The sequence below is a fragment of the Mangrovibacter yixingensis genome, from assembly GCF_020523985.1.
GTDB lineage: Bacteria > Pseudomonadota > Gammaproteobacteria > Enterobacterales > Enterobacteriaceae > Mangrovibacter > Mangrovibacter yixingensis.
Window position 1 is genome coordinate 284,889 of the sequence record NZ_JAIVKM010000002.1, and the last position, 57,671, is coordinate 342,559.

General features: G+C 49.3%; 45 protein-coding genes (1 of these 45 only partly in view). 17 read left to right on the forward strand and 28 right to left on the reverse strand.

The genetic code is table 11. From position 1 onward, the window contains the following. The first annotated feature begins 150 nt into the window (after positions 1–150). The 3 genes from LC084_RS12015 (at position 151) to LC084_RS12025 (ending at position 2,467) form a co-directional block, all read left to right on the forward strand. The gene (locus LC084_RS12015; protein ID WP_226571456.1) at positions 151–864 is read left to right on the forward strand and encodes a TerC family protein; all 714 of its coding nucleotides are present in this window, start codon (positions 151–153) and stop codon (positions 862–864) included. A gap of 120 nt (positions 865–984) precedes the next feature. Then, the gene (locus LC084_RS12020; protein WP_226571787.1) at positions 985–1,203 is read left to right on the forward strand and encodes a YgdI/YgdR family lipoprotein; all 219 of its coding nucleotides are present in this window, start codon (positions 985–987) and stop codon (positions 1,201–1,203) included. Positions 1,204–1,426: 223 nt separating this feature from the next. Then, complete coding sequence (locus LC084_RS12025; protein ID WP_226571457.1) at positions 1,427–2,467, forward strand: NADP(H)-dependent aldo-keto reductase; 1,041 nt, start codon at positions 1,427–1,429, stop codon at positions 2,465–2,467. 44 nt (positions 2,468–2,511) lie between these two features. On the opposite strand, the gene lplT is transcribed toward LC084_RS12025, so the two are convergent. Then, positions 2,512–3,735, reverse strand: a complete 1,224-nt coding sequence (gene lplT / locus LC084_RS12030; RefSeq protein ID WP_226571458.1) for a lysophospholipid transporter LplT — start codon at positions 3,733–3,735, stop codon at positions 2,512–2,514. Continuing rightward, on the reverse strand, positions 3,728–5,887 hold the full coding sequence (gene aas, locus LC084_RS12035; protein WP_226571459.1) for a bifunctional acyl-ACP--phospholipid O-acyltransferase/long-chain-fatty-acid--ACP ligase: 2,160 nt from the start codon (positions 5,885–5,887) through the stop codon (positions 3,728–3,730). The genes lplT and aas overlap by 8 nt, the downstream gene beginning before the upstream one ends. Before the next feature lie 630 nt (positions 5,888–6,517). On the opposite strand from aas, the gene galR reads away from it, so the two are divergent. After that, positions 6,518–7,534 (forward strand): HTH-type transcriptional regulator GalR, encoded by a 1,017-nt coding sequence (galR, locus tag LC084_RS12040; protein ID WP_226571460.1) that lies wholly within the window; start codon positions 6,518–6,520, stop codon positions 7,532–7,534. On the opposite strand, the gene LC084_RS12045 is transcribed toward galR, so the two are convergent. Together LC084_RS12045 and lysA are read right to left on the reverse strand one after the other, a co-directional pair. After that, complete coding sequence (locus LC084_RS12045; RefSeq protein ID WP_226571461.1) at positions 7,522–7,971, reverse strand: GNAT family N-acetyltransferase; 450 nt, start codon at positions 7,969–7,971, stop codon at positions 7,522–7,524. The two genes, galR and LC084_RS12045, sit on opposite strands and share 13 nt — an antisense overlap. A 67-nt stretch (positions 7,972–8,038) precedes the next feature. Continuing rightward, complete coding sequence (gene lysA, locus LC084_RS12050) at positions 8,039–9,301, reverse strand: diaminopimelate decarboxylase (RefSeq protein ID WP_226571462.1); 1,263 nt, start codon at positions 9,299–9,301, stop codon at positions 8,039–8,041. 122 nt (positions 9,302–9,423) lie between these two features. On the opposite strand from lysA, the gene LC084_RS12055 reads away from it, so the two are divergent. Further along, positions 9,424–10,362, forward strand: a complete 939-nt coding sequence (locus LC084_RS12055) for a LysR family transcriptional regulator (RefSeq protein ID WP_226571463.1) — start codon at positions 9,424–9,426, stop codon at positions 10,360–10,362. Here LC084_RS12055 and LC084_RS12060 read toward each other — a convergent pair. Beyond that, positions 10,337–11,041: an amino acid racemase gene (locus LC084_RS12060; RefSeq protein ID WP_226571464.1), complete on the reverse strand. Its 705-nt coding sequence runs from the start codon at positions 11,039–11,041 to the stop codon at positions 10,337–10,339. The genes LC084_RS12055 and LC084_RS12060 overlap by 26 nt on opposite strands. A 151-nt stretch (positions 11,042–11,192) precedes the next feature. Between LC084_RS12060 and LC084_RS12065 the strand changes: the two genes are divergently transcribed. Further along, positions 11,193–11,516: a cupin domain-containing protein gene (locus LC084_RS12065; protein WP_226571465.1), complete on the forward strand. Its 324-nt coding sequence runs from the start codon at positions 11,193–11,195 to the stop codon at positions 11,514–11,516. A gap of 53 nt (positions 11,517–11,569) precedes the next feature. Here the strand turns inward: LC084_RS12065 and wzz(fepE) are convergent, their stop codons facing one another. Continuing rightward, entirely contained in the window at positions 11,570–12,733 is a 1,164-nt protein-coding gene (gene wzz(fepE), locus LC084_RS12070; protein ID WP_226571466.1) for an LPS O-antigen length regulator Wzz(fepE), read from the reverse strand. A gap of 508 nt (positions 12,734–13,241) precedes the next feature. On the opposite strand from wzz(fepE), the gene LC084_RS12075 reads away from it, so the two are divergent. The 5 genes from LC084_RS12075 (at position 13,242) to LC084_RS12095 (ending at position 18,742) form a co-directional block, all read left to right on the forward strand. Beyond that, positions 13,242–14,132 carry a carbohydrate ABC transporter permease gene (locus LC084_RS12075; RefSeq protein ID WP_226571788.1) on the forward strand — a complete coding sequence of 297 codons (891 nt, stop codon included), beginning with the start codon at positions 13,242–13,244 and terminating at the stop codon, positions 14,130–14,132. Continuing rightward, the gene (locus LC084_RS12080; protein WP_036102700.1) at positions 14,125–15,036 is read left to right on the forward strand and encodes a carbohydrate ABC transporter permease; all 912 of its coding nucleotides are present in this window, start codon (positions 14,125–14,127) and stop codon (positions 15,034–15,036) included. Before LC084_RS12075 ends, LC084_RS12080 begins: the two co-directional genes overlap by 8 nt. Positions 15,037–15,048: 12 nt before the next feature. Then, entirely contained in the window at positions 15,049–16,176 is a 1,128-nt protein-coding gene (locus tag LC084_RS12085; protein WP_226571467.1) for an ABC transporter ATP-binding protein, read from the forward strand. 14 nt (positions 16,177–16,190) lie between these two features. Continuing rightward, on the forward strand, positions 16,191–17,477 hold the full coding sequence (locus tag LC084_RS12090) for an ABC transporter substrate-binding protein (protein WP_226571468.1): 1,287 nt from the start codon (positions 16,191–16,193) through the stop codon (positions 17,475–17,477). Positions 17,478–17,611: 134 nt separating this feature from the next. Further along, positions 17,612–18,742: an oligogalacturonate lyase family protein gene (locus LC084_RS12095; protein ID WP_226571469.1), complete on the forward strand. Its 1,131-nt coding sequence runs from the start codon at positions 17,612–17,614 to the stop codon at positions 18,740–18,742. Between the two features lie 96 nt (positions 18,743–18,838). Here LC084_RS12095 and kduD read toward each other — a convergent pair whose 3' ends face one another. Continuing rightward, positions 18,839–19,600 (reverse strand): 2-dehydro-3-deoxy-D-gluconate 5-dehydrogenase KduD, encoded by a 762-nt coding sequence (gene kduD / locus LC084_RS12100; RefSeq protein ID WP_226571470.1) that lies wholly within the window; start codon positions 19,598–19,600, stop codon positions 18,839–18,841. 541 nt (positions 19,601–20,141) lie between these two features. Here kduD and LC084_RS12105 point away from each other — a divergent pair. Further along, positions 20,142–21,317, forward strand: coding sequence for an oligogalacturonate lyase family protein (locus LC084_RS12105; RefSeq protein ID WP_226571471.1), 1,176 nt, complete (start codon positions 20,142–20,144; stop codon positions 21,315–21,317). Between the two features lie 563 nt (positions 21,318–21,880). Here the strand turns inward: LC084_RS12105 and LC084_RS12110 are convergent. Beyond that, positions 21,881–22,564, reverse strand: a complete 684-nt coding sequence (locus LC084_RS12110; RefSeq protein WP_226571472.1) for an oligogalacturonate-specific porin KdgM family protein — start codon at positions 22,562–22,564, stop codon at positions 21,881–21,883. A gap of 746 nt (positions 22,565–23,310) precedes the next feature. Further along, a complete protein-coding gene (locus tag LC084_RS12115; RefSeq protein ID WP_226571789.1) occupies positions 23,311–24,486 on the reverse strand; it encodes an acetyl-CoA C-acetyltransferase in 1,176 nt (391 codons plus the stop codon). Positions 24,487–24,762: 276 nt separating this feature from the next. Here LC084_RS12115 and LC084_RS12120 point away from each other — a divergent pair, with 276 nt between their 5' ends. Continuing rightward, complete coding sequence (locus tag LC084_RS12120) at positions 24,763–25,245, forward strand: pyridoxamine 5'-phosphate oxidase family protein (protein WP_226571473.1); 483 nt, start codon at positions 24,763–24,765, stop codon at positions 25,243–25,245. Positions 25,246–25,360: 115 nt separating this feature from the next. On the opposite strand, the gene LC084_RS12125 is transcribed toward LC084_RS12120, so the two are convergent. From LC084_RS12125 to LC084_RS12140, 4 genes are all read right to left on the reverse strand, one after another. Further along, positions 25,361–26,746: an efflux transporter outer membrane subunit gene (locus tag LC084_RS12125; RefSeq protein ID WP_226571474.1), complete on the reverse strand. Its 1,386-nt coding sequence runs from the start codon at positions 26,744–26,746 to the stop codon at positions 25,361–25,363. Positions 26,747–26,749: 3 nt separating this feature from the next. After that, complete coding sequence (locus LC084_RS12130; RefSeq protein WP_226571475.1) at positions 26,750–29,857, reverse strand: efflux RND transporter permease subunit; 3,108 nt, start codon at positions 29,855–29,857, stop codon at positions 26,750–26,752. Further along, entirely contained in the window at positions 29,857–30,978 is a 1,122-nt protein-coding gene (locus tag LC084_RS12135; RefSeq protein ID WP_226571476.1) for an efflux RND transporter periplasmic adaptor subunit, read from the reverse strand. The genes LC084_RS12130 and LC084_RS12135 overlap by 1 nt, the downstream gene beginning before the upstream one ends. A gap of 640 nt (positions 30,979–31,618) precedes the next feature. After that, complete coding sequence (locus LC084_RS12140; protein ID WP_226571477.1) at positions 31,619–32,620, reverse strand: zinc-binding alcohol dehydrogenase family protein; 1,002 nt, start codon at positions 32,618–32,620, stop codon at positions 31,619–31,621. A gap of 153 nt (positions 32,621–32,773) precedes the next feature. Between LC084_RS12140 and LC084_RS12145 the strand changes: the two genes are divergently transcribed. Next, the gene (locus LC084_RS12145) at positions 32,774–33,709 is read left to right on the forward strand and encodes a LysR family transcriptional regulator (protein ID WP_226571478.1); all 936 of its coding nucleotides are present in this window, start codon (positions 32,774–32,776) and stop codon (positions 33,707–33,709) included. Between the two features lie 183 nt (positions 33,710–33,892). After that, positions 33,893–34,978: a 7-bladed beta-propeller protein YncE gene (yncE, locus tag LC084_RS12150; RefSeq protein WP_226571479.1), complete on the forward strand. Its 1,086-nt coding sequence runs from the start codon at positions 33,893–33,895 to the stop codon at positions 34,976–34,978. A gap of 182 nt (positions 34,979–35,160) precedes the next feature. Here yncE and entH read toward each other — a convergent pair whose 3' ends face one another. From entH to LC084_RS12210, 12 genes are all read right to left on the reverse strand, one after another. Continuing rightward, positions 35,161–35,571, reverse strand: a complete 411-nt coding sequence (gene entH / locus LC084_RS12155) for a proofreading thioesterase EntH (protein ID WP_226571480.1) — start codon at positions 35,569–35,571, stop codon at positions 35,161–35,163. A gap of 3 nt (positions 35,572–35,574) precedes the next feature. Continuing rightward, complete coding sequence (gene dhbA / locus LC084_RS12160) at positions 35,575–36,327, reverse strand: 2,3-dihydro-2,3-dihydroxybenzoate dehydrogenase (RefSeq protein ID WP_226571481.1); 753 nt, start codon at positions 36,325–36,327, stop codon at positions 35,575–35,577. Continuing rightward, positions 36,324–37,178, reverse strand: a complete 855-nt coding sequence (locus LC084_RS12165) for an isochorismatase family protein (protein ID WP_226571482.1) — start codon at positions 37,176–37,178, stop codon at positions 36,324–36,326. Before LC084_RS12165 ends, dhbA begins: the two co-directional genes overlap by 4 nt. Positions 37,179–37,189: 11 nt before the next feature. After that, positions 37,190–38,800, reverse strand: coding sequence for a (2,3-dihydroxybenzoyl)adenylate synthase (locus tag LC084_RS12170; RefSeq protein ID WP_226571483.1), 1,611 nt, complete (start codon positions 38,798–38,800; stop codon positions 37,190–37,192). A gap of 17 nt (positions 38,801–38,817) precedes the next feature. Continuing rightward, a complete protein-coding gene (entC, locus tag LC084_RS12175; RefSeq protein WP_226571790.1) occupies positions 38,818–39,984 on the reverse strand; it encodes an isochorismate synthase EntC in 1,167 nt (388 codons plus the stop codon). A gap of 302 nt (positions 39,985–40,286) precedes the next feature. After that, positions 40,287–41,549, reverse strand: coding sequence for an enterobactin transporter EntS (gene entS / locus LC084_RS12180; RefSeq protein ID WP_226571484.1), 1,263 nt, complete (start codon positions 41,547–41,549; stop codon positions 40,287–40,289). Next, on the reverse strand, positions 41,546–45,436 hold the full coding sequence (locus LC084_RS12185) for an enterobactin synthase subunit F (RefSeq protein WP_226571485.1): 3,891 nt from the start codon (positions 45,434–45,436) through the stop codon (positions 41,546–41,548). Before LC084_RS12185 ends, entS begins: the two co-directional genes overlap by 4 nt. Further along, on the reverse strand, positions 45,433–45,654 hold the full coding sequence (locus tag LC084_RS12190) for an MbtH family protein (protein WP_226571486.1): 222 nt from the start codon (positions 45,652–45,654) through the stop codon (positions 45,433–45,435). Before LC084_RS12190 ends, LC084_RS12185 begins: the two co-directional genes overlap by 4 nt. A gap of 12 nt (positions 45,655–45,666) precedes the next feature. Then, positions 45,667–46,893: an enterochelin esterase gene (gene fes, locus LC084_RS12195; protein WP_226571487.1), complete on the reverse strand. Its 1,227-nt coding sequence runs from the start codon at positions 46,891–46,893 to the stop codon at positions 45,667–45,669. Between the two features lie 304 nt (positions 46,894–47,197). Next, positions 47,198–47,407 carry a YdgH/BhsA/McbA family protein gene (locus LC084_RS12200; protein WP_226571488.1) on the reverse strand — a complete coding sequence of 70 codons (210 nt, stop codon included), beginning with the start codon at positions 47,405–47,407 and terminating at the stop codon, positions 47,198–47,200. Between the two features lie 309 nt (positions 47,408–47,716). After that, complete coding sequence (locus LC084_RS12205) at positions 47,717–48,844, reverse strand: ribosomal protein uL16 3-hydroxylase (RefSeq protein ID WP_226571489.1); 1,128 nt, start codon at positions 48,842–48,844, stop codon at positions 47,717–47,719. 137 nt (positions 48,845–48,981) lie between these two features. Next, a complete protein-coding gene (locus LC084_RS12210; protein ID WP_226571490.1) occupies positions 48,982–50,373 on the reverse strand; it encodes an NAD-dependent succinate-semialdehyde dehydrogenase in 1,392 nt (463 codons plus the stop codon). 565 nt (positions 50,374–50,938) lie between these two features. On the opposite strand from LC084_RS12210, the gene poxB reads away from it, so the two are divergent. Further along, complete coding sequence (gene poxB / locus LC084_RS12215; protein ID WP_226571491.1) at positions 50,939–52,663, forward strand: ubiquinone-dependent pyruvate dehydrogenase; 1,725 nt, start codon at positions 50,939–50,941, stop codon at positions 52,661–52,663. Between the two features lie 108 nt (positions 52,664–52,771). Continuing rightward, positions 52,772–54,514, forward strand: coding sequence for a D-lactate dehydrogenase (gene dld, locus LC084_RS12220; RefSeq protein WP_226571492.1), 1,743 nt, complete (start codon positions 52,772–52,774; stop codon positions 54,512–54,514). 231 nt (positions 54,515–54,745) lie between these two features. Here dld and LC084_RS12225 read toward each other — a convergent pair whose 3' ends face one another. The 3 genes from LC084_RS12225 to LC084_RS12235 form a co-directional block, all read right to left on the reverse strand. After that, the gene (locus tag LC084_RS12225; RefSeq protein WP_226571493.1) at positions 54,746–55,357 is read right to left on the reverse strand and encodes a hemagglutinin; all 612 of its coding nucleotides are present in this window, start codon (positions 55,355–55,357) and stop codon (positions 54,746–54,748) included. Between the two features lie 760 nt (positions 55,358–56,117). After that, the gene (locus LC084_RS12230) at positions 56,118–56,987 is read right to left on the reverse strand and encodes an aldo/keto reductase (protein WP_226571494.1); all 870 of its coding nucleotides are present in this window, start codon (positions 56,985–56,987) and stop codon (positions 56,118–56,120) included. 176 nt (positions 56,988–57,163) lie between these two features. Further along, on the reverse strand, positions 57,164–57,671 hold the 3' portion of the coding sequence (locus LC084_RS12235; protein ID WP_226571495.1) for a helix-turn-helix domain-containing protein. 230 nt of this gene lie beyond the right edge of the window; 508 of the gene's 738 nt are visible here — the last part of the coding sequence; its start codon lies beyond the right edge, outside the window; it ends in the stop codon at positions 57,164–57,166.

Below are 57,671 nucleotides of genomic sequence, written 5' to 3' on the forward strand. Positions count from 1 at the left end.
ATCAACCGGTATCAGACCAATCTGCCCATAATTATACTGGCGTACAACTCGGGCTGTATGCCCATGCGCTTTTGTTGTATTAGGCAGTCCTGCAACTCATTCAGTTTTGGGTATATAATACGCCCTTTCTTTTATTTTCAGGGTTTTTTGATGTTATTTGCATGGATAACCGACCCCAATGCCTGGTTGGCGCTTGGAACACTAACGCTACTGGAAATTGTCCTGGGTATCGATAATATTATTTTTCTCTCTCTGGTGGTTGCCAAACTTCCCAAAGCACAACAAAACAAAGCCCGTCGTATGGGTTTGATGGGTGCAATGGTTATGCGCTTACTGTTACTGGCCTCTATAGCCTGGGTAACACGCTTAACAAATCCCCTTTTCTCTCTGGCTGGCCATGCAGTTTCATTGCGCGATGTCATTCTCATGGCTGGTGGGTTATTCCTTATCTGGAAAGCCAGTAAGGAAATTCATGAAACGATAGAAGGCGATGAAGAGAATTTACGTAGCAATGTTCATTCTTTCTTCGGTGCCATTATTCAAATCATGTTGCTCGATATTATCTTCAGCCTGGATTCAGTGATTACTGCTGTAGGTTTATCTGATCACCTGTTTATTATGATGGCAGCGGTCGTCATCGCGGTTGGTATTATGATGTTTGCTGCACGGCCTATAGGTGAATTTGTTAGCCGCCATCCTTCAGTAAAAATGCTGGCGTTGTCTTTTCTGATCCTGGTAGGTTTCACCCTTATATTGGAAAGCGTTGGTATTCATATACCTAAGGGCTACATTTACTTCGCTATGTTTTTCTCAATTGCGGTAGAAAGCCTCAACTTGTTACGAAATAAAAAAAATTCGCATTAATTTGCCAGTGCGCGTGAGCAACGCGCACTTATTTACATTTTTTCAGAATATACTGCTTCCTGAATTCATCTCAATTCGTTATTACTAGTATAACTTCACAACCCTAAGAGGAAAATAATGATGAATAAATGGGCTGTAGCCATTTCCGCCGTGGGTCTGGTTTTTACTGTTTCTGGTTGTAGCAGTGATTACGTTATGGCAACCAAAGATGGCCGAATGATTCTTACTGATGGTAAACCTCAGGTTGATAATGACACAGGCATGATCAGCTATGAAGACCAGAAAGGGAATCAGTTACAAATCAACCGCAGCGAAGTTTCACAGATTATCAAACGTTAAACCTCATCTGGGCTGGCTCTACGCCAGCCAACAATTTTTGCTTCCCCTTTGCCTTCCGCTCTGCCATTTTGTTAGACCCCCAACAATTAAATTGCGGCGGGCTTGTACCCCCTGGCGCCATAAATCAGGTTGCCCATGCCTGCCCAGCCTTTGCAATTGATTTGCAGGAAAGTGTTGTCGGGAAGCGACTATCGTTGTAAACAACAAAAAAAGGAAACCGGCTATGCATTATCACCGTATTCCCCACAGCTCACTTGAAGTCAGCGCCCTGGGCCTTGGGACCATGACATTTGGTGAGCAAAACAGCGAAGCTGAGGCACATCTTCAGCTCGACTATGCCGTAAACCAGGGCATTAACCTGATAGATGTCGCAGAAATGTACCCGGTACCACCTCGCCCAGAAACCCAAGGGCTGACAGAAACCTATGTGGGTAACTGGTTACATAAACGTGGTAACCGTGAAAAACTGGTTATAGCTTCAAAAGTGAGTGGCCCTTCACGCAATAATGACAGTGGCATCCGGCCAGATCAGTGCCTTGACCGTAAAAATATTCGTGCAGCGTTGGATGCCAGCCTGAAACGTCTGCAAACCGACTACCTTGATCTGTACCAGGTACACTGGCCGCAACGTGCCACCAACTGTTTTGGTAAGCTGGGCTATACCTGGACTGAAAACAAGCCCGCAGTGACGTTACTGGAAACGCTGGAAGCCTTAACGGAATTACAACGCGCTGGGAAAATTCGCTATATCGGTGTTTCTAACGAAACCGCCTGGGGCGTGATGCGCTACCTGAATCTGGCCGAAAAACACGACCTGCCACGTATTGTCACAATCCAAAACCCGTACAGTTTGCTCAACCGTAGCTTTGAAGTGGGCCTGGCAGAAGTGAGCCAATATGAAGGCGTTGAATTGCTGGCTTATTCCTGCCTGGCATTTGGCACACTGACAGGCAAATATCTCAACGGGGCCCGTCCGGCTGGTGCCAGAAATACGTTATTCAGCCGTTTTACCCGTTACAGTAGTGAACAGGCAGAGCAGGCAGTGGCCGCTTATGTTGACGTTGCAAAACGCCATAATCTGGACCCGGCACAAATGGCGCTGGCATTTGTTCGCCAGCAAGCGTTTGTTGCCAGCACCCTGCTCGGCGCAACCAGTATTGAACAGTTAGAAACTAATATTGGCAGCTATAATCTGACACTGTCTGATGACGTGCTGGCGGAACTGGAAGCTGTACATAAACGCTATACCTACCCGGCACCATAACCACCGCGTTGCCTGTGTTCACAGGCAACGTTACTCCCGGCCCGTTATGGCACAGAGCGCTGGCGGGCTTTTTTATCTTGCCCACGCTTCCACATCCAAAGGCCACTGATAGCCACAGCAAACAGCACACCAAACCCAACACCAATGCCAATCACCGGCACACCCACTTTCACGGCCAGTGAGTAAAGGCCAAGCATCAGCAACATGGCGATGTTTTCACCCAGGTTTTGGACGGCGATGGCATTACCCGCTCCCACCGTATGCTTACCTCTGTCCTGCAGCAGCGCATTCAGGGGAACCACAAAAAAGCCCCCCAGCATGCCTATTACCATCAGTAAAACATAAGCAGGTAACAGACTGTGTTGTACGGCGAAAAAAGCCACGCCAACACCAATCAGTACACCGGCTGGCATGCAACGAGCAACCGTTTTGAGTGTTACCAGGCGCGCTGCAGCGCCCGCCCCGGCCACAATACCAATCGCAACCATCGCATTAAGATAGGTCGGAGTGGCGTTATCTGTCAGGCCTAACGCGGCGGGCACCCACAACACCAACAAGAAACGCAGTGTTACCCCTGCGCCCCAAAACATGCTGGTACCCACCAGTGAAAAGCGGGTTTCTCCCATATGCCAGAGCGTGCGGCAGGCCAGAGAAAAATGTGCGGCCATTTTCCCTGGACGCCAGGACAGGCCGGTACGGGCGGGTTGCAGGCGGGGAATCAAAAAGTTTGCGGCCACTGCGCCGCCATAAACCAGAACACACAAACCCAGGGCTGCCAGTATGTGCCAGTCCGCCAGCACACCACCAGCCACCGACCCCATAAGAATGGCAGCAATGGTAGAGGACTCCATTAAACCATTAGCTTTAACCAAACGGTCGCCAGTAGTGAGTTCACCAAGGATGCCATATTTGGCTGGCGAGTATGCGGCAGCCCCAATGCCTACCAGGGTATACCCAACAAACGGGTTCAGCCCGGCGCAAATCACCGCTGCACCAACCAGTTTCAGGGCGTTGGCAACCATCATTACACGCCCTTTGGCAAGGCTGTCAGCAAATTGCCCCACAAATGGAGCAAACAAAATGTATGCGCCAACAAACACCATTTGCAGTACAGGCTGGCTCCAGTCTGGGTAAAACTGCTGTTTCAGTACCGCCAGCGTGGCAAACAGCAATGCATTATCGCCAAATGCGGACAGAAACTGCGCGACCATCACCGCCATCATGCCACGTGAATACAAGCCTTGCTGAACCTCTGGAGCCTTAGCCATTCGCGTTTTCTCCTTCAGCAACCATACTGCTCAGGGTCACAAAATCTGGTTTGCCACTGCCCAACAGCGGTAATTGTTTAAGGAAACGGATATCACGGGGAACAGCCAGTTCTGGCATGCCCTGTTCACGCGCCTGGCGCAACAGGCGTTCGCGGGTCAGTTCACTGTCTGTCGTGTACAACACAAGGGCCTCACCTTTACTGGCATCCTGGCGGATTACCGTGGCATGTAATTTTTCAGGTGAAATGCCCAGTGCCAGTTGCTCAACGGCTTCCAGCGAAACCATTTCCCCGGCAATTTTGGCAAAACGCTTGGCACGCCCTTGAATAACGCAGAACCCCTGGTTATCAAACGCGACAATGTCGCCAGTGTCGTACCAGCCCTCTTCGGACTCACCATGCTGATTTTCTGCACAAGGGGTTTCGAGATAGCCTGGGTTTTCTACCCGTAAGTAGCCTTTCATGATATTAGGCCCTTTGAGCTGCAAGCGGCCACCTTCGCTAATACCGGGCACGGCCAACAAGCGAGCATCCATTCCTGGAAGAATACGCCCCACCGTCGCACTTTTTGCCGCCATGGGCACATTAATTGACACCACTGGAGCGCACTCCGTCACGCCATAACCTTCCAGCACACGTAAGCCAAATTTCTCCTGCCACAATGCGCGGGTTGTTTCCTGTAGTTTTTCGGCGCCGGCTACAACATAGCGAACTTTGAAGAAGTCGTAAGGGTTAGCAAAGCGCCCATAGTTGGCAAGGAATGTTGGCGTACCAAATAGCACCGTGCAGTTGCGGTCATAAACCAGCTCAGGGACAACGCGGTAATGCAATGGGCTGGGGTAGAGAAATACCTCGGCCCCTGTCATCAAGGGGGTAAATAAACCCACTGTCAGCCCAAATGAATGGAACAGGGGTAATGCCGACATAAAGCGATCATGTGCGGTAAAGTCGGCTATTGTGCGGATTTGCTCAACGTTTGCCAGCAGGCTTTTGTGGCTGTGCACCACGCCTTTTGGGTGGCCTTCAGAACCAGAAGTAAACAGAACCAGAGCTTCGTCTTCAGGTAACTGAGATACCTGCGCACAACGAGGCACCAGAAGATGCGCAAAGATCCAAACTTTATCGCTGAATGTAATATCGGCTTTTAAATCCTCCAGAAATACCCATTTAACCTGAGTCAGTTGTTCTGGCAGGTGCCATAGTTTGCCTTTGTCGAGAAACTGCCTGGACGTGAATACAGTTTTAATCTCGGCGGCAGTAATCGCGCTGGTCAGCCCTTTAACACCGGCAGTGTAATTCATCATAGCGGGGATTCGTCCCCGGGAAACGGCTCCAAAAATAACGGCGGCTGAAATCGCGGCATTGGGCAGCATCAGACCAATTCGCTCACCTTTATGGCTGTATTTTTCGAGCACTCGCCCCACGAAAAGAATTTTCGTCAGTAATTTGCGGTAAGTATCTGGTTTGAAATTAATATCTTCAATGCAGTTTTTGCGGGAACCATAGCGGTATTGTGCTGAGAGAAGTGCTTCAAATAACGTCTCACGCGGGCGAACAGCCATGCGCGCTTCCATCATGATTTGATGCAACATTTCCCCGGCCATGCGGCGGCGGTCGCGCGCTTTAGGCGCCTGCGGCATCGGCAATGAGGTGGGGGGAAGAATATGCAGTGTAATACGCGGAAACAGGCGGCGTTTAACTACACCTTTAAGACGGCTGAAAAATGTCAGTTCAGCACCATCAATACGCAACGGTACAACTGTCGCTTGTGTTTTTGCAGCAACAAAGCCAGCACCATCGTATATTTTCATCAGCGAACCCGTCGTGCTAATTCGCCCTTCAGGAAATATCACAACTGGACGCCCTTGCTCAACTAAACGAACCAGATGCTTAATTGACATCGGTTTTGTTGGGTCCAGTGGAACAAAATCTATTATGGGGCGTAACCAACGCATAAACCATTGATCACTGATTGATGTGTAAACAGCAAAAACGGGCCGAACAGGAAGAAAAAGCGCTAACAGTACGCCGTCCAAAAAAGAAACATGGTTAGGTGTAATAAGCACCCGCTTATTGGATAGTGCTGTTTTATCCCCACAGACCGTAACGCGAAACAGTATTCTGAACACTGTGCGAAAAAGACCAAAAAGCATATCAACTCCCTTTGTAGTCGGAAACCTGTACAGTCATACATGAATAATCAGAAAGAGAGTACACGACTTACTAAACGGGGGCGACTGAATATCTGCAGGGCAAAAAAAAACCTGCGCATCCGCGCAGGTTGGTGTAATGCTTGAGTTCAGCTAAAAATTGGCTGACATCACCTATCAATACCTCTGGGACTCTTATCCTGACGGGTTAACAGGCAATACACCACCTTTAAAAAGCAAGTAAATTGGGCGAATTGAAACCAGGTATGTCCTTTCCAGGTTTATGTTACAACCTTGAAAAAAAACAAAAAAAAACCTGCGCATCCGCGCAGGCTGGTGTAACTCATGTGTTCAACTGAAAATCAGCTGACATCACCTATCAATACCTCTGGGATATTCAATGTACCAGCCTGCTCCTTTATCCCGCCACCCGGGAATCGCAACAGGCTTTCGCAAAGTGTAAGCAAAGATTTGCCCTGACATGCTTTTAGCTCAGCCCTGATAAACCGATTACATTAATTTGCTTTTTTTTGTGAGGCAGCCAGGCAGAGCGCAAGGCATTTACTTGATGTGACGGGGGTTTTCCGCAACACTAAAGGAAGTGTAATCGTTTCCCTAAAATAAAGGTCCGCTATGGCGACAATAAAGGATGTGGCTCGGTTGGCAGGTGTTTCTGTCGCCACTGTTTCGCGAGTCATCAATGATTCCCCCAAAGCCAGCGAGGCATCACGCATAGCAGTGACTAACGCGATGCTGGAACTGAACTACCATCCTAATGCAAATGCCCGGGCTCTGGCACAACAAAATACCGAAACGATTGGCCTGGTTGTTGGCGATGTCTCTGATCCTTTTTTTGGTGCAATGGTAAAAGCCGTGGAACAAGTGGCTTACAATACCGGTAATTTTTTGCTGATAGGCAATGGCTACCATATTGAAAAAAAAGAACATCAGGCCATTGAGCAACTGATTCGCCACCGCTGCGCCGCACTGGTAGTGCATGCCAAGATGATTCCGGACAGCGAACTGGTGCCATTGATGCGGCAAATCCCCGGTATGGTGTTAATCAACCGCACGCTTCCAGGCTATGAAACACGCTGTGTGGCACTGGACGACCGCTATGGTGCATTTATTGCCACCCGGCACCTTATTCAGCAAGGGCACACCGAGATTGGCTACCTGTGCTCTAACCACCAGATTTCAGATGCGACAGACCGCCTGCAAGGCTATTACGACGCGCTGAAAGCCCATGATATCCCGGCTAATGATCGCCTTGTAGCCTTTGCTGAGCCGGATGAAAGCGGTGGTGAGCAGGCAATGACAGAGCTTTTGGGTAGAGGGCGGAATTTTACTGCCGTAGCCTGTTACAATGACTCAATGGCCGCCGGAGCTATGGGGGTCTTGAGCGATAATAGTATTGAAGTCCCCCGGGAAATCTCACTGATTGGTTTCGACGACATTCTCATTTCCAGGTATATGCGCCCACAGTTAACTACTGTGCGCTACCCTATTGTCACCATGGCGACACAAGCGGCAGAATTGGCACTCGCCCTTGCGGAAAATCGCCCTATTCCGGAAATAACACATATGTTCAGCCCAACTCTGGTGCGGCGCCATTCTGTCACGGCACCTGCGGAGCCTCATAACGACTGATGGTAAAGGTGGACGGGTTTGTCCGGCGCATCCAGCCCGTCACCAATGTAGTGCCAGCCAAAACGTTCATAGTAATCTTTACAGGCTGAGTAAAGATACAGGTCACTAAACCCTTGTTTGCGGGCGTACTGCATCACATGGCGCTGTAACGCTTCCCCCAACCCTTGCCCACGCCACGGGGTATCGACATACAGGGCTGCCAGCCAGGGCCATAAATCCTGGCGGCTTATCAAATCACACCGCCATAACCCCACCGTCCCGCAAAGTTGCTCTTGTTCACTGGCTACAAAAGTCACGGGCAAAGCGCCAGGCCGCTGGCTGTGCTGCACAATGCTGGCGTAAAAATCAGCATAGCCTGCCCCACCGAAAGATTCGGTAAGCCAGCGGGTAACCTGCGGCGCAAAGTTCGGGGCCTGGTATAGCGGTTGAATAATCATGAACTGACTCCATCAAGCCGGCAGGCCGCTTAATCGATTGTGATACGAATAACCACTGAGATTCTGTTTAACATTGTTCAAGTTGCAGCAATTCATCAATGGTTTGTCGGCGGCGAATCAGGCGCGGAACGCCTTGCTCGAATAACACTTCCGGCAGTAATGGGCGGCTGTTGTAATTAGAAGACATAGAAGCACCATATGCCCCGGTATCATGCAGTACCAGGTAGTCACCAACATGCACTTCAGGTAACTGGCGTGGCTCGACCATGCCACCTTCCAGTTGAGTAAAGACATCGCCAGATTCACACAACGGGCCAGCGACAACCGTGTCACGGGTTGAGGCTTGTTCAATATTACGCCCCACTGCGGGCAAAACAGAAATATGATGATAGCTGCCGTACATGGCCGGGCGCATCAGGTCATTAAACCCTGCATCCACCAAAACAAAATGGCGATTTCCCATATCCTTAACGCTACGCACTTGGGTAACCAGTACCCCCGATTCAGCGACCAGAAAACGGCCGGGTTCAATTTCCAGTTTTACCGGATGGCCCAAATGTGCAGCAATTTTCTCGCGTGCTGCATTCCACAGGCCAAAATAATGCTCGGTATTAATAGATTCCTCATCATAGTGATAGGGAATAGACAAACCACCACCGGCTGAAATGGCTTCAAGATCCTGCCCGAACTTAATCACCTGGCTTACCATGGCATCACACACTTGTTCCAGGTGACCATAATCGACGCCAGAACCAATATGCATATGCAACCCCACCAGCTTCAGTTGGTAACGCTGAATCACGCGCAATGCTTCTGGTAAATCGGCATACCAAATACCGTGCTTGCTGTTTTCCCCACCCGTATTGGTTTTCTGGCTGTGACCATGACCAAATCCGGGGTTAATACGCAACCAGACTCGGTGACCGGGAGAACGCTGGCCGACCTGTTCCAGCATATCCACCGAACCGGCATTAACAGGAATGAGCAACTCACTTACACGAGCCAAAGTTGCCTCATCAATCACATCTGCCGTAAAGACCATATCATCACTATGGGAAAGTGGATCAAACCCCGCTACCAGAGCACGCTCAATTTCCCCAAGAGAAACGGCATCCACCCGAACCCCATGTTCACGCATCAGGCGCAGGATATGAATGTTAGAGCAGGCTTTTTGGGCAAAACGAATCACATCAAACTGGGTAAGTTGCGCAATCTGCCGGGTAATAACGCCTGCATCATAAGCCCATACCGGGCACCCGAACTTTTCCACCAATGGAAGCAAATGGGTGGCATTTAACGCAGTTTCTGTGGTGTTCAGCGGACGTGGCATAACGGATTCTCCCGGCAAGACAAAAGGTAATGACAGCATTACGCCATATCTGGATAAAAATAAAAAATATCGTTTTTTCTTAACTCTATGCAAAAATGATATGGATTACGGAGGGGAATAATATGCCAGCAATCAATTTACGCCAGATAGAGATTTTCCATGCGGTAATGACAACCGGTAACCTGACAGAGGCGGCATCACTGCTCAATACGTCTCAACCGACAGTCAGCCGGGAACTGGCACGTTTTGAGAAAGTGACTGGCCTGCAATTATTTACCCGCGTACGTGGGCGGTTGCATCCCACTGCGCAGGGGCTGCGGTTGTTTGAAGAAGTTCAGCGTTCCTGGTACGGGCTTGACCGTATCATTGATGCAGCCGAGAGTTTGCGCGAATTTCGCCAGGGTGAGCTGTCTCTGGTGTGTTTGCCTGTGTTCTCCCAGTCTCTGTTACCGCCATTAATTCAACCTTTTTTAGCGCGTTACCCTGAACTAAGCCTGACTATTGTTCCTCAGGAGTCGCCCATGCTGGAGGAGTGGTTGTCTGCCCAGCGCCACGATCTGGGCCTCACAGAAACAACCAGTACACCGGCAGGTACATCACGCCAGACACTGGCAACGCTCAATGAAGTTTGTGTACTACCGGCGGGCCACCCTCTGGGGCACAAGCGTTGCCTGGAGCCTGCTGATTTTAGCGGCGAAAACTTTATTAGCTTGTCCCGCCAGGATAGCTACCGCCAGTTGCTGGATGCATTGTTTCAGGAGCATAAAGTGAAACGCCGCATGGTGGTGGAAACCCACAGTGCGGCGTCAATTTGTGCCATGGTGAAAGCAGGCGTGGGGGTTTCGGTCGTGAATCCTTTTACCGCTCTGGATTATGCCGGGCGCGATATCATCGTCCGGCCTTTTAGTGTTGAAGTCCCTTTCACAGTCAGCCTGATTCGCCCACTACACCGCCCTGCATCTGCTTTGGTTGATGCGTTCAGTGAACATATGTCACGGGCAATAACAACCGTCACACAGCCACTTGCAGCCTTACTTAAGCAGGGCAATCCGCCAGCATAAATGCCAGGGCATCTTCAACATGAATCGCAGTGGTATCAAAGACAGGCAGGGGAACATCTTCCTGCTTTATCAATAACCCTATTTCCGTACAGCCGAGAATAATTCCTTGCGCACCGCGGGCAATCAGGCCTTTGATGGCGTCCAGGAAAGCGGTTTTCGCCTCTGGAGTGATTTGGCCCATACACAGTTCATCAAAGATTATCCGATTGATGTCCTGCCGTTGAACTGCTGGCGGAACCAGGCACTCCAGGCCAAAGTTTTGTGCCAGGCGGCCTGTCAGAAAATCCTGCTCCATGGTGTAGCGCGTACCCAACAACCCCAATCGTTGAATACCTGCCTGAGCAATGCTGCGCCCTGTTGCATCGGCAATATGTAAAAATGGCAACGCACAGGCACCCTCAATCTGGTCTGCAACCCGGTGCATGGTGTTTGTACACAGCACAATACCTTGTGCGCCCGCCGCTTGCAGGCCCAGTGCTGCACGGGCAAGTATTTCTCCGGCTTTCGTCCACTGCCCTGATGCCTGGCAGGCTTCAATTTCATAAAAATCAACACTATGTAAAACGATTTTTGCAGAATGCAGCCCACCCAGTCGTGTTTTTACGCCTTCATTCAGTAATTGATAATAAGGCAGAGTAGATTCCCAGCTCATACCACCAATCAGGCCAAGTGTTTTCATCCTTTACCTCCGGTTCAATCCTCCCAGACTACCTTGTTCAGATAAGTAAGAAAACGTGATCCCACTTCCAAATTCCTGGGACATCATTTCTTTTCTTATCTGTGTGCTATAAAATAATTGAAACAATGTTTCACTATTATGGAATCCACACATGTTTACGTTTATCAAAGAAACCGAACTTGAAGATCTGGGCGCGGGTGTTTCCCGCCGTATTCTGGCGCATGATGGCAATATGATGGCAGTTGAAGTGCATTTTGAAACCGGGGCTGTCGGGCCAATGCATAACCACCCGCACGAGCAATTAACTTATGTACTGGCTGGTGAGTTTGAGTTCACTATTGGTGATGAAACCCATGTTGTCACGGCTGGTGATACCCTCTACAAACAACCCAATATTATGCACGGTTGTGTGTGCCTGAAAGCGGGTAAGTTGCTGGATACCTTTACGCCAATTCGGGAAGATTTTCTGAAATGATTTGTCTCACAGGCTGGGCGTAGCACTATCGCCCAGCCTGTGAAAAGCCAGAATTAAAGACTGGATTCTTCTGCTGGATGCGGTCTCCCGCCAATCAAACGCGCCTGGTTTTGCATAGCTTCTTTCCCGAATACCCATATACAGAAAGCACACGCCCCAAACAAAGCAGCAAGCACAACCAGGAAGATCCTTGAAATACCGTCACGCTTGATGGGTAAAGAAGGAGGCATCTGATAGCGGAATGGTGAGAAGTCTATATCCTTGATTTCTATAGCCTTCAACTGTGACAATACATGTTGCTGGTTAAGCAGGTCAGCATTAAGTTCTGCAACATCATGAATCGACTTCTCTATACTCAGTTTTTCCGCCAGGCCACGAGCCCCCAGGGCGATACTGAAATCCGGGTCATCTTTCACAGCCTGCCCATTGCTATAGACAGGATCTTTAATGCCTGCAGCATTCGCGATAGCCAGAGAATAATTCAGGCGCTGAATCGCCACATTGCGGGCATTTTCAAGGCGCGCGCGTTCCAGAGAGAGTTTGCGTTGCTTATTGCTAATACTAAGCGCCAAATTGCTCTGAATAATTTTCATTTCTTCAGCGACAACCTCACGCGTCACATATTCGATGTACCCGTCGAGCACTTGTTGTGCATCTTGTGCATCAGGAGCGGTAAATTTCAGTGTCCAGGATTCATAAGGGCTTTTCTCAGGGTGTTTAACATCCACATTAGACTCTGAGGTTAACTTGTCTGATACCTGTACCACAGAGCGATGTAAGTCATTAGCCGTATATTTCGCCCCATTTAATTGGGACAAAATAAAAGGAGAATGGGACAAATAACTCGCTTTCAGCGACTGGGAGTCAAATCTCTTCAAAAAGGATTGGAACAACGTGTGCGAGTCAGCATGGTAAACAACCCCCAGTACATTCATAGAGATGAGCTGGCTTTTCAATGCTTCAAGTTGAAAGCTTTCGGCGGGTGTAACAACGGCTTCACTAGTCCACTTTTGAGGTAGCAGAAAACTCACTGCCACACCAATAAGCGCACACAGAAAAGTGAACATAATTAACTGTTTTTTTACCTGTCCAAGCAGAGAAAGCAGAGCAATTAAGTCAATTTCATTATTTGAACGTGATAAAGCAAGCGATACATTATTCCCATCAAAAACATCAGTTTTCACCTGATGCCTCAAAACTTTTTGCTCGGCCATCATTCCCTCTAAATGTCTTTGCTACTAGCGTACATGCATCCTGCAGGACAATTTTATAACATTAAAAAAACTTTCTTTAACAATACAATACTGCCAATTTTCCACTAGGTAGCACTTTACTTTACTCAGCACAGTGAAGACAGGGGAATTTCGCCCACACTACCAAAATTTGTAGTATCGAACAACGTTCTCTCCCCCCCTTCACTTAGAGACTAAAACCTCTGTCACATCAAATTTTCAAAACATCGTTTCGACTTTGATCACATTTCCATTAAACAGCGAATGACGGCAAATAAAATAGCAATAGAATAAAATAAAACACCGTTTTACAAACTTGAAATAACGGTTCATTTGAGTTCATTCGCATTGTATTTCTTGTAACAGGGCACTAAATCGAATTTGTTTTGCACGGTGCTGGCCCATGCCAGCGCTCATCGCGGCATCGCACCTGAGAGCGTGTTATGCAGCACAAGCAGCCGTTTCTCCAATTGTCTGCCAGGTAGGTATTATTATGAATGAAAACAAGCTTCTGGGGCTGGCCTGGATATCACCCTATATAATAGGGCTGATAGTCTTTACGGCCTTTCCATTTGTTTCATCGTTTTTTCTAAGCTTTACCGATTATGATTTAATGAACCCGCCCACATTTAACGGCATTGAGAATTACCGTTACATGTTTTTGGAAGATGGCCTCTTTTGGAAATCAATGGGCGTTACCTTTGCCTATGTATTTATAACTATTCCATTAAAGTTAGCTTTCGCACTGGGCATTGCGTTTGTTCTTAACTTTAAATTACGCGGAATTGGCTTTTTCCGTACGGCCTACTATATACCGTCCATCCTTGGTAGTTCTGTCGCTATTGCTGTTTTGTGGCGGGCACTGTTTGCGATTGATGGGCTGCTCAATAGCTTTATCGGCTTCTTTGGTATGGACCCCATCAACTGGCTGGGCGAGCCCTCACTGGCTCTGATGTCGGTTACGTTGCTGCGTGTGTGGCAGTTCGGCTCAGCAATGGTCATCTTCCTGGCTGCATTGCAAAACGTTCCACAATCTCAATATGAAGCCGCCATGATAGACGGCGCGTCTAAATGGCAGATGTTTATGAAGGTAACCGTGCCGCTAATTACACCGGTTATTTTCTTTAACTTCATCATGCAAACCACTCAGGCATTCCAGGAGTTTACTGGCCCTTATGTTATTACCGGTGGTGGGCCAACCTATTACACTTATTTGTTCTCACTCTATATCTACGATACCGCGTTTAAATACTTCGATATGGGCTACGGCGCAGCACTGGCCTGGGTATTGTTCCTGGTCGTTGCATTATTCGCCTCTATTGCATTCAAGTCTTCGAAATATTGGGTGTTCTACTCTGCCGATAAGGGAGGCAAAAATGGCTGATATTCAGCATAGCCCGATGTCGTCGCAAAAACTCTCTAATGCTGAACGGGAAGTTCAGCGCACCCTGCGACGGGAAAAAATTAATGCGTGGATCCGTTATGTGATTCTGCTATTTGTCGGTTTATTAATGCTTTATCCATTGGCATGGATGTTCTCGGCTTCATTTAAACCGAACCATGAGATCTTTACTACTCTGGGTTTATGGCCTTCAAATCCAACGTCTGATGGGTTTATTAATGGCTGGAAAACCGGTACGGAATACACCTTTGGTCATTACATGCTTAATACTTTTAAGTATGTTATTCCCAAAGTGTTACTGACCATTATCTCTTCTACTGTGGTTGCGTACGGCTTTGCTCGCTTCGAAATTCCCTGGAAGAAATTCTGGTTCGCCACATTGATTGCCACCATGTTGCTGCCAAGCACTGTATTGCTGATCCCGCAGTACCTGATGTTCCGCGAAATGGGCATGCTGAATAGCTATTTGCCGCTGTATCTGCCTTTGGCATTCGCAACTCAGGGGTTCTTTGTCTTCATGCTGATTCAGTTTCTGCGTGGTGTCCCGCGCGATATGGAAGAAGCTGCACAAATTGATGGGTGTAACTCCTTCCAGGTGCTGTGGTATGTGGTGGTTCCGATTCTTAAACCCGCCATTATCTCCGTCGCTCTGTTCCAGTTTATGTGGTCAATGAATGACTTTATCGGCCCACTGATTTACGTCTACAGCGTGGATAAATACCCCATTGCACTGGCGCTGAAAATGTCTATCGATGTTACCGAAGGCGCACCGTGGAATGAGATTTTGGCAATGGCGAGTATCTCCATTCTGCCGTCAATTATTGTTTTCTTCCTGGCTCAACGCTACTTCGTGCAAGGCGTTACCAGCAGCGGAATTAAAGGTTAACGAGGGAATATCATGGCTGAAGTTATTTTTAATAAACTCGAAAAAGTCTACTCCAACGGCTTCAAAGCGGTACATGGTATCGACCTGAAAATCGCAGACGGGGAATTCATGGTTATCGTCGGCCCGTCAGGTTGTGCGAAATCGACTACCTTGCGCATGCTTGCTGGGCTGGAAACCATCAGTGGCGGAGAGATTCGTATTGGTGAAAAAGTGGTGAACAACCTGGCGCCCAAATCGCGTGGCATCGCTATGGTGTTCCAGAACTATGCGCTCTACCCACATATGACAGTGCGCGAAAATCTGGCATTTGGCCTGAAGTTAAGCAAATTACCAAAAGAACAGATTAATGCTCATGTCGACGAAGCAGCCAAAATTCTTGAGCTTGAAGATCTTCTCGACCGGTTGCCGCGCCAGTTATCAGGCGGCCAGGCTCAACGTGTTGCAGTTGGCCGCGCCATCGTCAAAAAACCCGATGTGTTCTTGTTTGACGAACCCTTGTCCAACCTTGATGCCAAATTACGCGCCTCCATGCGTATTCGCATTTCCGACCTGCATAAGCAGTTAAAGAAAAGCGGAAAACCAGCAACCACCGTCTACGTAACACACGACCAGACAGAAGCGATGACCATGGGTGACCGTATTTGTGTCATGAAGCTCGGTCACATAATGCAGGTAGATACGCCAGATAACCTGTACCACTACCCGAAAAACATGTTTGTCGCGGGCTTTATTGGTGCGCCAGAAATGAATATCAAGCCATCAAAACTGCTGGACCAAAATGGCAAGCTACATATTCGTGTCGGCGAAGATTTACTGGAACTGAACGACACACAGCAAAAGAAACTTGCCGACCATAAAAATCAGGATGTGTTCTTCGGTATCCGCCCTGAGTTTGTCTCTATTGCCGACGAGCCCTTTGCTGGCAGCCACACAACCGGCCAAATGGTGCGTGTAGAAAATATGGGGCATGAATTCTTCGTCTACCTGAAAGTGGGTGAATTCGAGCTCACTGCCCGTATTCCTTCCGATGAAGCTAAACCGATTATTGAAAAAGGCCTGCATCGCCAGGTCTATTTCAAATTCGACATGAATAAATGCCATATCTTTGATGCAAAAACAGAACAAAACCTCTCTCTCTGACAGGAGTCATGATAATGAAAAAAATGTTATTGAGTGCCCTGATTACGACCACACTGGCGATGACCACCGGCCAGGCTTTTGCTGAACAGGTGAATTTACGTATGTCCTGGTGGGGGGGTAACAGCCGCCATCAGGCCACGCTTAAGGCACTCGACGAGTTTCATAAACTGCACCCGGATATCAATGTTAAAGCGGAATACACTGGCTGGGACGGGCATTTATCCAGGCTGACGACTCAGATAGCCGGGCGCACCGAACCCGATGTCATGCAGACAAACTGGAACTGGCTGCCTATTTTCTCTAAAGATGGCACCGGTTTTTATGACCTCACCCAACAAAAAGATGTACTGGACCTGAGCCAGTTCTCTGCAAAGGAACTGCAATCCACCACCGTTAACGGCAAGCTCAATGGGATCCCAACATCGGTGACGGCACGCGTCTTCTATTTTAATGACCAGACATGGAAAAAAGCCGGTATCGCCTACCCGAAAACCTGGGATGAGCTGATGGCTGCGGGGAAAACATTTGAGGCTAAGTTGGGTAAACAATATTACCCAGTAGTCATGGAACACCAGGATATTCTGGCTCTGCTCAACTCGTATATGGTGCAAAAATACAATATTGCCGCTGTTGATGAGAAAACCAAAAAATTCGCGTACACCAAAGCACAGTGGGTAGAGTTTTTTGAGATGTATAAGAAGCTGATTGATAGCCATGTGATGCCGGACACCAAGTACTATGCCTCTTTCGGCAAGAGTAACATGTACGAAATGCGCCCATGGATCCAGGGCGAATGGGGTGGCACTTATATGTGGAACTCCACTATCAATAAATATTCCGACAACCTCCAGCCACCAGCCAAACTGGAACTGGGTAGCTACCCCATGCTGGAAGGTGCAACGGATGCTGGCCTGTTCTTTAAACCCGCGCAAATGTTCTCAATTGGCAAATCCAGTAAGCATCCAAAAGAATCAGCCATGCTGATTAACTTCCTGCTGAACAGCAAAGAAGGTGTGGAAGCGCTGGGGCTAGAGCGTGGTGTTCCACTAAGCCATGCTGCAGTAGAGATCCTCACGGCAGACGGTTCAATCAAAGACAACGATCCGGCTGTTGCCGGGCTGAAACTGGCGCAATCACTGCCAACCAAACTCTCTGTATCACCTTATTTTGATGACCCGCAGATTGTGGCGCAGTTTGGCACCACTCTGCAGTACATCGATTATGGGCAAAAAACAGTTGCAGAAGCAGCAGCGGATTTTGAACGCCAGTCGGACCGCATTTTGCGGCGTGCCATGCGTTAATCTCTTGCTGACTGATGCTTACCGATAGCTATCCACTCACCATGGCCTGTTACCAGGCTATGGTCAGGATAACTTAATGTCGAATTACCCTGCCTCACATGGGCAGGGTATTTTTTTATCTGTAAGGAGAGACTATGGCTAAAGGAAGAAAAGTACATCTTTCATTTCGCCGCCACATTGACCGTGAAACAGGCCACGAGGTTATACGCTTAACCCCCCCGCATGTTATTTGTCATCGTAACTATTTTTACCAAAAGTGTTTTACCCATGACGGGCAAAAAATTATTTTTGGTGGTGCATTTGATGGCCATTGGAACTACTACCTTCTGGATCTTAAACGTGAAATTGCCACGCAACTAACCGAAGGCAATGGCGACAACACTTTTGGGGGATTTTTATCCCATGATGACCGCCACTTATGGTACGTCAAAAATAAACGCGAACTGCGTAAAGTGTGCCTTGAGACATGGGAAGAACATTGTATATACGAGGTTGCTCCAGACTGGGTTGGCTACGGGACCTGGGTTGCCAACAGCGACTGCAGCCAGCTTGTTGGTATTGAAATTCGTAAGTCTGACTGGCGGCCATTAACCGACTGGCAAAAATTCCGTGATTTCTGGTACACCCGCCCTGAATGCCGGTTGATTCGGGTGGATTTACACACAGGTGAACACCAGGTGGTGCTACAGGAAAAAAACTGGCTTGGTCACCCCATTTGGCGGCCAAATGACGACCAGACAATAGCATTTTGCCATGAAGGGCCACGGGATCTGGTCAGCGCTCGCATGTGGTTAACTGACCCACAAGGGAAAAAGGTACGCAAAATATGCCAGCCTCAGCCCGGTGAAAGTATGACCCATGAGTTTTGGGTTCCTGATGGTTCAGCACTCTATTATGTCACTCATCATGAAGATGATGCCCACCGTTATTTGTGTAGTGCTGACCCAAACTCGCTGGAAAACCGCCGACTGAGAACTATCCCGCCCTGCTCCCATTTAATGAGCAGCCATGATGGGCGTTGGGTTGTGGGAGATGGTTCACCTCATAAAACCGGCGCACCTGAACTCAATGATCCCTTTATATGGGTATTCGATCTGCATAAAGGCAGCCAAAAGGCTATTTGCCGCCACGATTCATCATGGGAAGTTCTGGAGGGCAATCGCCAGGTTACTCATCCGCATCCATCTTTTTCACCTGATAACCAGTGGGTCTTATTTACCTCAGATGTCGAAGGTATGCCTGCCCTGTGGTTAGCACATACATAACGCTTTAGCTCACCACGCCATTACGGGGTGATTACTGGTAATAAAAAACCTCTGCCCAGTTTACCTGGCAGAGGTTTTTTAGAGGTATGAGGCGAATTAACGTGCCAGCCACCCACCGTCAACAGCAACGGTATAGCCGTTGATATAATCCGATGCTTCAGACGCCAGGAATACAACCGGCCCCATCAGATCACTTGGCAGCCCCCAGCGGCCAGCAGGAATACGGTCAAGAATTTCTGCACTGCGCTGCTCATCGCTACGCAACTGCTGGGTATTGTTGGTTGCCATATAACCCGGTGCGATAGCATTCACATTGATATTGTGTTTTGCCCATTCGTTCGCCATCAGACGGGTTATGCCCATAACACCACTTTTTGATGCAGTGTAAGACGGTACACGGATCCCACCCTGGAAAGAAAGCATGGAAGCGATGTTGATAATCTTGCCGCCTTTGCCCTGAGCAATAAATTGTTTTGCAACAGCCTGAGAAATAAAGAAAACAGTTTTGATGTTCAGGTTCATCACGTCATCCCAGTCTTTTTCGCTAAATTCAATAGCGTCCTGGCGGCGGATCAGACCCGCGTTGTTTACTAAAATATCGATATGGCCAAATTCAGCAACCGCGCGCTCCAACAAGGCCGGGATCCCCTCAATTTGGCGCAGGTCTGCAGTCAGGCTCAGAAAGCGACGCCCCAGAGCGGTAACACGCTGGATGGTTTCTGTCGGCTCAACAATATTGATACCAACGATATCGCAGCCAGCTTCAGCCAGGCCAATCGCCATGCCTTGCCCAAGCCCAGTGTCACACCCAGTAACCAGAGCGACTTTACCTTCCAGGGAGAATGAATTGAGAATCATAAATAAGTTTCCTTTTAGAGCGCATGTTGCAAACGGGCACATAACGCGTCAGCAAGTATGAAAGCGTGATTAAACAGTCGATTACCATAAACGGTACTTTCAGGCTTGTGAGCATTAACGGCTACCTAAAGAAGCTGAAGCCCCGTATTCCCTTAATACCGTTTAGTTTGTACGCTCATCTTAGACGGCTTGAAATACCATTTCAATTCTTATTGAAACATCGTTTCAATTTTTAATGCAGTTATTTTCATTTTTGATATTCGGATCACGATTAGGACTGACACCAAGGGATTCTCGCGTTGAGTGGGCACGGTGCAACAGGCAAAGTGGGCATATTGGCCAGCAACAATTCTGCTATTTCACTGGCAATTTGCGCCAGCAATCACATAAAATGAAACGATGTTTTGATAAATTACCACCTTGTTTTTGAACTGAACTACTTTATTGGTATACCCACAGGCTTTAGGGCTAGAGCAGATAGCTAACGTATTTGGTGACTTGATGACTGCAGGGTATAAAACTGGAATTTAAGGAGTAAATTATGGCTAAGGGCATGCAGATTAAGCTTCAGTATGATGTTTATCTCGACCCCGATACCGGTGCAGAAATCACCCGGTTAACACCACCTGAAGTCACTTGCCACCGCAACTATTTTTACCAAAAATGCTTCACAAACGATGGTAACCGCTTACTCTTTGCCGGCGCTTTTGATGGTAACTGGAACTACTATTTACTGGATATTGGCAAAGCAGTCGCCACTCAATTAACCGAAGGCGCAGGTGACAACACCTTCGGTGGCTTCCTGTCTCCTGATGATAAATTCCTCTACTACGTGAAAAACGAACGGACATTGCTGCAGGTTAACCTGGACACACTGGCTGAGCGGGAAGTTTACCGGGTTCCGGATGAGTGGGTTGGTTATGGTACCTGGGTTGCCAATAGTGACTGCACTAAACTCGTTGGAATCGAAATCGCGAAAAGTGACTGGGTACCATTGAATGACTGGAAAATTTTCCATGACTTCTTCCATAAAGGCCCACACTGCCGTCTGCTGCGCGTTGATTTAGCAACCGGCGAAAGCGCAGTCATTCATGAAGAGAAGATCTGGCTTGGCCACCCCATTTACCGCCCGTTTAACGATAAAACCGTGGCATTCTGCCATGAAGGCCCGCATGACCTGGTTGATGCCCGCATGTGGATGGTTAATGAAGACGGCAGCAACGTACGTAAAGTAAAAGAGCATGCGCCTGGCGAAAGCTGCACACATGAATTTTGGGTGCCGGATGGCTCTGCACTGGTTTACGTTTCCTACCTGAAAGGCAAACAAGGTCGCACCATTTTCAGCTACAACCCGGATACGGGCGCCAATGTTGCACTGATGCAGATGCCGGCATGTTCTCACCTGATGAGTAACTTTGATGGCACCCTGATGGTGGGTGATGGTTCAGGTACACCGGTCGATGTAAAAGACACCAGCGGTTACACCATTGAAAATGACCCCTATTTATATGTTTTCGATGTGGCGAAAAAAGCCTGCTTCCGGGTTGCCCGCCATGATACCTCTTGGGATACCTTCGAAAACAGCCGCCAGGTCACCCACCCACACCCGTCGTTTACACCGGATGATAAAGCCATACTGTTCAGCTCAGATAAAGATGGTAAGCCTGCACTGTATATCGCGAAGCTACCACAGAACCGTGAGTATTTACCTGCGTAATTAAAGCTGCGTAATAGTTGTGTTCTAAAATATGTACTGGCCTTGCCCCCTGGTTCTGTGAGGATTTGAGGTTTGTCATCAGACTCTGCCCCCATTTCATGGGGGCTTTTTTATATTAATTCCCTAATTTTATAATAGTCGGGCTGAGGTTTTACTTGCGCACAGGCCAAACCAACGTAAGCCACATAATGAAAAACAGTGCTTCGCCTGGTTCCAATCCTGAAAAAATAAATAAAGCGTTATTTAAATTAAACATAAAAAAAGCACTCCATATGGAGTGCTTAGCTGAATACCCGGAATCACTATGTGGCGTCAAGAAAGTAAAGTCAGATATTTGTACCCTGAGTCTGCATTACAAGTTTACTCGCAAGACCGGCATGACAGTCAATAATTTAAAATTGCAGCATAAAAGAATAAAGGGTAATAACAAGTCGTCACCCTCCCCCAATTACAGGGAGTATTTATTTTCTGCATAATGGCACAACCTGCTGCGAGATAGCGCATTACGCATTCACAAACAACAAAAATAGCAGCAGATAAACACCTTTATCTGCTGCGCTTTATCAGAAGGAGTAAGCAACCCCTACACGGTAACGCGTCTGGCGTTCATCTGTGCTTGAGCTACCGGAAATATTGCCCAACTCAGCATATGGTGCCCAATTTTTATCCAGTTTATACGCTACTTTCAGGTTATACTCTTCAGAGTATTTATTGTTGTTAGAGCGAATATTATGTTCGCTACGTGCATACAAATAGTTCAGCTCGGCACGCCAGTCACCCAGAACATAACCGACCCAGACGTCACCACGGTTTACCTTATCATCATCTTTATCGGCAGTATCCGGATAACGTGTATATTCAAAGCGATAACGCGCAGCTACATACACTCCACTATCAAAACTATATTGTGCATGCAGGAAAGGCTTATAAGTTGACTTACTGTCATTACTGTCAAGGTTCATACCAGGTGTCAGCGCAAAGTTCTTATTTGCACGCCAGCGCCAGCTGATTTGTTCTTCATGACCATTCGCCACGATATCGGTAAAAGGCTGGTCCTGGTGGGTGCCGCCAGATTTCCATTTAGCTTCAACACTAAACCCAAAACCATTGTCAAAACGGTGTGAAACTGACACACGGTCAGCATTACGGCCGTCATCACGATATTCATGACGCAAATCTACAGTAACAGCAGAAGCAGCAAAGCTCGCCCCACATAACACTGCCAAACCCAGAGCTTTTTTTAACATGCTATATCCCCTATTGAAAAGCTGTTTCATTTTTATGGAATATGATTTTATTTTTAAACGAACATTATTTTAGTGATCCAGGTCAGAATTAATAATTTGGATAATGAACTCATTTCACCTTCGTGACATGAGTCATAAACCCCAGTCATGAAACGTACAAAAACCGTTATTTGGTCACAATAAAAAACCGAAAACACAAATGAAACAATATTTCAATTAAAACACATCGATCTAATTCTCATTTTTTTAGTAAACAAATAAATATTTAGCATGCTAACTCTTAGTTTTTTACATAAACCAAGAAACACGCTAAAAGAGGGGCTGTTACCGGGAGGCTGGCAGGGTTGGTTCAGGCTAACCTGGCACATCAGAGAGGATTAAAACGATTAACCACCACCTGGTACAGGCAACATTACCGTTCTGCCTGGTGGATAAAAAAGGAATAATAAAAGCCTTCCCAGCTCAGATTGATAAAAAAGAAGGAAAAAACGTGGTTTTTCCTTCTTTTTAGTTAGCAGCCGAAAATCAATGAATCGATTTTCCTGGTTTTTTATTGGGTGACATCCTCTCGTTCTATGAGGGCATGAGGTTTGTCATCAGGCTCAGCCTTTCCAGATTTTATTATTTTTGTGAAGTATTAAAGATGAAGTATTACGATGCGGCCAATCACATCCATACTAAAAGGTGAAAACATTGATTCTCAGCGTGGTACACGCCACGAGAGCAACTGAAAACACCCTTCGAAATTAACGTTCTACAGCAAGCGCAACGCCCTGCCCGCCACCAATACACAAGGTAGCCAGCCCTTTACGCGCTTCACGTTTTTTCATCTCATGCAAAAGAGAAACCAGAATACGGCAGCCAGACGCACCAATGGGATGCCCCAGCGCCAAAGCACCACCATTAACATTCACCTTGCGGGTATCCCACTCCAAATGGCGGCTAACAGAGATCATTTGCGCCGCAAACGCCTCGTTGGCTTCAATAAGATCAAGTTCATCAAGCGCCCAGCCAGCCCTGTCCAGGCAACGGCGAGTAGCATGCACAGGGGCAATGCCCATAAACGCGGGGTCAACGCCCACACTGGCAAATGCTTTGATTCGTGCTAAAACAGGAACACCTAACTGATAAGCACATTCCGCACTCATCATCATCACAGCGGCAGCCCCATCATTAATTGACGATGCATTTCCTGCAGTGACACTGCCTTTTGCATCAAAAGACGGTGAAAGCGCGGCCAACAACTCTGCGCTTGATTGCCGCAATGGTTGCTCATCAGTATCGACTTCTGCAACTGCACTCCCTGGCGCTGAAGATACAGGGACTATCTCATCCCGAAAACGGCCGCCATGGATAGCGGATAATGCTTTCTGGTGTGAAGCCAGTGCCCAGTCATCCTGCTCTTGCCGGCTGATACCAAACTCACGTGCAAGGTTTTCCGCGGTCACACCAATGTGATAATCATTAAAAGCGTCCCACAACCCGTCATGCACCAGGCTCTCTACAACCTGCCCACGCTCCATCGCACCAGCAACTGGCCCTTCCAGAAGGAGATGGGGGGCCCGGCTCATATTCTCCTGGCCACCCGCAATCACCACATCCGCTTCACCGCACTGAATTGCCTGGGTTGCCAGGTGCAGAGCCTTCAGGCCAGAGCCACAAACATCATTGATGGTAATAGCGGAAACAGTACAAGGCAGGCCGCTTTTCAAGGCTGTTTGCCGTGCGGGATTTTGCCCGGCACCAGCTGTAAGCACCTGCCCCATAATAACTTCGTCCACTCGCCCTGCTGGAATGCCGCTGCGAGCTAACAATGCGTTAACAACCAGGCTACCAAGCTCAACGGCTGAGAGGTGAGATAAAGCACCCTGGAAACTGCCAATGGGGGTTCGAACCGCACCTGTAATCACCACATCCCGCATAGTTGAGCACTCCAAAAGTAAGATCCTGTTTTATGGTAAAGCAACCAGGCCCGGTTATTTTTAAAATCTACTTAAAAAGTGAACAACATCACGGTTACAAATGCATCAATTTCCCTCACCTTCTTGCCGCCCAAAATATTATTTCCGGTCAAAGAAAACCGTAATGGGGATATGACTTAATCCGTTTTATGAAGCAGTTCGCTTTTTCTGGTGATATTCAGACCGATGATTTTATGAGGAAAGCCCCCCAAACCGGCCAGATTCAGGAGGAAAATCATGACACCCATTACGGACATTCAGGCTTTTCGCAAGGACCTGACGAATGCGGTACTGTGCTGGCTGGCAACAGTTGATGCCAGTGGTGCCCCCAATGTCTCACCCAAAGAGATGTTTTCATGGGATGGCAACCAGCAAATTATCATCGCTGATATTGCCTCAGCCCGCTCAGTTGAGAATATCCGCCAGAACAACCAAGTGTGCCTGAGTTTTATTGATGTGTTCCGCCAGCGTGGCTTCAAAATTACCGGGCAAGCCCACATAATACCGGCTGGAAACCCAGACTTTGCCGGAGTGGGGCATGACGTACTGGCTCGAATCAAAGGCGAATTCAGAGTACAAAATCTTATTGTTGTAGCAATTGAATCCGTTTCTCGCGTACTTGCCCCCAGCTACTTTAGCTTTCCTGAACGGAATGAAGCAGAGCATATCCGCCAGACGCTGGAGTCTTACAGCGTGAACCGGTTGCTCCATGGCAAGTAGATCTATGGAGAGTAGTCTATGGTAAGTAGATCAAAGAGATACAGCTAAAACGGTAAATGGCTACCACCCGGTCAAAAACCGGGTGGTGCTGTCTCGAAAATAACGGGGTCAGCGCTTAGTGTGAACTATTATTCAGCCCACCTCCCAAAGATTCCCACAGCGTGATACGGTTTTCAAAGTCGGTTTGTTCCAACGCAATTAACGATTCCTGAGCGGACCATAATGTCCGTTGTGCCGTCAGCACGGTGAGATAATCACCGCTACCGATTTGGTAACTTTTTTGCGCCAGATCCAGCGTTTTCTGTGCTGCAGCAACATAGCCGCGTTGGGCATCCATTTGCTCATCCAGCGTTTCACGGCGCGCCAGTGCATCCGCTACATCTTTAAACGCACTCTGAATCGTTTTCTGGTAGGTCGCCACCAGGCCTTTTTTCTCAGCCTCAGCATAATGCAACTGCGCCAGGTTGCTGCCCCCGGTGAAAATGGGCAGGCTGATTGATGGAGCAAAACTCCACACTTTCATCCCATGGTTAAACAACCCAGATAAGCTGTCACTGCCCACACCCGCACTGGATGTCAGCGAAATGGTGGGGAAGAAGTTGGCCCTGGCGGCACCGATATCCGCATTGGCACTCAGCAGGTTATGCTCAGCTTCCTGTACATCCGGGCGGCGTAACAGGACATCAGAAGAGACTCCGGCAGGCACCAGTTCAATGCTGTTTTTGGCAAGCTTACTCAGTTCGTCGGGCAATAATGTGTCCGGAACCGGTTCACCAACCAACAAATCCAGCGCATTTTTATCCTGCATCACCAGCGTTTTGTAACTGGCGACGCTGGCGCGGGCTTCCTGCCACACCTCCATCGCTTCCGAAACATCGGTTGCAGCAGCCGTGCCAACATCATGCTGTTTGCGGGTGATTGCCAGTGATTTTGCTGCACTGTCCATCGTGCTTTGCGCCAGCGCCAGATTATCTTTATCTGCCGCCAGCGTAACCCAGGCGGTGGTGGTTTCAGAGATTAACGTCAGCCGGGTATCTTCCGCGGTGTATTTACTGGCAAGCCAGGTTTCTTTTTCCGCCCGGCTCAGGCTCTGGTTATAACCGAATAAATCCAGTTCGAAGCTCGACACGGTTCCTTCTGCACTGGCACTGGTAGAGACACCATTGCTCGTCGTCCGGCTACGGGTAACATCAAGCCCCGCATCCAGTGAAGGGAAAAGTGAAGCACGCTGTTCAATATACAGCGCCCGGGCTGCGTCAATATCGGTTATAGCTTTTTGTAAATCACGGTTGCTGGCAAGGGCGCGTTCTACCACTTGTTTCAAACGTGGGTCATTCACAATATGCTGCCAGTCTTTCAAAACCACTGGCGCCGCGCCGTGCTGGCTGGCTCCCGGCCAGGTGCCCGGCACCGCAGATGCCGGGCGTTCATATTTCGGGTCCAGTGAAATACACCCGGTTAACAACAACGATAAAGCAATTACGGTAATTCGCGGTAACATGGGTTACTCCTGAACGGAACGGCGGTTGGCAAACAGGTGTTTCACCAACACAAAGAACAAAGGCACAAAGAAAATAGCCAGTAACGTTGCGGTCAGTGTTCCGCCAATAATACCGGTCCCGATTGCTATACGGCTGTTCGCCCCGGCCCCGCTCGCAATAGCCAGTGGGAAGACCCCGGCAATAAAGGCCAGTGATGTCATAATGATTGGGCGTAAGCGGGTGCGCGCTGCCTGAATGGCCGCAGCACTCAATGACATACCCCGTTTCACACCAGCTTCAGCAAATTCCACTATCAAAATGGCGTTTTTAGACGACAGGCCGATGGTTGTCAGCAAACCCACCTGGAAATAGACATCATTGTCCAAACCACGCAGCGTTGCCGCCAGTGTGGCTCCCAATACCCCTAAAGGAATCACCAGGATGACAGAGAATGGCACAGACCAGCTCTCGTACAATGCAGCCAGGCACAAGAACACCACCAGAATAGAAATGGCATACAAACTGGTTGCCTGGCCACTTGCCATCTGTTGCTGTAATGACAATCCACTCCAGGCCCAGGTCGAACCTTTAGGCAGGTTATTCGCCAACTGCGCCAGTTTATCCATAGCGGCACCTGAGCTATAACCCGTGCTGTTATCCCCCTGAATTTCATAAGCCGCCGCACCGTTATAACGCGACAACGCTTCCGGGCCATAAGTCCATTTCGTGGTGGCAAATGCGGAGAAAGGTGTCATTGTGTCGCTACTATTACGCACATACCATTTGTAGAGATCTGACGGTTTAGAGCGGAACTGTTTATCACCTTCAATAAACACCTCTTTGACACGGCCACGGTCAATAAAATCATTTACATAGGTACCACCCCATGCACTGGATAACGTATCAGTGACATCACTAAGCGTCAGACCCAGAGCCACTGCTTTGTTGTTATCGATATCCACCTGCAATTGAGGCATTTCCGGCAATTCATTGGCGCGTACAGACGATAATTCAGGGCTTTTGTTCGCTTCACTAATCAGTGTATCGCGCAGTTTTGCCAGTTCAGTACGGTCGGTACTGCCGGATGCCATTAGCTCAAAGGTAAAGCCACTACTGTGCCCCATCCCGGATACAGAAGGCGGCGTCATTGCAAAAACATGTGCATCACGCAAGCGTGATAATCCACCCATCGCACGCAATGCGATATTCTGTGCAGTATTCGCCTCTCCCTTGCGCTGGTCCCAGTTTTTCAGGGCCACAAACGCCATCCCGGTATTTTCGCCACTGCCAGCGAAACTGAAGCCGGTAACGGTAAAAATGACATCGGTATTGGCTTTTTCCTGGTGAAGGAACCAATTGGTCACAGCCTGGTTGACTTCATCTGTACGGTGAGCACTGGCACCAGCTGGCAGTGTGTACTGCACCATAACCTCCCCCTGGTCTTCCAACGGGAGGAAACCACCGGGCAATTTCAGCATCAACAGAGCCATCACCCCGGCCAAAACACCGTAAACCACCATCAGGCGTACAGGTTTGCGCAATACACCCAGAACGCGATGGCGGTATTTGCCTTCAGTAGACTGGTAAAAGCGGTTGAAGCCAGCGAAGAAGCCTTTAGTATGCGGGCGGCTGTGTTGCAGGATACTCCCGCACAACGCAGGGGTAAGTGTGAGCGCCACCACCACAGACAACGCCATAGCAGAAATAATCGTGACGGAAAACTGACGGTAAATAACCCCGGTTGCCCCGCCGAAAAATGCCATAGGCAAGAACACAGCTGACAGCACCAGAGCAATAGCGACTAGTGCGCCAGAGATCTCTCCCATGGACTTTTCAGTTGCTGCCTTCGCAGAAAGCCCCTCATCGCGCATTATTCGCTCGACGTTTTCCACCACCACAATGGCATCATCCACCAGCAACCCGATGGCGAGCACCATCCCAAATAGGGTCAGGGTGTTGATAGAGTAACCAAACATGGAGAGAACACCGAATGTACCCAGCAAAACCACCGGTACCGCAATCGCTGGGATCAGCGTTGCACGGAAGTTTTGTAAAAACAGGTACATAACGGCGACCACCAGGATGATGGCTTCAAACAGGGTTACCACCACATCATGAATGGACAGGCGAATAAACTCAGTGCTGTCTTTCGGGTATGCCACCGCGTAGCCTTCCGGCATATTGCGCTGGTATTCCTGAATTTTGGCTTTGACCAGTGCAGCCGTGTTCAGTGCGTTAGCGCCCGGTGCCAACATCACCGCCATCCCAGCAGCCGGGTGGCCATTCAGCCGCCCCTGAGCGGTATAATCTTCACTACCCATCTCTACCCGGGCAATGTCTTTAATGCGCACCACTGAACCGTCGGATTCGCTTTTCACAATAATATTGCGAAATTGATCTGGCGTTTGCAGTCGGGATTGTGCCCGCACAGTCGCGGTAAACTGCTGGCTGTCTGCGGAAGGCATGCTCCCTATTTTCCCGGCAGTAACCTGGACGTTTTGCGCTTCAATTGCCGTTTCAACATCAGACGGCATTAATGCGTAAGAAGCCAGTTTTGCAGGATCCAGCCATATGCGCATGGCATATTCGGCACCAAACACCTGCACGCTGCCCACCCCGTTGAGGCGGGAGAGTGGATCCTGAAGGTTACTGACCAACCAGTCTGAAACATCAGAGCTACTGGCCTTATCGGTTTTATCGTAAACCGCAGCAATCATCAGGAAGTCACTTTGGGTTTTGGTTACGGTTATCCCCTGCTCCTGGACTTCCGTTGGTAAGCGCGACTCAGCCTGTTGTACTTTATTTTGCACCTGCACTTGCGCTGTATCCGGGTTCGTTCCCTGAGCGAACGTCACCGTAATCTTCACACTACCGTCTGAGCTACTGGTAGATGAGAAATAGAGCAGGTTATCCAGCCCGGTCAGTTGTTGTTCAATAACCTTAGTAACACTGTTTTCCAGTGTTTCAGCTGAGGCCCCGGTATACGTGGCTTTTATCTGCACGGAAGGCGGTGCGACATCCGGGTATTGCGCAACGGGCAATGTTCGGATGGCAATAGCACCAGCCATCATAATTAAGATGGCTATCACCCAGGCAAAGACTGGGCGATTGACAAAGAAACGCGAAAACATCAGTTCGTCTCCCCGTTCGGCTGTACATCAACTGGCTTCACGGTTTGCCCAGAGACGACCTTATCGCTGCCTTCTACCACTATCCGGTCGCCAGATTTAAGGCCACTGAGAACAACCCAATTGGTCCCGTCAGCCTCACCTGTTTTCAGGGTTCGCAATTCAACTTTGTTGTTTGAATCAACAATATAGGCAGTTGCGTTCCCTTTTGCATCACGGCTAACACCTTTCTGTGGCGCAAGAATTGCTTTCTCAACAACACCTTCATTGATGCTGGCGCGAACGAACATGCCGGGGAGCAAAATATGCTGGGGATTAGGGAAGACAGCACGCAGCGTGACAGAGCCTGTAGAGGTATCCACCGCCACTTCAGTGAGTTCAAGGCGCCCTTTCAAGGGATAAGTGCTGCCATCTTCCAGCGTAAGAGTCACTTCCAGTGTATTGCTGTTTTGCGCCAGGGCCTCTTTGCGCAGGCGCAGCAAATCCGCACTGGAGCGCGTAAGATCAACATACATCTTATCCAGGCTATATATTGTCGTCAGCGCAGTATCCTGAGAGGCACTGACCAGTGCGCCAGGTGTGACCGACGAAATACCGATACGCCCGCTAATTGGCGCGGTGACGGTTGTCCAGTTCAGGTCAATACGTGCGGCTTCTGCCGCTGCTTTTTTCTCTTCAAGCGTTGCTTTATCCACACCGCAGGTTGCCACGGCATCATCGGCATCCTGCTTTGATACCCCGTCAACTTTCACCAGTTGTGAATAACGGCGTGCTTTTTGGCAATCGCCTACCATTTGCGCCTGTGCCGTTTTTTGCGCCGCAACGGCTTCATCATAAGCGGCGCGATAACTGGACGGGTCTATCTGGTACAAAGCCTGCCCGGCTTTTACATCCTGGCCTTCGGTAAACAACCTTTTTTCAATGATACCGCCAACCTGAGGCCTCACTTCAGCACTGAGCGTCGCAGTAGTACGCCCGGTGAGTTCGCTTTTCAGGGTGTAAGGTTGTTGTTGTAACGTGACCACCCCCACTTCCGTTACTGCGGAGGGTTTACTGGTGTTATCCTTGTTATCACATCCGAACAATAAACATACGGATAAAAGGTAAATACCACGAATTTTCATAATTCCTCTAACTCACACCCAAAGGCGCAAACAGCAAAAAGGAACCCTATTTAAAATCAGATAAATCAAATCATTAAACCGGCTTTCGCCACCTCTGCCAGTACAATACCAACAGAGAAATCCCTTCTCAGGGGAAAAATATTATTCAGCAAAGGGGTGTACCCCGCTGTTATTAAATAGCCATTACTTTTAGTGCGTCTTTACAGTGAGAACTGCTTGCCAGCAGTCAGGCAAAAACACCCCATAGATCAAAAAAATAGCCACTCACGAAGCCATTACCTGTTTTGGTATTCAGGGATTGCTGGCAATAGCTTCACCATTGAGACCATTCTCATCTCGCTTATTTTCACGGCGTTGCTAATTATGAGAATTTTCATTCTCATTTTGTAGCTTTTTGTGCCAATTCATAAAATGTCACGTTCCGGCACTATTGACTGACAAAGGCTTCAGAATATCTCGCATTTAACTTCATAATTTCTGCCACATTCTGGTTACGGTGGGTGTTAAAAAACGAAAAGAGACATTTCAGCCCATGGAGGGTGAAGTACGATATACGTACCAGCAATAGTCAGCAAGCCTTACCCGGCATAATACCGGGTAAGCAGGGGGACAGAGAAATGAGTGAGTACTGCCTGAGGTATCAAAAACCAGACAGCACAATTTTGCCTTTTGCCCGGCCACTTTCCAGCATGGCATGCGCCCGGCGCAAGTTTGCCGCATTAATCGCTCCGTAGTGTTCGCCCACCGTTGTTTTCAGTGTTCCGGCATCAATAAGATGGCTGACATGGTCGAGGATTTCATGCTGGCGAATACGGTCTGGTGTGGCAAACATGGAACGTGTGAACATCAGTTCCCAGTGCAAAGAAATTGCTTTCTTTTTTAATGGCATAACATCAAGAATGGCCGGGTCATCAATCACCCCGAAACGCCCCTGTGGCGCCAGCACATCCACGATATCAGCAAAATGCTGTTCTGTGTGGGTAAGGCTTGCGACATAGCGCACAGACTCAATCCCGGCTTCCTGTAAGCCTTCACGCAGTGGTCGGCTGTGGTCAATAACATGGTGTGCGCCAAAACTTTTTACCCACTCCGCTGTTTCCGGGCGGGAAGCCGTGCCAATCACCGTCAGGTTGGTCAATTTTCTTGCCAGTTGGGTCAGCATGGTGCCCACGCCACCGGCGGCACCAATGATCAACAACGCGGCCTGTTCATCTTTCGCGGCATTCAGCCGGTCAAACAACAGTTCCCATGCAGTAAGTGAAGTTAAAGGTAATGCCGCGGCATCCGCCACACTCAGCGACGCCGGTTTGTGCCCGGCAATAAATTCATCCACCAGCCCATATTCGGCATAAGCCCCCGGGCGGGTAATGTCACCTGCGTAATACACTTCATCACCCGGTTTAAACAGTGTAACGGCCTCACCTACTGCATCCACTACACCAACTGCATCCCAGCCGAGAATACACGGCTCATCCACAGCAGCACTTTGGCGGACTTTCATATCTACCGGGTTGACTGCAATCGCCTGGATTTTTACCCGTAGATCATGGGGGCCTGGCACTGGCATGGGGAGTTCCGTTTCATATAACGCCTGTTCATCGGTAATCGGTAAACCGTGCTGGCTATAAACAATCGCTTTCACAACCTGCCTCCTGTTAGTGGCAAAGGGCAATTAATAACTTAATTAAAGTTGGTTAACGCAGTCTACGCCTGGCAGATAACCAGAAAAATTAGCTAAAATGAGCAACACTTACACTCCAGGAGTGTAAATCGAATCCGCTGTGAGACTCTGCCTATGATTCGCCTTGAAGATGTTCATTTGTTTATTCGCTCAGCGCTGCTTGGGAGTTTTTCCGCCGCCGCTCGCGAAGCCAGCCTGCTGCCAGCCCAGGTCAGCGCGGCTATTCGCCGCCTGGAAAGGGATTTGGATACTCGCCTGTTTGCCCGCTCCACCCGCAGCCTGCGCCTGACCGCTGAAGGTGAAAAATACTTGCCCTTTGCGCGGGAGATGCTCAGCGCAATGCAGGCTGGTGCTGAAAGCCTGCGTACCAGCGAGCAGGATTTCCAGGGAGAATTAAAAATAGCGATGCCCTCCGATGTAGGGCGCAATGTGTTACTTCCGGTTATTACTGATTTTTGCCGGAGCCACCCGCGTATCAGCCTGCGCTTATTTTTATCCGACCACGTCAGCGATATCTTCCGCGACCCAGTGGATATCGCCATTCGCTATGGCGTACTGCGCAACCGCGACTATGTTGCTCTGCCGATAGCCCCGGGAAATCGCCGGGTGCTCGTTGCGTCACCTGCATACCTCAATGAACACGGCAGGCCTGAATCACTGGAAGATCTCCTCAACCATCCATGCCTGGCATTTACGCTCAACAACACGTTTGTGGATAAGTGGTCATTTCCGGTAAACGGAGCAATGCAAGAGCTGCCAGTGGCAGCCAGATTGCTTTGTGATGATGCCGATGTAGCCCGGCGCTGGGCAATTGAAGGGATGGGTATCGTGTACAAATCATGGCTGGATGTTTGCCGCGATGTTGAGAACAACAGGCTCGAAGTTGTTCTGCCGGAGCAGGCAGGAGAAGCCGCGCCATTAAACTTGATTTGCCCGCATCGTAAACAGTTCTCACCGGCAATCCGCACTCTGCACAGTAACCTGAAACAGCACCTGGCAGTAATGACCGGGGCATTGGCTCATTACACCCGGTTAGGTGAACAACACTGACAACCTGCAATAAAACACAGAGTTAAATGTGCCTGTGGGATTAAACCCCGCGACACAACTACCAATAATCCAGCCCCGATTTTGTACTGATAACTGTTTGACTCAGCAACATGCTTACATGATAATCGGAACAATTATCATTAACATAAGCAAATAATAACTCATCTCAAAAAGGTTGTCATCATGGCTCTGCAAAACACATCTTTTAAACGGCATTTCTCTCATCTGGCGCTGGCTGTCATGCTCAGCGGTATGGCATTTTCTACCCTGGCGGCAAGCTCTGTTTTGCGCAAACCTGTTGGTTTTGGGGAATACGAAATTGTTTATAACCCGAATAACAACGCAGTGTATGCTGCGACGACCAAACAACGTAGTGAACCCGGTGGTGCTGTTTATCAGTTAAATGCCAGTACACTGGATACAACCCATGTTATTGATACACCGAATAAAGCTTTTGGTGCCACGCTAAACAGCAAAACCAATATGCTTTATTTCGGCGATACCTTTACCAGTTCATTAATGGCTGTTGATGCCGCTACGGGTAAAGTTGCCGGTACTCTGGCTCTGGTACCCGAGGCCGCAGCTAAAGATAAAAAACCCGGTGCAGAAAAAAAACGCCCACCTGCACCACGTGAGCTGGCAGTCAATGAAGCAACCAACACCATTTACGTTGGTGGTATTGGCCGGGCCGACAGTGTGATTTGGGTAGTGGATGGCAAAAACCTCACACTGAAACACACCATTACTCACCTGGGTAAACTGAATACCGGACTGGCGCTGGACAGCCAGACTAACCGCCTGTACACCACCAACGCAGATGGCGAGTTGATTATTATCGACACCACCAACAACAAAGTTCTGGAACGCCATAAAATTGTTGATGATGGCAAAGACCATATGCTGCTGAATATCAGCCTGGATACCCAGGGCCAGCGCGCCTTTATTTCTGATGGCAAAGAGCCAGGTTTATTTGTGGTGGATCTGAAAACCAATAAAGTGGTTAACCATATCGCCACGCCAACATCCGTTGCTGTGCTGTTTAACGCGAAGCGTGACGAAATTTATGCCACACACCGCACAGACGGTTCAGTCAGCATCATCGATGGCAAAACCCTGGCAGTGACCAAAACCATTAAGTTACCGGTTCACCCAAACAGCCTGGCGGTTTCACCAGACGGTAATACTCTGTATGTCACCGTTAAGCAGGAAGCAACCCGCACCAAACCGGCAACTGCACCGGATGATATCGTGCGCATCGCGCTGAATTAATTGATACAGGCAATGCCCTGCCCGGGCATTGTCTGCATTTCATATTCCCGAATTTGAATGTTGCGCCCAGAGGCACCGGAAAGATACCCGCTGGTTCAGGACTGCCTGGTCTGGCAAATATGAAGGGAAAACGGCTCACACAGTGACGTATAATCCGTGCAAATTAACGGTGTGAATAAAGGCTACCCCAGAACAGCAGTACTCAAACGGCAGGTACAACAACGCCGCCCTTGTTCATCAAACACCACAATTTCCCAGCTTTGGCTTTGCCGACCAAGGTGCAGTACCGTACAGCGGCCACGAACCTTGCCCTGAGACACCGGGCGGTGGTGAGTGGCATTTAATTCCGTACCCACCGCGCATTGCCCTTCTCGTGTGGTCAGGAAACAGGCCATTGACCCCAGCGTTTCCGCCAGTGCTGCAGATGCCCCACCGTGCAATAAACCAAAAGGTTGAAATGTCCGGCTGTCTACCGGCATTTCAGCTTCAAGGTAATCTTCGCCTAATTCGGTATACACAATTCCAAGCTGCGCCACCAGAGTATCTGCGCTGGTGGCATTCAGTGCCTCAAGAGACAGTTGGCGCCTCCACATAGCCTATGCCCCAAGTGTTGAGCCGCCGTCCACCACAATATCCTGCAATGTGATGTGGCTGGCGAGTTCAGAGGCCAGAAACAGAACCGTATTGGCGACTTCCTGAGGCTGGGCGATTTTCCCCAAAGGGATGCCCAGTTTGAATTGCTCAGCAAATCCCCGAATACGCTGTTGTTCAGCATCATCGCTTACCCATAATGTGCGCTGCATGTCGGTATCCGTTGAACCGGGTGAGACCAGGTTACAGCGCACACCAAATGGGGCTAACTCCAGCCCCACCGTTTGAGCCAGGCTTTTCAGAGCTGCTTTAGAAGCACCATAGGCACTCATACCAATACGCGGTGTATGCGCCGCATCTGAAGCAACGGTCACAATCGCCCCGCCTTTCTGGTGGCGAAACTGTGCCATCGTGTGGCGAAACAGGTTGAACGCGCCGCCCACGTTCACCGCAAAAGTGCGATGCCACGCTTCAGGGGTAAGCTCATCGGTTGTGCCCATTGTCAGAATTCCAGCAGCATTCACCAGCACATCAAGCCTCTGGATTGATGCCAGTTGCCCCTGGCAAATCTCACAGACCTGCTGGTCATCCGCTATATCCATTTTCACCGTTGAAAAGGCATAGTTATCCAGCGGGAAAGCGAGGTCGAACCCGGTGACATTCGCACCTGCGGCGGCAAAAGCCTGCGCCGTAGCATAGCCAATCCCTTTGCCCGCGCCGGTCACCCATACGGTTTTGCCCTGAAACCCCAGATTCATACCCGAACCTCACGGGATAACAGCGCCCACCAGGCATCGATAGTGGGGTTTTTCGCCAGCATCACGAAGTCGATATCATGGTGAACCTTACGCCAACGCGCAGCCAGCGCCATCATGCGCACAGAATCCAGGCCGAAATCCACCAGGTTTTCATCATCCATGGGTTCATCTTCTTCATCAATCAATGGGCGGATAATCTCCCGCAGGTGCCCTTTACTGGCAGGTAATGGCACCAAATCCTGAGTCATTACCACCTGCCCGGCACAGCCAGCCACATAATTGAGCGCCATCAGGTGTTTTTCACGGCTGAAATCCGCCAGCGCATCAGACACCATAAACGGCTGAATATCACGCATAAAGGCATCGGTGGCGGTTGTCATGCAACCGATATGGGCATACACGCCAGTGATGATTAACTGGTCGCGTCCACTTTCTTTGAGTTGCTGTTCCAATGGGGAACGGTGAAACGCGCTGTATCGCCACTTCACTAATACGGTGTCATCTTCATCTGGCGCAAGTGCAGCCACCACCGCCTGTTGTTCCGGCGATTTGGTCAGCCCCGGCCCCCACATATCATTCAGTAAGGCCCGGTCTTCAGCAGGCTGGTCTTTTGGCTGCGCGGTGTAATAAACCGGAATCCCCTGCTGCTTACAGTACTCGCGAAGCGCAGCAATGTTATTCACCACCAGGTTGATCATAGGGTTATTTTCCCCCCAGAACCCCACGAAATACTCCTGCATATCGTGAATCAGCAATGCTGCACGGGCAGGGTCAACTTCCCAATTCACTTTGCTAACCGGTAACTCGCTGGCTTCAGGCAATGCGTAAGCCGTTAATTTTGGAATTGCCATTTCATTACTCCTCAGGTTGCATCGCGTTCAGCCATCCAGCGGCGAAGCGCCTTTTTATCCACTTTGCCAACTGCTGTCAGCGGCAGGGCATCCACACACACCACCCGGTCAGGTAATTTATAATCCGCCACACCCAGGCCACGCAGAAAACGCCGAATATCTACTGCCCGTAGCGGTGCTGAGGTAACCAGATAAGCGCAGCTCTTCTCGCCCATTAAAGGGTCGTCAATGCTGACCAGCCCGGCATGCACCACTGATTCATGGCGCTGTAGCAGGTTTTCAATTTCTTCTGCCGCAATTTTTTCACCACCTCGGTTTATCTGGTCTTTCTCACGCCCCTGCACGGTGATATAGCCCGCTTCATCAATGGCAATCAGGTCGCCAGAGCAGTAAAAACCGTCCTGGTCGAAAGCACTGGCATTGTGCTCCGGGCTGTTGAAATACCCACGGAAGGTATAGGGGCCTCGGGTCATCAGCCGCCCCACCTGGCCTCGCGCTAACGGGTTACCGTTTTCATCTGCCACCCAGACTTCGTCATCAGGGCACATAGGTTTGCCCTGAGTGTTGATAATGCGTTCTGGCGTGTCATCCAGCTGGGTGTAGTTCACCAAGCCTTCAGCCATGCCAAATACCTGCTGTAACTGGCAGCCCATTTCTGCCGGAATACGTGCAGCAAGGGCGGGAGACAAACGAGCACCACCAACCTGCAATAACTGCAGTGAAGCCAACTGCTGGTTATTGCCACATTCCGCAATCGCCTGCAGCCACAAGCTGACTGCGGGTGGAACCAGGGCCGTGACATTGATTTGGTGTTGTTCAATTAACGGGAAACACAGAGTAGCATCCGGGTCTGAAGCCAGTACCACACATCCACCAGCAATGAAGACACCCAAAGTTCCCGGTGAACTCATGGAATAGTTATGGGCTGCTGGCAGCGCACACAGGTAACGGGTTTGTGCGCTGAACCCACACACTTCATTACTACGGCGAATGCTGTAGTAATAATCGTTGTGCGTGCGGGGAATAAGTTTCGGCGTTCCGGTACTGCCGCCGGATAACTGGAAAAACGCCACCTGGTCTGCCGGTCCGGGGGCCAGTTCAGTACCACCAGCCGGTTGTTCTATCGCGTCAGCCAGGCTTTGCGGGCCCTGAGCCCCCAACAGTAAAACGGTTCGAATAGAAGCGTGCCGGCTCACAAAATGATCCACGGCTTCGGCATTCTGGTACAGGCTGTGTTGCTGGTCGGCAATCAACAATGTTGGCGAAATTTGTACTGCGTACGCATCCACTTCATTACGCTGATGGCTGAACAACGCATTAACCGGTACCACGCCAATTTTCAGTAACGCGAAGAAGGTGATAAAAAATTCAGCGTTATTGCCCAGATGCACCAGCGCGGTGTCACCCGGTTTGACTCCACGGGCTAACAGGCTGGCAGCCAGGTTGCTGGCGAGCTGGTCGAGTTGCTCGTAACTGAACGACCGTGTGCCATCAACCAATGCAACAGACGGGTTTTCACGCTGGTTTTCAATAATGTCTGTCAGGGGCCGGTCCAGCCAGTACCCCTTTTCCCGGTAACGCCGGGCAAATTCATCCGGCCAGGGTGTAAAAGGAATTGCCATCAGTATGTCCTTGTTAATTAATGCAGCCCGAAAACATTCAGCATGGTGGAGAGCTTAACGCCAGTTTCCTGCCATTCCTTTTCAGGCGACGAAGCAGGCACAATTCCGGCGCCAGCAAACAAGCGTACCTGGTTACCGTTCAGCGCAGCACAGCGAATAGTTACCGCCCACTCACCGTTGCCCTGTTCGTCACACCAGCCAACAATGCCGCCGAACAGTTCACGGTCAAATGGTTCCAGTTCGCGTATCAGTGTTGTGGCGATTTCATGAGGGAAACCGCTTAATGCCGGTGTTGGGTGCAGGCGGCTTGCCAGTGACAAAACGTTGTCACCAGGTTTGGCTATGCCTTTGATGGGAGAGGCCAGGTGCCACAAAGTAGGCGTAGAAATCAGCTGTGGCGTGGCAGGAATTTCCAGTTGCTGGCAGTGCGGCGCAAGTACGCTTTTCATTGCCTGCACCACCAGTGCATGTTCATACTGGTCTTTTTGTGAAGCCAGCAGTTGCTGCCCGGCAACCTTATCCAACCCGGCATCACTGTGGCGGTGCGCTGAACCGGCAAGGGGTAAGGAAGCAAATTCTTCACCGTCTTTACGAACCAGTAATTCTGGGCTGGCACCCAGCAAAACACGCCCGTCAGCCAGCGGTACATGGAAATTAAAACTGCCTGGGTTTTGTGCAATAAGTTGCTGGAGTAGCACAGTGCTATCCAGTGGTGATTGCGCAGTAATATCTATCAGCCGGGATAAGACAATTTTGTCCACCTGTGGCGTATCGGTTAATGCAGCCGCACGGGCGACCATCTGCTCAAACGTCTCTTTTTCCGGGATGGCGTTACGATGCACCACAGCCAGGGGATTCTTTCCAGGCTCATTCATCTGCTGTAACCAGTCTTCACGCGAGAATGCCGACCAGGTTTCAGGAATAAATAACGCACAAGGTTTGCGGGTATCAAAAGGTATTGCCCCTACGACAACAGGCCGGGTCACCCCAGCATTACGCGCCTGACTAAACGCGCCGGATAATGCCTGTTGAAACGGGCTGTCAACCGCCTCTCCACCAGCCAAAGGCAGGGTAATTCGGGAAAAACATCCCTGCGTCACCAGGCTGCGAAATGGCGACATAAAAAAGAAGCTATCGGATCTCAGTGTTGCAGTCATAGACTGAATCCCCACCCTCAAAAACATCAGAGTCACTCATCCTCAATAGTTCTGACTGCTGTCATTTTGCGTTGTGTCAGAACTATCTTTGGGCTTTAGTAGAAATGATAAACACTTTAATAACAATTATCATTTACATATTCTGGTTTGCTACCCTAAAAGCAATGACCAGGGATGTCAACCACACAAACCGCATGAACCGTGGGCTGGCGCAATTTCACACCGTGGCGTTTCTTGCAAAATCAGCCCATTAATCACCGGGAGACATCTGCTGACGTCATTCCGGGTTACCTGCGGCAACCCGCTTTCAGACTTTCCTTACACAGTATTTATGCCTGGCCAGGCGTACCCGATGCAGAAGATACCGTTTCCTGGCGAAAACGGCGCAACTGCCCAAGGGACAACAACAGTATTACCCCAATAATGCACAACACCACTCCACTGACACTTGCCGAGTGTGCTGGCGAAACAACGGCGCCCAACCCACCCAGTACAGCAGCACCAATGGCATCACCAGTGACGTTTTGCGCGGTCCATAAGCCGTTTATCCGGCCCAGCATGTGCTCCGGTGTTTGTGTTTGTAGCAGCGTGTACTGGAGTAGCGCACTGATAGCGCTGAGCCAGCCAAACCCTACCAGGCACACTATGCCGGGCAACCAGGCGGGCATTACGCCAAACAATGCAATGGCAAGAAATGCACCCAAAGTGGTCAGAAGCATCAATAACCCCGGCCGTGGGTGATGAGCCAGGTTACCACTGGTTAATGCCCCCACCGCGGCACCGAGTGGAATAGCCGCATACAACAAACCGATATGCGAAGCTGACATTTGCCAGCCTTCCGCCAGAGAGGGGTACAACACCCTCACGGCACTCGCCATTGTCACCAACCCACCTAGCAATGCGATGCCGCCAATCAGCGGGTTTTTCACCAGGTAATGTCCGGCACCAAGCAGGGATTTAAGCGGGTTTTCCCGCTGCTGAGGCGGAGGCGGTAAACGGGGCAGAAACAGCAAAGGCACCAGGGTGATAAATGTACCCAGCGCCGCCAGGCCATAGTTCCACTCCACACCGCCACTCGCCAGTAACAATCCACCCAGCATTGGCGAAATAACAGACCCAAGGCGAACCGTCAGCATGGTTATCGCCCCGGCCTGCATCAGGTTTTCACGGCCCACCAGAGCCGGTGTTGCTGCCAGTAAAGCCGTGACGCCCAGCGAAGCAAAGAAACCATCCCAGATCCCCAGCAGATAAATCGCCACCAACGATGGCGCTGGCAATAACGCATTAATGCACAACCCAATGAACCCAACACCACAGGTGGCTCGCGCAAAAAGAATCAGCTGTTTACGCTCGTAGCGGTCAGCCAGCACGCCGCCCGTCATCAGGCCAATAAACATCGCCCCACCGGTCAGTGTCACTGCCAGGCCAACCATCCAGGTTGACTGGGTTAATGTTTGAATTTGTACCGGCACCGCCACCCCTAACAACCCAAGGGAAAGGATTGAAATAAACCGGGCAAGAAACACGGCGCGAAAAGCCGGGTGTGTTTTCAGCAAGCTGAGGTTGAGCCACCGTGACGGCTGCTTATTCATGAGGGCTCCCCCAACAATTGACTGATTTGCGGGCCAATGGTGGCAAAGGCATCCGGCGCAATAATCTCGGCATGAGCACACGGCTGGTGATATACCGACAATGTCCCTGTCCAGGGTGTCCAGGCACTGTGCGGCTCAAGCCCACTGGCGAGTGTCTGGTCCGCCACAAACAGCGTGGCATGCCCGTTAAAACGCTGGCTTTGCGCCGTTGCCAGTAAGCGAACGGCATCGGCATAGTTAGTTTCGATAGCGCTGAACAATTCATCGCCCGCATTTTGCCCCTGCTGTGCCGCGATAAAGGCTTCACGTTCATGGGCGATTTTCTCGAGCACTTCCGGGTCGAGTTGCTGGTGGTCCTTGCCTGACCAGTTTTGTGTCTCTGGTGGCCAGGTGTCGAGCAACCCAAGGAAAGCCACGGTTTCTCCCCGTGCTTCCAGCCGGGAGGCCAGCGCATGAGCAAGGGTTCCCCCTAATGAATAACCGAGCAGGTAATAAGGCCCATGAGGTTGGTGCGCAGTTAGCACTGTAAGATGGTGCTCACACAGTTCTTCAAGGGTTGCCGCCGACTGCATTGGCCCTTCCGGGCCTGCTGCCTGAACACCGACCACAGACCAGCATGGCGCCAGGTAGCGGGATAGCACGCTGAACTGCCAGGCAAAACCAGAAGCCGGATGGAAGCAAAACAGCGCAGGCCCGTTGCCTTCCCTCAATGTCAGTAACGGCTCAAAACCGGCGGGCTGAGATGAGGCTGAGTTGCCCTGCCCAAGCGCTTCGCTGAGTTTTTCAACAGTGGAGGCTGCCATGATTTGCCCGGGACGTACCGTTTGCCCAAGCTCGCGGCTCAGTATGGCTGCAAGGCGCATCGCCAGCAGGGAATGCCCACCAAGGGCAAAGAAATCGGCGCTGACATCATTGATTTCACACCCCAGCAATTGTGCAAACGCCCCCGCGACCAGGCTTTCAGTACCCGGCAAAGGTGCGCGCCCATGAGATGGCTGGTGCAGTTGTGGGAGCGGCAGTGCTTTACGGTCCAGCTTGCCGTTAGCACTCAATGGCAAGGCATCAAGCGTAATCAGGACAACGGGCACCAGGTGCGGTGGCAGTTGTTGGCGTACCCGTTCCAGTAACAGGGCTTCATCTGGCACGCAGCCCTCTTCCGCCACCAGGTAACCCACTAACTGGCGGGCATCGCCACCCACATCTGCGGCATGGTTGAAAACACAGGCATGGGAAACAGCCTGGGCAACACCAGGTAAGCCCTGTAATACCGCGTCTATTTCACCCAGCTCAATACGCTGGCCACGGATTTTCAACTGGAAGTCACTGCGCCCCAGGTATTCGACTGCGCCATTGTCCAGCCAGCGAGCCACATCCCCCGTGCGGTACATTCGCTCACCAGGTTCAAATGGGTCGGCAATAAACCGGCTGGCAGTTAAATCAGGGCGATGCATATACCCCTGCGCCAGTTGTATCCCTGTCAGATAAAGGTCTCCGGCCACACCAACGGGAACGGGCTGCATCATGTCATCCAGTATTCGTAACCCGGTATTCCAGACCGGAAAACCGATTGGCACACTCGGTGTTGTCACTGCCGCCAGCGTTTCGCCATAAGCCGGGTACCAGGAGACATCTACTGCAGCTTCTGTTGGCCCGTACAAGTTATGGAGCGCCACACCAGTCAGCTGTTCCCACTCACGGCATAGCCCCGTGGGAAGCGCCTCTCCACTGCAAAAGACCTGGCGTAATGACTCACAATCCTGGCAACTCTCTTTGGTAGAAAGCGTGGCAACAAACGCCGCCAGCATGGAAGGCACAAAGTGGGTGGTTGTCACCCCATAATGGCGGAAAAACTGCAGCATCATTTCCGGGTCACGGTGAGCATCAGGCTCAGCCATCACCAGTTTTGCCCCGGCGATAAACGGCCAGAAGAACTCCCACACCGAGACATCAAAACTGCAGGGTGTTTTCTGTGCAACAACATCATTCGCCGTCAGGACATAGTGGTCCTGCATCCAGAGCAGGCGGTTAACAATTGCCGTTTGCCCCACCATAACGCCCTTCGGCCTGCCGGTAGACCCGGAGGTAAAGATAATGTAGGCCGTATGTTCCGGGCGAGAGAGTGCCAAAGGCTTGGTTCCCTGCGCAGGCAAAAGTGTGTCATAGCAAAGAGATACTGGCACGCCGCTATGCTGGAAACGTTCTTGTTGTTGTCTGGTGGTAATCAGTACCGCGGGCCGGGCATCTTCCAGCATCATATGCAGGCGTTCGTCCGGGTAGCCGGTATCCAGCGGGAGCCAGGCTGCCCCAACTTCCACAATGGCATGCAAGGCCAGTGTCAGGAAGACGGAACGTGGCAAAGCGACAGCAACACAATCCCCCGGGCGAACCCCCTGTTGGCGTAACAGATGCGCCAGAGCAACCACCTGCTCACGCATTTCCCGGTAACTCAGGCTGGTACGGGCATCAACCAGCGCAGTCGCATTTGGCGTTTTGTTCGCCTGGCGCACCAGCAGTTCGCTTAATGTGGTGAGTGGGATGGGTGCCTCAGTCTGGTTAATGCAGGCCAGTTGAGTCTGTTCTTCTTCGAGCAGCATCTGGCTGTCACCACAGCGCAAATCCGGGTTGGCAGCAAACTGACTGAGCAACAATGGCAGGCGTTGCATATGACGGGAGAGGCTTTCTGCCTGGTAGCGGCGGGCATTAGCCAGTAATTCAATGCCGAACGCACCACCCGCTTCACCAGGTAACAGCACCAGTTCCAGATCATTGACCGGGCCGGTTGCCAGGATATGTGTTTTGCCGCGCAGGCCGTCCATATCAACCTGGTAATCAAAGACTTTTACGTTAAACACCGGGCCATACAGCGGTTCATGGCTCACTACACGCCCGGTATCCCGCAGGATCTGTTCGGTGTCGTAGCGCTGGTGGCGGCGCATTTGCTTTAATTTACCCGCCAGTGATTGCGCCAGTTCAGCCAAGGTTTGGTTAGGGTCAATCGTGACCGCCAGTGGCAGCACATTGAGTACCGGCCCGGTCGAACTCAACGCGGCCGATCCCATACGCCGCATAAAAATAAACCCGGCGGTATAATCACGCCGCCCGGATAAACGCCCCAGCCACAATGCCACCAAAGCCAGAACCATATCTTCCCGGCGACACCCCGGTACAGCTCGCATCAGTTGGTTAAATACCTCTGCATCAGCTTGCTGAACCAGTTTTAAAATCCCGGCACCAGACGCGTTCCCCTGTAATGGGACCTCAGACAATGAAACAGCAGGAGGAAGTTGCTGTGCTTCATGGCCCCAAAATGCGTTATCCCGGACACGGGCCTCACTTCGCTGGTAATGCTGGTACTCTTCCACAACATCAGCAAAGGGGGTAAAGGGCGAAGCAGGAAGAGATTCACCACGCAACAATGCGCGGTAAATCGCGGTAATGTGCTGAGTTATGGCCACAAAGCTGAAACCATCCACCAGCAAATGGTGATAGCGCTGATACCAGTACCAGCGGTTGTCGCCCACGCGATAAATATGGTGGCAAACTAGCGGGCTACCGCTATCTACGCGCAGATCCTGGTTTAAATCTTGCTGCATTAACGCCAACGCCGCGTTGTGGGGCTCAGAGTTATGGCGTAAATCAGTCAGGCTCGGGGCTGGGAAAACCAGTGAATCATCCACAGACTGCCAGACTTCGCCTTCAGACTCATGGAAGCGCAGGTGCAGGGTATCTACCTGTGCCAGCCCATTCTCAATGGCCCTGGATAGCAATGCAGCATCCAGTTCCCCTTCTAACTCGACATAATGTGCAACACTCCATTCGCTTTTCTGTGAAGAGAGCTTTTCCGCCATCCAGATGCCGGGTTGTGCCGCCACTAAAGGTAAATTCATGCATTCACCCCTTCACAACTCACCTGATTATGAGGATGAAGGGACTGCCATTGTGCTCGCAGCCAGGTGTCGCAGTCTGCCTGTGTCTGCGCATTACAGGCAACGTGCCAACCCTGTGGCAGCACACATTGCTGCGGCCACAAACAGTATTGTTGTTGTGCGTTACACAAAATCAAAAACAGCCCTTGCGGGTTATCGAAGGGGTTGCTGAATTCCATACCAAGCTCCTGTCATGAAAAACACGGTTTACTGACCAAAAGCGATGACCAGAGGGTTTTTAATCCACGGGTTAGCCCACCGCGCCAGCAAAGCGCATCATGTCCGCCATCAAATTGACGCCACAAAACTTCGTGCTGTGTGTGTTGTAGTTGTGTATACATAGCCTGGTTAGCCCGAAAGATAAGGGGCTCACGCAAACCTGCTTCAAGGATTATGCGAGGGTGGCCCACAGGGATCTGTCCGCTTTTAATCTGGCGAATAAGTTCGCCATCCATATTTTCCCCCCGGTTGGGCCACCAGTAAGAACCAGAGAGACTAAGCGCGCAGCCAAAATGATCAGGCCAGTGTAGTGCGGCATAGAGAGATGCCAGGCCACCAAAACTTTGTCCGGCAACCACGGTATTTTGTGGGCCAGGATGGAAGGGTTCGAGTTGCGCAATATGAGGTAATAATTCGTTTTTCACTGCCAACCAGAAATCCTGATTGCAGGGTAATTCACGGCTGCGATGAGCGGTGTCTATCGCATCGATCAGCACATAGACCGCAGCAGGCAGTTGCCCGGCCAGAGTCAGTGATTGCAGTACAGGCCAGACAGGCATGCTCTGCGCCCAAAACTCGCCATCCAGCAATATTGCAAGTGGCCGTTCGGCAGGATCAGATGCCTCACCAGTGGTGTACACCCAAACCCGGCGGGTATTGTGCAAATGTTCGCTGTGCCAGTTAATACACAGTGGCTCGGTATAAGCCACTTGCGTGTTCTTCCAACCCGGCTGTTCCGGGGCATTCGGGAGTTCCAGGCCAGAAACAGGATGGCCGCGGCCACCACGCCAAAATAACGGGTTTAACGGGTCGGCAATCGCCTGGGGCAATAACCGCCGCCAGCCTTCACGCAGCGCCATTTTATCGCTCATATCCCCTTGCATTACGGCTTCACTAAAGTCGTTGTCGCTTATTGAAGGGATAAAGCAATAGCTGCCACGCCAGCTTGAACTCAATGAGGTAGACCATGTCCAGGCATCTGTTCCCGGAATACGTTGCAGGGATTGTGGGACTGCACGCTGATGGTGATCAGTGACACCCGTAATGTAGAGCCATACCCGGCGGACAGGCGAAGTGGACTCATCTCCCTGGGGATCGCGCCACCAAAATGTTACCCGGCACTTATCCGTACCTTCAGACACCCACTCCGGGCTTTGTTTGTATTGCCACCACGCGTGGCTGCCAGGTGCCAGTTCCATTGCACAATAACCTCATCGATAAAATGGTTTTTCTAACTGTAACAGAAATCGCACATTATAGTATTGATAATAATTTTCATTTTCAATGGTATTCTGATTCTCATAGCTGAATTAGGAAATGGCTAAAAAATATCAAAAACCCCTGTTTTTAATAGGAATTAATTTATTGTGGGCATCAACATTTGAAGAGGTTTTTGGATTAACAGAAGCAGGCGGGTTTTCGTTGTGGGGAGGTAAGCCATGGAGATTAAACCAGAAAAACCACAGTTCAGATTTTTCTGGCTGTACTGTCAGTTCCGGGCCATTATTTGGTCAGATCGGCAGTCATATGAACTCTGTTGTTCATATTCGCTTCTGTGATGTGGTAAGAAGCGCCTTCTTGCTGTGCTTTTGCAGCAATTTTTGCTTCAGCGCCATCCAGCGTATCCGCAGTCACACTGACTGATTGCGCAAAGCTTGCAAATGAAACCAGAGTAAGAGCAGCGGCGGCAGCGATGGTTTTAATATTTTTCATGGTCATATTCCTTCATTTTTTCAATTAACTAATACGTGTGATTTGGTTGAACGATGTCTTATCGTCGATGCATATATAGTAACCATTGAAATTATATTTATGGTAACTAAAAGTGCGCTTATAATTTTCAATCGCACATATTAATAAAAATTATGGGGTATATAAGAAAGAAGTAATGAAGGAATATGATTTAAAATCAATTCATTAAATGATGTTAACCAGAGTAAAACAGAAGGTGCCGCCGGAGTTCTGCCTGATGAGCACTTAACAGTGAGCAAGGTAAGCGCCCTGCTCACTGGTTGATGAAGATTATTCTTCTTCGCCGAAGAACCAATACCCCTGATTTACCAGAGCAGTCAGCTCGGTTACAAATGCCGGGTTATCCAACCCGTTGCCCAGTTCCTGCTCGCCAACAGTTGTGTAACGGCACAACGCGTCTGCGGCCTTATCATCACTGGTGTTCAGCGCTTCACTGTGAACAAAGAACTGATCGCCAATATGTAAAACCCGCAGCCCACTAAGCCTTGTCAGAACTTCACCGGAACGCAAGGCATTCACCACTTCATCAGCCTGGTAGGCCGGTTCTGGCGGTGCAATATCCAGTTCATGGCGCGGTGTGGTGGCAAAACGGCCAAACCATTGCGCAAAGTCTTCGGGCTGGTTGATCACATCGAGCATCATCTTGCGCACCCGATCCAGTTCATAGTTTTCTACTCTTCCGGGGTGCTCGCGGCATGTCAGATCCGGATCACTGTAATGTTCACCACCCAGATCATTTTCCAGCGCATAATCCGCAAAACTGCTGATCAGATCGCGCCCATTAGGGCCACGAAAACCAACGGAGTAATTTAATGCTGTCTCGTGGGTAAAACCGTCATGGGGGAATCCGGGTGGGATGTAAAGGATATCGCCAGGTGCCAGGTCTTCATCAATGATTGGTTCAAACGGCTCAACATGCAGTAAAGCCGGATGCGGGCAGAACTGCTTCAGTGGCAGTTTATCCCCTACCCGCCAGCGGCGGCTGCCCATCCCCTGAATGATAAAGACATCGTACTGATCGATATGCGGGCCAACGCCACCACCAGGGACTGAAAAGGAGATCATCAAATCATCAAGCCGCCAGTCCGGCAGCACCCGAAACGGGCGAACTAATTCTGCCGATGGCGCATGCCAGTGGTTCACTGCCTGTGCCAGTAAAGACCAACCCGTTTCACCCAGGTGGTCAAACTGTTCGAAAGGACCGTTCCAGGCCTGCCATTCCCCATTCTGCAGGCTCACAATACGGCTGTCGACTTCAGCTTCCATTGCAAGGCCTGCCAGTTCATCTGGCGTAATAGGATCGACAAAGCCCGGCAAAGCATTTTTTAAGATAACCGGTTTTTTCTGCCAGTAAGTTTCCAGAAATTCCGGCCAGTTAAGATTGAGTTGGTAAGCCATTCATGTGTACCACGCAAGGGAAATGGGGGCTGATTATAAAGAGGTGTGGTCGTGGGGCTCTTTGCTGTGGGTCAAACCTGCGCGCGAAAGAAAGGGAATGACAGGAAGCCAAAACTCAAAGGCTTCCTGTCATTGCTTTAGAATTCTGCGTCAATATCTACAACAGAAATCAATTTGTGATTCACAAATTCTTTAATACCCAACCCGGTTAGTTCACGTCCATAGCCTGAGCGGCGTACACCACCAAAGGGCAGATCAGCTTTCACACGTGTTGGGTGATTAATGTAAACCATCCCGGTGGATATTTTAGTAGCCAGTTCCGCACCACGCGATGTATCGCGTGTGAAAATAGAGCCACCAAGGCCAAACGGAGAATCATTGGCGATCCGCACAGCGTCAGCTTCATCTTTCGCACGCAGTATCATTGATACCGGGCCAAAAAACTCCATGTAATAAGCCGGGTTATCCGGTGTTACATCAGTGAGAATGGTGGGTTGAACAAACGCGCCCTGGGTGGGTACTTTTGGCCCTACTTCCAGTGCATGTGCGCCATGGGAAATCGCCAGTTGGATTTTTTCTTTAACTTCATCTGCCGCCTGTTGTGAGGAAAGCGGTGCCAATGTTGTTGCCGAATCCAAAGGATCACCCGCTTTCAGCGCCGCCACACCCGCCGTGTAGCGTTCAAGGAACGCATCATAGACGTCATCAACAATAATCATCCGCTTGGAAGAAACACAAACCTGACCACCATTCCAGTGGCGGCCAAATACAGCCCATTTTGCTGTTTTTTCCAAATCAGCATCTGCCAGCACAACAAAGGCATCTGCCCCACCTAATTCAAGGGTGGATTTTTTCAGTGCTTTTGCAGCCTGTGCCGCCACAGTGGCACCGGCCCCTTCAGAACCCGTGAGCGCCACCCCTTGTACATGTGGATCATTGAGGATTTGCTCAATATGGTGACGGGCTGCGTACAGGTTGATAAACCCACCATCAGGCAGGCCAGCATCATGCATGAGTTTTTCAAAACGAGCCGCACTTTGCGGAACATTCGATGCGTGTTTAAGAAGAATGGTATTCCCGGCGGAAAGTTGTGGTGCAATGATACGAGCAATCTGGTAGTACGGGAAATTCCAGGGCTCAATTGCCAGCAGCACACCTAACGGTTCATGAACAATTTTCGCTGTGGCTTCCTGGGGGTTAGCTACTGGTAAGATTTCCGGTGCCAGTAGTTTTTCCGCATTTTTAACGTAATATTCAAAAATCTGGGCAGACAGCTCTACTTCAGCCAGCGCTTCGCTATACAGTTTGCCCATTTCAAGCGTTAATAAACGCGCAAATTCGTCTTTTTGTTTACGCAGTAAATTGGCTGCATTTTGTAAGATTTCACCGCGCTGTGAAAATGAAACATTACGCCATGTGGTGAAGGTATTATGCGCCCTGGCAATAGCATCTGTGACTTCTGCATCAGTAGCGTCTGGGAATGTTTTAATAACTTCCCCGGTGAAGGGGTTGGTTGTTGCATATGCCATGGAAATTCTCCTTAAAAAAATAATAAGCCACATAAAGTGGCACCCTTTTTTATCTCATTGAGCGTTTCCGGGCCCGGCAAGTAACAATCGCTGGCCAAACTTAACTCGCACTGTATCAGCATGGCACAAATCACCGTATGTAACCGGGAGCACCACACATAATGTAAAAATAGTAGCCAGTATGTATCATAAGAGAAATCCAGAAGTTTTGTTGGTGTTACTCAGAATTATTGAATATTCACATAAATGGTTTACCTCATTTATTATTCGCGCCCTTTATGACCTGTTTTTATTTATATCCATCCTCTATAAAGCAGCAGAAAAATCTGTAAACACCATTACTCGCCACGCGCAATAAACAACATAACTTACTGTTATATATAAAAAAAATATAAACCACATATTACAAAATAAAATATAAAACCATATTAATATAATAAAATATTTGTAATACAAATGATGTTTATACCTTGAACATTTAGCCTCAATGGGTTGATAATACCTCCAATCTGATAACATTTTGTTTACTTCATGTTATTGCCATTCTCTTTTTAGGGAGTTTTTTATGTCGAAAAGCATTGCAAACTTTATTACCGAAACACTTGATAAAGCAGGTGTTAAACGTATTTGGGGCGTGACAGGCGATTCATTAAATGGCATCAGCGACAGCCTGAGAAAATTAGGTACAATTGAGTGGCTGGGTACCCGCCACGAAGAAACAGCTGCATTTGCCGCAGGTGCTGAAGCCCATATCACAGGCGAATTGTCTGTATGTGCTGGTTCTTGTGGCCCGGGTAATATGCACTTAATCAACGGACTATTTGATTGCCACCGTAACCGTGTTCCGGTGCTGGCTATTGCCGCACATATTCCTTCTGCAGAAATTGGCACAAATTATTTCCAGGAAACTCATCCGCAAGAACTCTTTAAAGAATGCAGTGTTTATTGCGAATTAGTTTCCAACCCGGAACAAATGCCTTATTTGCTGGAAACGGCTATGCGCCAGGCTATTCTTCACCGTGATGTCAGCGTATTAGTCTTGCCGGGCGATATTGCATTAAAAGCAGTTCCTGAAGGAGTTGAACCGAAATGGAATGTACCTAAACCTGCCTATTACCAGCCTCAGCAGTCAGATCTTGCTGAACTGGCCGAAAAACTCAATAACAGTGCCAAAATCACCTTAATGTGTGGTGCCGGCTGTGCTGAATCCCATGAGGAAGTGGTCGCACTGGCTGAAAAATTACAGGCACCAATCGTTCATGCCATGCGCGGTAAAGAATATATCGAATATGACAACCCTTATGACGTTGGCATGACTGGTTTAATCGGGTTTTCATCGGGCTACCACGCAATGCGCCAGGCCGATACCGTTTTACTGCTTGGCACCAGTTTCCCATACCGTGCGTTCTACCCGGAAAATGCCAGCATACTGCAAATCGATAACAACCCGGCATCTTTGGGCCGGCATACCCAGATAGACCTCGGTGTATTGGGTGACATCAAGTCCACACTGAAGGCACTTCTGCCTATGATTAACAGTAATCACGGTTCCTCCCACCTGGAACAGTGTGTGGCAAATTACACCGAAGCGCGTAAAGGCCTGGATGAGCTGGCTAACGGGAAAACCGCCTATGACCTGATTCACCCGCAGTACCTAGCGCGCCTGGTGAGTGAAGAAGCGGCCGACGATGCGGTATTTACTTGCGATGTGGGTACTCCGACATTATGGGCAGCACGTTACCTGAAAATGAATGGGAAGCGCCGTTTAATTGGTTCGTTTAACCACGGCTCAATGGCTAACGCGTTGTCACAGGCAATGGGAGCACAATCTGTCGACAGAAAGCGCCAGGTTGTCGCACTGTGTGGCGATGGGGGCTTCTCCATGTTAATGGGGGATTTGTTGTCCCTTAACCAGTTGAAACTCCCGGTAAAAATTGTGGTGTTCAATAACCGTTCTTTGGGCTTTGTTGCCATGGAAATGAAAGCTGGCGGTTACCTTTCCGATGATACCAACCTGGAAAACCCAAGCTTTGCCGCCATTGCCGAAGCCTGCGGCGTAAAAGGTATTCATGTTGGGAAACCTGAAGAGTTGCCTGGCGCACTGAAAGAAACCCTGGCACATCCGGGCCCTGTAGTTCTGGAAGTGGATACAGCTAAACAAGAACTGGCTATGCCGCCACAAATTAAGATGGAGCAAGCGAAAGGCTTCAGCCTGTATATGATGAAAGCGCTGCTCAATGGCCGTGGCGATGAAATTATTGAGCTGAGCAAAACCAACTGGCGCAGATAAGTGCCAGTAGCAGAAAGCCATATCAAACACGGCTTTCTGCTCCCTCCAAAGAACAGGGATTAGGTTCAACTGCTTATTGATACTTTTGACTATCTTCGGAATGACATCATGGTTACATGGCCTACTGCTGCATCTGTTAATTCACAGCAAAATAGTAATGAATTAATTTCAGTATTAAATCAAATTGTTGGTAATAAATATGTCTTAACGGATGCTGAAAGTACCAGACAGTACCGTACAGGTATTCGCTTTGGGAGTGGGAACGCCCTTGCCGTTGTTTGCCCTGGGTCACTCATTGAGCAATGGCGTGTTCTGAAAGCCTGTATAAACGCAGGTGTAATTGTTATTTCTCAGGCATCAAATACTGGCCTAACCGGTGGTTCAACACCTGATGGTGATGATTATGACAGGGATATTGTGATTGTCAGTATGACCAGGATGAAAACTATTCATGTTATCGAAGACGGCCGACAAGTTATCTGTTTGCCAGGTTCCACCCTGGATCAATTAGAAACTGTACTACGCCCACAAGGAAGGGAACCTCACTCCGTTATTGGTTCAAGCTGTATTGGCGCATCAGTCTTCGGTGGGGTTTGTAATAATTCTGGTGGCGCATTGGTACGCCGTGGCCCAGCCTATACTCAAATGTCGCTATTTGCGCAGGTTGATGAGCAGGGCGAACTGCATTTAGTCAACCACTTAGGTATCTCATTAAGTGGTTCAGAAGAAGATGTTCTTCAGCGTATTGAACAAAGAGATTTTAGCGACGCAGATGTTGAAAATGACCTGGGGAATTGTTCCGATCACGATTACGAAACCTACGTACGCCAAATCGATGAAAATACGCCAGCTCGATTTAATGCCGATCCACATCGTCTGTATGAATCATCTGGCTCTGCCGGGAAAGTTATGGTGTTTGCGGTACGTCTTGATACTTTTCCTATAGAGAAAGATCCACAGGTTTTTTACATAGGCACCAACGATCCGCAGGAGTTGACGGATATACGCCGTCATATCCTCTCAGAGTTTAAACAACTCCCTATTTCAGGTGAATACTTGCATCGTGTCGCTTTCGATATTGCTGAAAAATATGGTAAAGATACCTTTTTAATGATCCACTATTTGGGGACTTCACGCTTACCGAAACTCTTCGCCTTAAAAGCGAAGATGGACAATATTTTTAATAAACTAAAATTTTTTCCGTCCAATTTTACAGACAGAATCATGCAGTTCGCCAGTTCATTATTTCCTAAACATTTGCCATTAAGAATGCGCGAGTATCGGGATAAGTTTGAGCACCATTTGCTGCTTAAAGTCTCAGCCTCAGGTAAAGAGGAAGCCCGGGATTTTTTATCCCATTATTTTGCCAACAGAAGCAGTGATTTTTTTGAATGCACCAAGGAAGAAGGCACCAAAGCTTTTTTACATCGCTTCGCCGCTGCCGGTGCTGCAAACCGTTACCGTGCGGTACATACTCAGACAGTAGAAAACATACTTGCACTGGACATCGCACTGCCAAGAAATACTCAGCAATGGTGTGAAACGCTGCCTGATGAAATTGAAAAACCGATTTTACTGAAACTCTATTACGGTCACTTCCTGTGCCATGTGTTTCACCAGGATTATATTGTGAGTAAAGGCCATGATTGTCTGGCTCTCGAACACAAAATGTGGAAACTGTTAGATATCCGTGGAGCGGAGTACCCTGCCGAGCATAATGTTGGACACTTATACGTCGCCAAGGATGCACTGAAAAATCATTACCAGACATTGGATCCCTGTAACTGTTTTAATCCAGGGATTGGGCATACATCAAAATATAGTCATTATCACAAACACCCTGAAGAATAGTGCCGGAATCAGTACGAAATAAACAGATTATGCTACAGGATGGGTATATAAGGCTGGTCATCAGTGCAGTTCCAATTATTCCATTACGTGTTGTGTTTTTGTTGTTCGCACCAAAACTTGCCTGGCGATATAACCTTAACCATCTTTACCGGTTTTTTTACGGACAAAAAGAAAGGCACCGAAGTGCCTTTCTGTTTTAGCTTTACTAACCCGTTAATTCATAACCAAATATCAGGCAACTTCATCAACCATATTACTGCCCTGATTCGCTGACAATGTTGAGGCAAAATTCTGCAAAACAGAACTGAGCGTGGCATTGCTGCTACTTTGCCCCAGGCTGGCGAGCATAGAGCTGAAAGCACTTTGCAGATCACTAATTTCAGTGCCTGATGATGAACTGGTAGAGGAGCTGGAAGAAGAGGCCAGCTGGCTAATCAGCGCATTCAGGTCAGTCTGCATCGGGTTTTCTGATGACGAATCAGATATGGCTGCAGGTGGTGGTGGCGGTGGTGCATCCGTATCTGCCTCCTGAGCGGCAGGTGCGGACATACTGTGCATAGCAGCCATCAAAACCTGGATAAACTGCCCCACAGCCTGTTCTGTATCTGCTGTTGATATGGTACTGGAAGTATCAGTAGTAGTGGTATCTGCACTACTGAGTGTGATGCCAGACTCAGAAAGTGCATTAGCCAGTGCACTGTAGATGCCACCACTGCCGGAATGGCGTGTGGTAGCCTGTTGCACTTCAGACAGATCAGTTGTTGCCAAAACACTACTGGTACTACTGACTGAAGGGATATACGACAAGGGATAAGTCGTGTACCCCGATAGTGATGAGACCATTGTCAAATCTCCAGATATGTTCATGAACGAACGGAGGAGTGCCAGAAGCAAGTCCTTTCAGGCATGTATATTGCCCCAGCCAATACATGCAACCAACACGAACAACTGTGCGGGAAGGTTGTTTGCATTAAGCCGGGCACAAAGCCGCGAGTGATACAGCCTGGTGGACTGGTTTAGCACATGTGCGTTGCAGGTATGCATTGCACAGCCTTAAGGCAAATCACCCAAAGGTGAAATAGCCAGTTACAGCTTCTGTTTCATTGAACAAAGGACAACAAACCCAATAAAAATAAACCCAATAAGAATAAATACGTTATGGCAGTATTTATAACCTGAGAGAGATAACTGGCTCCTTCCCACCCCCAGGTAATTTTTATCATTTCCCTTTTGTCAGGCTGGAAAAAAACAGACTGACAGTAAGATTTAACCAAAATTAAGCGCCAGCCAATCACAGGAATAGCGATGAAAAAAGATACTGATTTGCTGTTTTACCCAGGCTTAAATAGTGTTTAATGCCAGACAAACACAAACCAGTCATGGTTTGTGCGAAAGGAAAGGTACGAAGTAGAAAGCGACAAGGTAAGCGGTTAATAACAGTCCCGGATAAACGAGAAGGCCTGAAATGCTCTGGCCCATGCCTGCCGCAGGCATGCATGAGAAATGGCGATATTTCACCCCCGGCAGAGGTGAAATATAGAAGCAGCACTCAGCAGATCACTATTGAAGAAAGCAAATAGCCGGGCATCAATGATTGCTATGCTTAGTCATGGATTTTTACACCCAGGCAGCCACGAACAAATTCAGGATTAAAGTGTTTTACTGCTTCGCCGACATAGCCTAAATCAAGTGAAGCGATTTGAGCCATTTCGTTATTCGCCAGTTTGAAATCCCAAATAGCAAAATTCTCTTCAATACGTTCCTGACGAGTGGATTTCGGGATAACCGTTACACCACGTTGCACATTCCAACGCAAAATAACCTGAGCAATGGTTTTGTTATGGGCCCTGGCAATGCTTTGCAGCATTTCGTTTTCATAAGGGTTATGCCGACCACCCGCTAACGGAGCCCAGGCTTCAGGCTGAACGTTGTAGTGCTTCATGGTTTCAAGTGCATCAGGTTGTGCAAAGTAAGGATGTAATTCAACCTGGTTCACCATGGGTTTGATTCTGACTGTTTCGCAGAAGTTTGCTAATACATGCGCATAAAAATTGGATACCCCAATCGCTTTCAGTTTCCCGGCATCATATGCGTCTTCCAGAGCGCGCCACGCACTGAAATAATCCCCCATTGCCTGGTGCAGCAAGTAGAGGTCAAAATATTCTAACCCCGATTTTTTTAGCGATGCCCCGATACCGGCTTTCGCCATATCGTAGTTAGCCATATCTTGTACCCACAGTTTTGAAGTAATAAATAACTCCTCACGGGTACACAGACCTTCTGCGATAGCTTCACGCACAGCATCACCAACAGCATCTTCATTGCCGTAAACAGCTGCGGTATCAATAAGACGATAGCCTGCCCGAATAGCACTCAGCACGGACTGTTTGCATTCTTCTTTATCGGTGACCTTAAACACACCAAAACCTGCCATCGGCATTTTAAGGTTGTTGCTTAATACTGAATATTCCACAGTGTGTTCCTCTGCCATGTCAAAGTAACATTCTAGAATAAAAGTACCCATGCAATTAATATGCAAAATACGATATGACTTGTGAGCAGAACTCATTAATCAGACACCCGTTGTTTGCGGGCAAAGCGGAGAATTTGCAGAAGGATTACGTTTGCCAGCAAATCAAAACAACCTCCCTAACAACGCACCACTGACTGGAACTGCCCCGGTGTCATCCCCATAAACCGCCTGAAAACCATAATAAATGCGCTCACATTCTCATAGCCCACCAATAAAGCAGCCTGAGAAACCGGTGTACCACGCTGTAAATATTCCAACGACCGGAGCACCCGCGCCTTTTGCTTCCACTGGCTGAATGTTAACCCTGTCTGCTGCATAAAAAGCCGGCTTAATGTCCGCACACTTAACCCAGCCTGTTTAGCAAGGTCTGGCTGAGATAAAACATCCCCGGAGCCCGCTAATACAAGCTGCGCAACCTGTTTTGCCCGTGTATCTGCAGGAAGAGAAAGTTGCGACAACGCGGGTGTGGCCAGTTCGAGTTCATCCACCAGAACCTGTTCCAGGTGCATTAAGTGTGGTGAATGAACACCAGCCTGAGCCCGTTCACTGACCCTCTGTAATAACAACTGCAAAAAAGGGGAAGCGGTGCGGATACAGGGCAACAAGGGAAGCAGTAATGTTCCT

Coding starts and splice junctions, on each gene's coding strand:
- LC084_RS12055 (WP_226571463.1), top strand. CDS start 9,424: ATGCCAGCAATCAATTTACGCCAGATAGAGATTTTCCATGCGGTAATG.
- aas (WP_226571459.1), bottom strand. CDS start 5,887: ATGCTTTTTGGTCTTTTTCGCACAGTGTTCAGAATACTGTTTCGCGTT.
- LC084_RS12135 (WP_226571476.1), bottom strand. CDS start 30,978: ATGAAAATTCGTGGTATTTACCTTTTATCCGTATGTTTATTGTTCGGA.
- LC084_RS12125 (WP_226571474.1), bottom strand. CDS start 26,746: ATGTTACCGCGAATTACCGTAATTGCTTTATCGTTGTTGTTAACCGGG.
- LC084_RS12120 (WP_226571473.1), top strand. CDS start 24,763: ATGACACCCATTACGGACATTCAGGCTTTTCGCAAGGACCTGACGAAT.
- LC084_RS12015 (WP_226571456.1), top strand. CDS start 151: ATGTTATTTGCATGGATAACCGACCCCAATGCCTGGTTGGCGCTTGGA.
- LC084_RS12105 (WP_226571471.1), top strand. CDS start 20,142: ATGGCTAAGGGCATGCAGATTAAGCTTCAGTATGATGTTTATCTCGAC.
- LC084_RS12170 (WP_226571483.1), bottom strand. CDS start 38,800: ATGGCAATTCCTTTTACACCCTGGCCGGATGAATTTGCCCGGCGTTAC.
- LC084_RS12075 (WP_226571788.1), top strand. CDS start 13,242: ATGAATGAAAACAAGCTTCTGGGGCTGGCCTGGATATCACCCTATATA.
- LC084_RS12130 (WP_226571475.1), bottom strand. CDS start 29,857: ATGTTTTCGCGTTTCTTTGTCAATCGCCCAGTCTTTGCCTGGGTGATA.
- LC084_RS12210 (WP_226571490.1), bottom strand. CDS start 50,373: ATGGCATATGCAACAACCAACCCCTTCACCGGGGAAGTTATTAAAACA.
- dld (WP_226571492.1), top strand. CDS start 52,772: ATGGTTACATGGCCTACTGCTGCATCTGTTAATTCACAGCAAAATAGT.
- entC (WP_226571790.1), bottom strand. CDS start 39,984: ATGTTTTTGAGGGTGGGGATTCAGTCTATGACTGCAACACTGAGATCC.
- LC084_RS12115 (WP_226571789.1), bottom strand. CDS start 24,486: ATGCGGGATGTGGTGATTACAGGTGCGGTTCGAACCCCCATTGGCAGT.
- LC084_RS12095 (WP_226571469.1), top strand. CDS start 17,612: ATGGCTAAAGGAAGAAAAGTACATCTTTCATTTCGCCGCCACATTGAC.
- LC084_RS12225 (WP_226571493.1), bottom strand. CDS start 55,357: ATGGTCTCATCACTATCGGGGTACACGACTTATCCCTTGTCGTATATC.
- galR (WP_226571460.1), top strand. CDS start 6,518: ATGGCGACAATAAAGGATGTGGCTCGGTTGGCAGGTGTTTCTGTCGCC.
- LC084_RS12205 (WP_226571489.1), bottom strand. CDS start 48,844: ATGGCTTACCAACTCAATCTTAACTGGCCGGAATTTCTGGAAACTTAC.
- dhbA (WP_226571481.1), bottom strand. CDS start 36,327: ATGAATCTGGGGTTTCAGGGCAAAACCGTATGGGTGACCGGCGCGGGC.
- entH (WP_226571480.1), bottom strand. CDS start 35,571: ATGTGGAGGCGCCAACTGTCTCTTGAGGCACTGAATGCCACCAGCGCA.
- LC084_RS12045 (WP_226571461.1), bottom strand. CDS start 7,971: ATGATTATTCAACCGCTATACCAGGCCCCGAACTTTGCGCCGCAGGTT.
- fes (WP_226571487.1), bottom strand. CDS start 46,893: ATGGAACTGGCACCTGGCAGCCACGCGTGGTGGCAATACAAACAAAGC.
- LC084_RS12025 (WP_226571457.1), top strand. CDS start 1,427: ATGCATTATCACCGTATTCCCCACAGCTCACTTGAAGTCAGCGCCCTG.
- poxB (WP_226571491.1), top strand. CDS start 50,939: ATGTCGAAAAGCATTGCAAACTTTATTACCGAAACACTTGATAAAGCA.
- LC084_RS12065 (WP_226571465.1), top strand. CDS start 11,193: ATGTTTACGTTTATCAAAGAAACCGAACTTGAAGATCTGGGCGCGGGT.
- lplT (WP_226571458.1), bottom strand. CDS start 3,735: ATGGCTAAGGCTCCAGAGGTTCAGCAAGGCTTGTATTCACGTGGCATG.
- LC084_RS12110 (WP_226571472.1), bottom strand. CDS start 22,564: ATGTTAAAAAAAGCTCTGGGTTTGGCAGTGTTATGTGGGGCGAGCTTT.
- kduD (WP_226571470.1), bottom strand. CDS start 19,600: ATGATTCTCAATTCATTCTCCCTGGAAGGTAAAGTCGCTCTGGTTACT.
- lysA (WP_226571462.1), bottom strand. CDS start 9,301: ATGCCACGTCCGCTGAACACCACAGAAACTGCGTTAAATGCCACCCAT.
- LC084_RS12165 (WP_226571482.1), bottom strand. CDS start 37,178: ATGGCAATTCCAAAATTAACGGCTTACGCATTGCCTGAAGCCAGCGAG.
- LC084_RS12185 (WP_226571485.1), bottom strand. CDS start 45,436: ATGAATTTACCTTTAGTGGCGGCACAACCCGGCATCTGGATGGCGGAA.
- LC084_RS12190 (WP_226571486.1), bottom strand. CDS start 45,654: ATGGAATTCAGCAACCCCTTCGATAACCCGCAAGGGCTGTTTTTGATT.
- entS (WP_226571484.1), bottom strand. CDS start 41,549: ATGAATAAGCAGCCGTCACGGTGGCTCAACCTCAGCTTGCTGAAAACA.
- LC084_RS12200 (WP_226571488.1), bottom strand. CDS start 47,407: ATGAAAAATATTAAAACCATCGCTGCCGCCGCTGCTCTTACTCTGGTT.
- LC084_RS12080 (WP_036102700.1), top strand. CDS start 14,125: ATGGCTGATATTCAGCATAGCCCGATGTCGTCGCAAAAACTCTCTAAT.
- LC084_RS12085 (WP_226571467.1), top strand. CDS start 15,049: ATGGCTGAAGTTATTTTTAATAAACTCGAAAAAGTCTACTCCAACGGC.
- LC084_RS12020 (WP_226571787.1), top strand. CDS start 985: ATGAATAAATGGGCTGTAGCCATTTCCGCCGTGGGTCTGGTTTTTACT.
- LC084_RS12090 (WP_226571468.1), top strand. CDS start 16,191: ATGAAAAAAATGTTATTGAGTGCCCTGATTACGACCACACTGGCGATG.
- yncE (WP_226571479.1), top strand. CDS start 33,893: ATGGCTCTGCAAAACACATCTTTTAAACGGCATTTCTCTCATCTGGCG.
- LC084_RS12060 (WP_226571464.1), bottom strand. CDS start 11,041: ATGAAAACACTTGGCCTGATTGGTGGTATGAGCTGGGAATCTACTCTG.
- LC084_RS12145 (WP_226571478.1), top strand. CDS start 32,774: ATGATTCGCCTTGAAGATGTTCATTTGTTTATTCGCTCAGCGCTGCTT.